Consider the following 57,671-nt stretch of genomic DNA (forward strand, 5'->3'; position numbering starts at 1 on the left):
AGGCGGCGCTGGAGAGCAGGCGGGGGCTGATCGTGCCGAGGGCGGTGGGTTCGGCTATGCAGGCGGTGCCGATGCGGCGGAAACCGACGCGGAGGTAGACCCGGGCGATCTCCTCGCTGCCGGCGGAGAGGAAGATCAGGTCGGTGCCCGCGGCCAGCAGCTCGCGGGCGATGGCGGCGGTGACCGCCGCGCCCATTCCGCGGCGGCGGGCGGCCGGCAGGGTGGCCACCCCGGCGATCTCGGCCACGTCACCGACCCGCATCGCCATCCCGCTGGCCAGCGCCCCCTCCTCGGGTGTGCCGGCCAGCACCGAGAGCCGGCGGCCGTCGGCGATGCGGGACCGCTCCTCGTCCAGCGCCGCGACGTCCAGCTCGGTGATCGCGGCGTCCCGCTGCGCCGGGCCCGCCTCGCCGCGGGCGGTGCCGGCGGCGGCGAAGCTCACCGCGGCGACCGCGCGGCGGGCGGCCACGTCGGCGGCGAAGCCGGGCGCGTCCGGGTCCAGCACCCGCAGGGGTACGTCGGTGAGCGTCGCCGGGTCGGGCAGCGCGGCCGGGTCGAGCACCATCAGCGGCGCCTCCAGCACGCCCAGCCCCGCCGAGCGGGCCACGGTGAGCAGCTCGGGGGTGGTCTCGTGCACCCACTCCAGGGCCTCCGGCAGGCCCAGCTCCCGCTGCCGCTCGCGGACGGCGGTCACGTCGGCCAGCGACGGGGGCGCGGTGGCGTCGAGGCGGGGCCGGGCGTAGAACGGCCAGCCCACGCCCTCGCGGACGAAGAGGACGAGCGCGCCGTACTCCTCCGCGCGGGCGACGTCCCGGGGGACCGCGTCGTAGAAGTCTTCCAGCCGGGCGAAGATTTCGCTGTGCAGGGGATCCACCGCGCGAGACTACACGTCCCAGAGTCTGGAAGGTGTGATCAATCTGCACTGGCCTTGCGCGGGTCTCCCTAACGTAGACTCAATAAACCGCCAAGGGCCGACGTCGTCCCGACCATGATCCATTCCTGAGTGACGACAGGAGGCCCGGTGGCCTTTCCGTACCCTCACAGCCCGCAGTCGGCACCGCCCGCGGCCGGTCTCTACGACCCGGCGAACGAGCACGACGCGTGCGGCGTGGCCTTCGTGGCGGACCTGCATGGCCGGCGCTCCCACGCGGTGGTGGCGAACGGCCTCGGCGCGCTCTGCCGCCTGGACCATCGCGGCGCCCGGGGCGCGGAGCACAACACCGGCGACGGCGCGGGGATCATGATCCAGATCCCGGACGCGTTCCTGCGCGCCGTGGTCGACTTCCCGTTGCCGCCGGTCGGCCAGTACGCCACCGGGTTGGTCTTCCTTCCCGACGACGACGCCGCCGAGGCCCGCGCCCGGCAGGTGGTGGAGAAGTACGCCCTGGTCGAGGGGGCCGACCTGCTCGGCTGGCGGGACGTCCCGGTCGACCCGAGCGGGCTGGGCGAGAGCGCGCTCGCGGCGATGCCCCGGATCCGTCAGCTCTTCCTGGCTGCGCACCGGCTCACCGACACCCCGGCCGGCCCGGCCGGCTCGCCGCTGGCCGGCCTCGAGCTGGACCGGGTGGCGTTCTGCGTGCGCAAGCAGGCGGAGCGGGAGAGCGCCGAGCGGGGCGTGCCCGCGTACTTCCCGTCGCTGTCGGCGCGGACCATGACCTGGAAGGGCATGCTCACCCCGGACCAGCTGCCGGCGTACTTCCCGGAGCTGACCGACGAGCGGGTGGAGAGCGCGATCGCGCTGGTGCACTCCCGCTTCTCCACCAACACCTTCCCGTCCTGGCCGCTGGCGCACCCGTACCGGTTCATCGCGCACAACGGCGAGATCAACACCATCCGCGGCAACCGGAACTGGATGCAGGCCCGGGAGGCGCTGCTGCGCAGCCCGGACCTGCCCGGCAACATCCGGCGGATCTTCCCGGTCTGCACCCCGGGCGCGTCCGACTCGGCGAACTTCGACGAGGTACTCGAACTGCTGCACCTGGCCGGGCGGAGCCTGCCGCACGCGGTGCTGATGATGATCCCGGAGGCCTGGGAGAACGACCCAGGCATGCGGGCGGACAAGCGGGCCTTTTACCGGTTCCACGCCAGCCTGATGGAGCCGTGGGACGGCCCCGCCTCGGTCGCGTTCACCGACGGCGAGATCGTCGGCGCGGTGCTGGACCGCAACGGGCTGCGCCCGGGCCGCTGGTGGCGGACCTCCGACGGGCTGGTCGTGCTGGGCAGCGAGGCCGGCGTGCTCGACCTCGACCCGGCCACCGTGGTCGCCAAGGGCCGCCTCCAGCCGGGCAAGATGTTCCTGGTCGACACGGTCAACGGGCGGATCGTGCAGGACGACGAGATCAAGACCGAGCTGGCTGCCGCCCAGCCGTACGCCGACTGGCTGCACGCCGGGCTGATCGACCTGACCGACCTGCCGCCGCGCAAGCACATCGTCTACACCCACGACTCGGTGCGCCGCCGCCAGCAGACCTTCGGCTACACGGAGGAGGAGCTGAAGATCCTGCTCGCGCCGATGGCCCGCCTCGGCGCGGAGCCGCTCGGCTCGATGGGCACCGACACCCCGATCTCCCCGCTGTCGACCCGGCCGCGGCTGCTCTACGACTACTTCCACCAGCTCTTCGCCCAGGTCACCAACCCGCCGCTGGACGCCATCCGGGAGGAGCTGGTGACCAGCCTGTCGTCGACCATCGGCCCGGAGGGCAACCTGCTCGACCCGGGTCCGGCGAGCTGCCGGCAGATCGTGCTGCCCTACCCGGTGATCGACAACGACGAGCTGGCCAAGATCCTCTCCATCGACGAGGACGGCGACCTGCCCGGCTTCAAGGCGGTCCGGGTCTCCGGGCTCTACCGGGTCCGCGACGGCGGTGCCGGCATCAAGGCCCGGCTGACCGAGATCTGCCGGCACGTCTCCGAGGCGATCGAGGACGGCGTGCGGATCCTGGTCCTGTCGGACCGGGACTCCAACGCCGACCTGGCGCCGATCCCGTCGCTGCTGCTCACCGCCGCGGTGCACCAGCACCTGGTCCGCGAGCAGACCCGCACCCAGGTGGCGCTGATCGTCGAGTCCGGCGACTGCCGCGAGGTGCACCACGCGGCCGTGCTGATCGGCTACGGCGCGGCGGCGGTCAACCCGTACCTGGCCTTCGAGTCGGTCGAGGACATGATCTCCACCGGCGCGCTGGTCGGCGTCGAGCCCGCCAAGGCCGTACGCAACTACGTCAAGGCGCTCGGCAAGGGCGTCCTGAAGATCATGTCCAAGATGGGCATCTCCACGGTGTCGTCGTACTGCGGCGCGCAGGTCTTCGAGGCGGTCGGGCTGCACACCCGGCTGGTGGAGCGCTACTTCCGCGGCACCCCCAGCACCATCAGCGGCGTCGGCCTGGACGAGATCCACGCCGAGGTGGCCGCCCGGCACGCGCTGGCCTGGCCGGCGCCGGGCGTGCAGACCTCCGACCGGCTGGAGGTCGGCGGCGAGTACCAGTGGCGCCGCGAGGGCGAGCTGCACCTGTTCAACCCGGAGACGGTCTTCCTGCTCCAGCACGCTACCCGCAGCCGCCAGTACGACGTCTTCCGGCAGTACACCGCGAAGGTCGACGAGCTGGCCGCGCAGGCCGGCTCGCTGCGCGGGCTGTTCACCCTGCGTACCGGGGTGCGCCCGGCGGTGCCGCTGGACGAGGTCGAGCCGGCCACCGAGATCGTCAAGCGGTTCGCCACCGGCGCCATGTCGTACGGGTCCATCTCGGCGGAGGCGCACGAGACCCTGGCCATCGCGATGAACCGGCTCGGCGGCAAGTCCAACACCGGCGAGGGCGGCGAGGACGTCGAGCGGCTGTACGACCCGGCCCGCCGCTCCGCGGTCAAGCAGATCGCCAGCGGCCGCTTCGGCGTGACCAGCGAATACCTGGTCAACGCCGACGACCTCCAGATCAAGATGGCCCAGGGCGCCAAGCCCGGCGAGGGCGGGCAGCTGCCCGGCAACAAGGTCTGGCCTTGGATCGCCCGTACCCGGCACGCCACCCCGGGCGTCGGCCTGATCTCCCCGCCGCCGCACCACGACATCTACTCCATCGAGGACCTCGCCCAGCTGGTGCACGACCTGAAGTGCGTCAACCCCGCCGCGCGGGTGCACGTCAAGCTGGTCAGCGAGGTCGGCGTGGGCACCGTCGCGGCCGGCGTCGCCAAGCTCAAGGCCGACGTCATCCTGATCTCCGGGCACGACGGCGGCACCGGCGCCTCCCCGCTGAACTCCCTCAAGCACGCCGGCACCCCGTGGGAGCTGGGCCTGGCCGAGGCGCAGCAGACGCTGCTGCTCAACAAGCTCCGCGACCGGGTCACCGTGCAGGTCGACGGCCAGCTCAAGACCGGCCGGGACGTACTGGTCGCGGCGCTGCTCGGCGCCGAGGAGTTCGGCTTCGCCACCGCCCCGCTGATCGTCGAGGGCTGCGTGATGATGCGGGTCTGTCACCTGGACACCTGTCCGGTCGGCATCGCCACCCAGAACCCGGTGCTGCGCGAGCGGTTCACCGGCAAGCCGGAGTTCGTGGAGAACTTCTTCCTCTTCCTCGCCGAGGAGGTCCGCGGCTACCTCGCCGAGCTGGGCTTCCGCAGCATCGACGAGGCGATCGGGCACGCCGAGCTGCTCGACGTCGCCCCGGCGGTGGACCACTGGAAGGCGCACGGGCTGGACCTCGGCCGCGTACTGCACCTGCCGGAGCTGCCCGCGGACGCCGCGCGGCGCGGGGTGCGGGCCCAGGACCACGGCCTGGAGCTGGCCCTGGACAACGAGCTGATCGCGCTGGCGCAGCCGGCGCTGCGCGACGGCAGCCCGGTGCGGGTCGAGGTGGCGGTGCGCAACGAGCACCGCAGCGTCGGCGCGATGCTCGGCGGCGAGGTCACCCGCCGCTTCGGCGGCGCCGGCCTGCCCGACGACACGATCGAGTTCGTGCTGCGTGGCACCGCCGGCCAGTCCTTCGGCGCGTTCCTGCCGCGCGGGGTCACCCTGCGGCTGCACGGCGACGCCAACGACTACGTCGGCAAGGGGCTCTCCGGCGGCCGGATCGTCGTCCGCCCGGACGCCGCCGCGCCGTTCGCCGACCCGGAGGCCGCCGCCGGTACGCGGGCCGAGGACCAGATCATCGCCGGCAACACCATCCTGTACGGGGCCACCGGCGGCGAGCTGTTCCTGCGCGGCCGGGTGGGGGAGCGCTTCGCGGTACGCAACTCGGGCGCGGTGGCCGTCGTCGAGGGCGTCGGCGACCACGGGTGCGAGTACATGACCGGCGGCACCGTGGTGGTGCTCGGCGAGACCGGCCGCAACTTCGCCGCCGGCATGTCCGGCGGGACCGCGTACGTGCACCGGCTGGACACCGAGCGGGTCAACGCCGAGCTGGTGGACCTGCTGACGCTGCGCGACGCCGAGCGCGACCTGCTGCACGAGCTGGTCCAGCGGCACGTCGCGGAGACCGACTCGGTGCTCGGCGCGGAGCTGCTCAAGCGCTGGCCGGAGGCGGTGGAGGAGTTCACCGCGGTGGTGCCCCGGGACTACCGCCGGGTGATGGAGATCATGCGGGCCGCCGAAGCCGCCGGCCGTGACGTCGACGACGCGGTCATGTCTGCGCTGACCGCGCCGGTGCCGCCCGCCCCGCGGGTGGCGGCCCAGGAGGTGGCTCGTGCCTGACCCGAACGGTTTCCTGCGCTACGACCGGCGGCTGCCGGCGCGCCGCCCGGTGTCGGTGCGGATCAGCGACTGGCGCGAGGTCTACCCGCCGGCCGGCGAGGAGCTGACCCGCGAGCAGGCCACCCGGTGCATGGACTGCGGCATCCCGTTCTGCCACGACGGCTGCCCGCTGGGCAACCGCATCCCGGACTGGAACGACCTGGTCCGGACCGGCAACTGGGACGCCGCGGTGGAGTCGCTGCACGCCACCAACAACTTCCCGGAGTTCACCGGCCGGCTCTGCCCGGCACCCTGCGAGGCCGCCTGCGTGCTGGGCATCGGTGGTGGGCAGCCGGTCACCATCAAGCAGGTCGAGGTGGAGATCGCCGACGCGGCGGTGGCCCGGGGCGGGCTGCGTCCCCGCCCGGTACCGGCGCCGACCGGCCGGTCGGTGGCGGTGGTCGGCTCCGGCCCCGCCGGTCTCGCCGCCGCGCAGCAGCTCGCCCGCGCCGGTCACGCGGTGACCGTGTACGAGCGCGACGACGCGCTCGGTGGCCTGCTGCGGTACGGCATTCCCGACTTCAAGCTGGAGAAGCAGCACATCGACCGGCGGCTGGCCCAGCTCGCCGCCGAGGGCGTCCAGTTCCGTACCGGGGTGGACGTCGGGGTGGACGTGACCGCCGAGCAGTTGCGCGCCGAGCACGACGCGGTGCTGCTGGCCTGCGGCGCGCTCCAGGGCCGGGACACCCCGGAGACCCCCGGGCGGCAGCTGCGCGGCGTGCACCAGGCGATGGCGCACCTGGTCGCCGCGAACCGGGTGGTGGCGGCCGCCGGCGACGGGCGCCCGGCCCTGGCGGTGCTGCCCGACGGCACCCCGATCGACGCCGCCGGCAAGCATGTGGTGATCATCGGTGGCGGTGACACCGCCGCCGACTGCCTCGGGGTGGCCCACCGGCAGGGCGCGGCCGGGGTGCACCAGCTCGACCTCTACCCGGAGCCCCCGCAGGCCCGGGACGCCGCCCGGGACCCGTGGCCGACCTGGCCGTGGGTGCTGCGCAACTACCCGGCGCACGAGGAGGGCGGCGAGCGGCTCTTCGCCGTCGCCGTCCAGGAGTTCGTCGACGACGGGACCGGCCAGGTCAAGGGCGTGCGGATCGCCGAGGTCACCGTGGAGAAGCGGGACGGCCGGCGGATCGTCACCCCACTGCCCGGCTCCGAGCGGGAACTCCCGGCCGACCTGGTCCTGCTGGCGATCGGCTTCGAGGGCACCGAGGAGCAGCCCCTGCTCGACCAGCTCGGGGTCGGCCGCAACGCCCGGGGCGCGATCGACGCCCGGTCGGACTGGCAGACCGCGGCCGACGGCGTCTTCGTCGCCGGTGACATGCACCGGGGTGCCTCGCTGATCGTCTGGGCGATCGCCGAGGGGCGCGCGGCGGCCGCGGCGATCCACGCGTACCTCGGCGGGGTCGGGACGCTCGCGGCCCCGGTGACCTCGTCGGCGCAGCCCCTCGCCGCCCGCTAGCTCGTCATTAACGCCCGAGGGCCGCTGACCTGACCTGTCGGTCAGCGGCCCGGGTCAACCGTGCCGCTGTCGATCGGCGACCGCGGCGGGCTGCCGCTTGGCATTGATGTTCTTGCATATAGATGCTCAACGACGAATACTACCGATTGGCGGCAGCCGGCGCATCGCCCGCACATCGGTGGTGACGTGTCCTGCCGCTCATGACCGGCGCTGCTCGGTCAGCGCCTGAGCCTGGCGGGAGGCCACGTGCACGTCCTACGAGTCGGACTGATCACCCTGGTGGGGGTGGCGTCCGTGATGGTGGGGGCCACCCCGGCGACGGCCGAGGCCGAGGCCGACCCCCGGGTCACGACGAACGAGGCGCTGAGGGCCGGCGTCGTCACCCACCGTGCCGCCGACGACGCGGCGGAACAACGCAGGATCACCGACTACTGGACTCCGGCCCGGATGCGGGCCGCCCGGTCCGCCGACTCCGTCGCCCCCGGCGTGGTCGGCAGGTCCACCTCCGCCCCGCAGCCCGTGGGTGAACGGAAGTCCGTCGCCCCGATCCCCGCCCCCGATTCGGCCGCCGTGCGCGCCGTGGCGTCGTCGATCGAGTGGACCGGTGGGGGCACCGTGGCGTGGACCACCGGCAAGGTCTTCTTCACCCGCCTGGGTTATGAATGGGTGTGCTCGGGCAGCGTCGTGTCCAGCGCGAACAGGGACATGGTCGTCACCGCCGGGCACTGCGTGCACGGCGTCATCGACTGGCAGGGAAACACGGGCTTCTTCGAGAACTTCGTCTTCGTGCCGGCCTACCGCAACGGCGCCCGGCCGGTCGGGACGTTCACGGCGCGCTCGCTGCACGCCCTCAACAAGTGGACCAGCAGGAGCGACTTCAACTACGACGTGGGCGTCGCGCTGATGAACCCGCTCAATGGGCGCGACGTCGCCGACACCGTCGGCGCCCAGGGCATCACCTTCAACGAACCGCGCAACACCTTCATGTACGCCTTCGGTTACCCGAGCGGCCCCCCGTTCGACGGGGAGCGCCTCATCGCCTGCGCGAGCACGGTCTTCCCGGACACCATCGGAGGCACCCAGTCGCAGGGGATGACGTGCGACATGACCCCCGGATCCAGCGGCGGCCCGTGGTTCTTCCAGTTCGACGCCGCCCGCGGCCTCGGGTACGTGAACTCCGTGAACAGCTTCCTCTACACCAACCACCCCAACATCATGTGGGGACCGTACTTCGGTAGTGCCATCGAGTCGCTCTACCAGCGCACCCAGGCAGCCTGACGCGAGTCCGCCCGGACACCCCGGTCCGTCCCGGACCGGGGTGTCCGTCGTCGGCGTCCGGTCCGTGCCGTGCGCCGCCGCGCCGGTAGGGCGTGCCCGGCGCCGGTGCCGGCTCGCCGGTGAGTCCGCTCACGAAAGCCGCAAACAGGTTTAGCGCGCGGCAGACTTGGCCGCTGCCGAACCCGCCGTGGGTTCGGCTTCGTCATGTCGTCGTCTGGACGGGGAGGCCCTCGTGGCCCTCGGAAGCACGTTCGCCGCACTGCGTCACCGCAACTACCGGATCTGGGCAGGTGCCGGTTTCGTATCGGTCATCGGCACCTGGATGCAGGTACTCGGTGTCAACTGGTACGTGCTCGAGCAGACCCGCTCGGCGACCTCGGTGGGCCTGACCGTCCTGCTTCAAGCTCTGCCGACGCTGCTGCTCAGCGTCTGGGGCGGGGCGCTGGCCGACCGGCTGCGGGCGAAGCCGTTGCTGATCGCCGCCCAGGCGCTGCACGTTCTGCTGGCCGCGGGACTGGCCGTGGTCGCCGTCACCGGCGCCGGTGGGCTCCCGGCGATCTACGTGATCTCCCTGGTGACCGGGGCGGTGTCGGCGATCGAGGGGCCGGTGTCGGGCCGCTGGTCCTCCACCCTCGTCGACCGCGAGGACCTGGGCAACGCCCTGGCGCTGGGCTCGCTGACCAACTCCGCCGGGCGCATCCTCGGCGTGAGCGCCGGCGGTGTCGTGGTCGCCGCTGTCGGCCCCGCGCTGCTCTTCGCCGTCAACGCGGCCAGCTTCGTCGCGGTGATCGTCGCCCTGTTCGCCGTCCGTGAGCGGGAGCGCGACCGGGGCGAGGACGCGGTGGTAACCGACGCGGTGGTGGCCGACGGAGGCGGCATCCGGGCCGGCTTCCGCTACCTGCTGCGCCAGCCGGTGGTGCTGGTCGCGCTGGGACTGTCGTTCGTGCTGGGGAGCCTGGGGCGCAACTACCAGGTGACCATGGCGGCGATGATCGACGGCCCGCTGCACGGCGGCGCGTCCGGCTACGGCGTGCTCTCCACCGTCTTCGCCGTCGGCACCGTGCTCGGCGCCCTGGTGGCGGCCCGCCGCCGGGAGCTGGGCTACGGGATGCTGATCGGTGCCGGCCTGCTGGCCAGCGTGCTGCAGATCGCCGCCGGGCTGGCCCCCGGCACGCTCAGCTTCGCCGCGGTGATTCTCCCCGTGGCCGCGGCGGCGGTGATCATCGACACCACGGTCGGCACGCGCGCCCAGCTCGACACCGACTACGCCATGCGCGGTCGGGTGCTGGCCGCCCTGGCGGTCACCGGCTCGATCTCCGCGGCGGTCGGCGCTCCCCTGCTCGGGTGGCTCTCCGAGCACGCCGGCCCCCGGCAGACCCTGGTACTGGCCGGCGCGGTGACCGCCGTCGCCACGGCCGCCGCCGGCGTCGCCCTCGACGGGCTGCGCGAGCACCGGCTGCGTCGCCAGGTCACCCTGGTGCTGGCCGCGCCCGTGGTACGCCGCCCGGCCCGCCGGGTCGCCGCCATCGCCACCCGCGTCGTCCAGCCCGCGACCCGGCCCGCCGCGCTCGCCGGTCCGGCCGTCGCGTTCGCCGGTCCGGCCGTCGCGTTCGCCGGTCCGGCCGTCGCGTTCGCCGGCCCGGCCGCCGCGACGCCCCGCCCGGCGGGGAGCCCGTCGCCCGGCCCGTACCCCGCGGCGATGCGCCGGCCGGGGGCGGGGCGGCTGCCGTCGAGCCGAACTGTCCGGGCCGTACCCGACTGCGCCGGCGGGGCGCCGGCCCGGTCCCGCGCCCGGTCGGCCGGCGGCACGGCCCTGGTCGAGGTGACCCCGCCCGACTGTCTGCCCTGAGGCCGCTCGACGTCGCGGCAGGGCGCGGGCGGGAGATCGGCTTCCTCCTGCACCTGCCGTTTCCGCCGCCGGCGCTGTCGGTGTTCGCTGCAGCGGGCCTCGGGCGGCTCGCCGATCCGGCTGCGCCTGGAACTCACCCGGTGCGACCCCGAGCGGTGTCCCAGCCGCTCGCCCAGATCGGTCTCGATGGTGCGCGGATCGCCCGCCCGAGACGCTACGAATCTGATGTCATCAATGACTCAGAGCGGCGAGTGACTTCTCCGCTGGGCGCGCGGCCGTTCCTGGTCAAGTCACCGGCGTGGCCGGGACCGGCCACTGGTGAGCGAGGTCATGCGGTTCACCGGTGGATCCGGCCTTCACGGGGCCGAGCGGCGCGAAGATCATCGTTACGCTCCGGGCATGGATACCGAGGAGCGGCTGCGGCGCGTCCGCCGGTGGCTGTGGATCGTGCTGGTGGGTCTCTTCCTCAGTGGAGTGACCGCGTTCCCGCTGGAGCTCGAGGTGCGTTGGCTGCTGCGCGCGCTGGATCCGCTCGCCGGCGACCTGCCGGCCCTGGTCGACTGGGTCGAGCGGGTGCACACCGGGCTGGTGGAGACCGGCCAGCGCTACCCGTTCATGCTCTACGGCACCGACTGGCTCGCCTTCGCCCACCTGGTGCTGGCGGTAGCCTTCTGGGGGCCGCTGCGGGACCCGGTGCGCAACGTCTGGGTGGTGCAGCTCGGCATGATCGCCTGCGCCGGCATCGTGCCGCTGGCGCTGATCTGCGGGCCGATCCGGGACATCCCGTGGTTCTGGACGCTGGTCGACCTCTCCTTCGCCGTCGGCGCCTTCCCGCCGCTCTGGTTCGCCTACCGGCACATCCGCGCCATCGAGGCCGCCGCCGGCGCCCCGGCCGCGCCGCCGGTGTCGACGCCGACGGCCTGACCCCGCGCCGGGCGGCGTGAGTCGTTCACGTCATCAGGTCGGTAGCGTCCCGCGGGCGGTCTGCGCTCCAGGTGGTCCGCGCGTCGAGCAACCCTTGCGCCTACCGGCCTGCGCCCATCGGCCCTGCCCCGAGCGGCTTCCGCGCCGAGCGGTGCGGGGCGCCTGGGTGTTCGCGCCACCTGCGCCCGCCCGGTGAGGCGTCGCCGCCGGAACGGCGCACCGGCCGGGTGCCCGGCCCCCGGGTGGGGGGAGTGGGCGCCCGGCCGGGCCGTGGGTCAGCGCTGCAGGAGCTGGTGCGCCTCGCGGATCTTCGTCCACGACTTCGGCTGCTCCGGAGCGGCCGTGACGCTCGCGCGGGCGGCCGTGGCCGGCGTCGGCCGGCCGGCGGTGAAGAGCCAGGTGGTGAAGAACTCGTCCAGGTCCAGACCGGAGACCCGCTCGGCGAGGGCCTGGAACTGGGCGACGGAGGCGTTGCCGTACCGGTGTTCGGCCGTCCAGGCCGGCAGGATCTCGAAGAACGCCTCGTCGCCGACGGTCAGCCGGAGCTGGTGCAGCGCCATCGCGCCCCGGTCGTAGACCGCGCCGTCGAAGATCCGGTCGGCGCCCGGGTCACCCGGCGGCACCTGCCAGAACTCCGAGTCCTCCGGGTAGGAGGCGTAGGTGAAGTCGAAGAGCTCCTGTGCGGTGCCCTCGCCCTGCTCCTCCGACCAGAGCCACTCCGCGTACGAGGCGAAGCCCTCGTTGAGCCAGATGTCGCGCCACTGCGCGACGGACACCGAGTCGCCGAACCACTGGTGGGCGTTCTCGTGCACCACCACGTAGGTGTTCGCGCCGCGCCGCCAGAAGCTCGGCCCGTACACCGATCGGGTCTGCGTCTCCAGCGCGAAGCCGATGCCGTCGACCGGCCCGGCGACGCCGCCCTGGGCCTCGAACGGGTACGGCCCGAAGAGCCCGCTCGCCCAGTCGACGATCTCCGCCGTCCGTTCGATGCTGGCCCGGGCGGCCGGCCCGCGCTCGCCCAGCGTGGTGCTGTACGCGTTGATCACCGGCTGGCCGTTCGGCGCGCTGTCGGTGACGATGTCGTACTGGCCGATGGCCAGGAACGCCAGATAGGTGGCCATCGGCTTGGTGCTGCGCCAGCCCCACCGCATCCGGTTGCCGGCCTCGGCCAGCGGGGCGCGCGGCTGCACCCCGTTGCTGATCACCTCGACCCCGGCGGGCACCGACACCGAGATGTCGAAGGTGGCCTTGTCCAGCGGGTGGTCGTTGGCCGGGAACCACCACCAGGCGGACTCGGGCTCGTTGACCGCCAGCGCGCCGTCGGCGGTCCGCGTCCAGCCGCTGTAGCCGCCGACCTCGGTCTCCGACGGCACTCCGGAGTACTTCACCACGATGGTGAGCAGCTGGTCCTTGGCGATGGTGCGAGACGGGGTGACCACCAGCTCGTGGGTGCCCTCCCGGGTGTGGGTGGCGGACCAGCCGTTGACCCGGACGGACTCCACGTCGAGCAGGAAGTCGAGGTTGAAGCGGGACAGGTCCTGGGTGGCCTTCGCCAGGACGGTGGTGGTGCCGGTGAGCCGGTCGGTGGCCGGCTCGTAGCGCAGGCGCACGTCGTAGTGGCTGACGTCGTACCCGCCGTTGCCGTAGTAGGGGAAGTAGCTGTCGCCCAGGCCCGGGCTGCCGGGCGCCGGTGCGGCGGCGACCGGGACCGGCCGGCCCCAACCCGGTAGGGCGGCCTGGCCGGGGGTGCCGGTCACCAGGGTGCCGGCGGTGGTGACGGTCAGGGCGGCGATGGCCGCCGTGAAAACACGTCGCACGAGGTGGACTCCCTCCATCGGGGTGTTCGCAGGACGAACCTAATCGACGTTTGTGAACGTGTCCGCCCCCGCAGCGAGATCAGCTGTTCTCTTGATCTAAATGTTTCGATAGCATTACCGACTAGTAACAAGACCCACACCCCCTGACCAGCGCGCGGTCACGAGGATCCCACCACCCCTGCTTCGTGGAGGTCCGTGATGCCCCACCGCGCCCTGGCTCGCGCCGTCACCGCGCTGGTCGCCCTGCTCGCCACCGTCCTCGGCGTCGTGCTCGTCCCCGGCACCGCGCAGGCGGCCACCGTCAACTACGTCGCCCTCGGCGACTCCTACTCCTCGGGGGTCGGCGCCGGCCCGTACGACCTCTCCACCTGCCTGCGCAGCCAGAAGTCGTACGCCCCGCTCTGGGCCGCCGCCAACGCGGTGACGAGCTTCCGGTTCCCGGCCTGCGGCGGCGCGGTCACCGCCGACGTGATCAACAGCCAGGTCAACTCGCTGAGCAGCAGCACCACGTTGGTCACCATCACCATCGGCGGCAACGACGCCGGCTTCGCCGACGTCATCACCAGCTGCCGGTTCGGCAGCACCTCGACCTGCACCAACGCCGTCAACGAGGCCAAAGCCTTCGCCACCTCGACGCTGCCCGGCCGGCTCGACGCCACCTACGCCGCCATCCGCGGCCGCGCCCCCGCCGCCCGGCTCGTCGTGCTCGGCTACCCGCGCCTGTTCGAGACGAACTACTGCGGGCTGCTGGCCATGAGCACCTACAAGCGCACCATCCTCAACGAGGCCGCCGACCTGCTCGCCACGGTCATCGCCGACCGCGCGGCGGCCGCCGGCGCCACCTTCGCCGACACCCGGCCCTTCTTCGCCGGTCACGGTGTCTGCGCCGCCGACCCCTGGATCCGGGACGTCTCCGGCGTCATCGAGGCGTACCACCCGGACGCCGACGGCTACCGGTACGGCTACCTGCCGGCACTGAACGCGGCACTCGGCTGACCTGACCCGCCCCGGCGGCCGGGCGGCGCTGGTGCGGCGGCTGCGCGACCGGCCGGTGGTCCCCGCGCGGGACCGCCGCCCGCCGCGGTGTTGCATCCACCACCGACAATGGGTGGTCCGTGGCTTCCCTGGACTCGGCGAAGGGGTGCGATGCGAGAACCGACGACCCGCCGGCCGCCCCGCCCGGCCCGGGACCGGCTCCCCGCCGGTGGGCCCGAACTGCTCTCCCTGCTGGTCCGGCTGCTGCGCCGGCCCCGTCGCGGAGACCGGCGGCTGCCGCTGCTCTGGCTGGTCCGCGCGGCCGGCGCCGGTGACGTGGCGGGCCTGCTGCGCCGCTTCGTCGGCCAGGGCACCGGACGCCGGGTGCCGCACGCCGTGCTCGACCCGGTCACCCGGCCCGGCGCCGACGACATCCCCGCCGTGCTGCGCGAGCTGCACCGGCAGCTCTCGCTGGAGGCATTCGGCACGGCCCGCCTGCGATTCCGGCACTACCCCCTCGCGGACTGGCTGATGCACCAGAGCCTGGGCGTCGACGTCGACACCGCCGACGGCGGCCGGGCGGCGCTGGTGCGGCGGCTGCGCGACCGGCGGGGCCGCCGCTCCGCCGAGGAGCCCCCGGTGACCGGCGAGTCGGGCTTCGGCACCGCCCTGCAACTGCTGCTCTGGCTGCTGCGCCGCGCGGTGCCCAGCGCGGTGTTCCGGATCGCCGTGTCCGGGCGGGTGCCGCTCGTCGGCCGGCACTACCGCTGGTTCATGCGGCAGCAGTACCTCGCGCCCCGGCAGTCGGTGACCTTCCTCGGCTTCGCCGAACGGCTCACCGCCGGCTGGCGCGACGGCGAACAACCCGCCCAGGTGGACAAGCTGCTGCTGCACGCCTTCCTGGAGGACCTGCGGCTGGCGTACCGCCGGCGGTTCTGGCGGCCGGGAGACTGGCGGCGCACCGCGTACCCCGTGCTGCTCGTCGACGGCGTCGCTGTCGGCACCGTCGGGCACACCCTGGTCCGGCTGCTCAACGACGTCCGCAACGAGACCGGCCGCAACGACCCGCTGCTGGTGGTGGCGGTCGCCGACAAGCCGCCGCCGGAACTGCCCGCCACCCGCGCGCTGCGCGAGGCCGACGAGGCGTACGAGGAGTGGGCCGAGGCGCTGCCGGAGACCCGGCGGCTGCGCCGCCCCGCCGCCTGGCTGGTCGTCCTGCGGCTGGAGAGCGGGGACGACGTGCCCCCGCCGGGGGTCACCCCCCGGACGCTGGTGGCGCCGGATCCGCCCTGGTGGGCGCGGCGCTTCCTGCCGGCCGCGGTGGCCCTGGTGCTGCTGCTGGCCGTCGGGGCGTGGGCCGACCGGCGCTGGGCGCCCGACTGCCATCCCTCCCTGACCGGGCAGGTCACGGTGCAGATGGTCGACGGCGAGTGCGTCGGCTACAGCGACAGCGCGGGGCAGGTGTTCAACAGCGATCCCGGCCAGGACCGGCTGCGGGCGGTGCAGCGGCGGATCTTCGCGCAGAACCGCGCCGCCGAGGAGGTCTGGCGGCGCAGCGAGCACCGCCGGCCGTACCTGACCCTGGTCTACCTGGGCTCGCTCACCGGCAACCGGACCCGCGCCGACGAGGAGTCGTACGTCTCCGAGCGGGAGGAACTGGAGGGCATGGCGACGGCCCAGTACGCCCTGCTCAAGGAGTCCGCCGCCGCCGACGGTGCCGCCCTGCTGCACATCGTCGTCGCCAACGGCGGGCGGCAGATGCGCCACGCCGGCCGGGCGGTGACCATGCTGGCGGAACTGGCCCGGGAGGACCCGACCCTGCTCGGGGTGGTCGGCCTGGTGGAGAGCCGGACCAGCACCGCCGCCGCGCTGCGCGAGCTCAACCGGGTCGGACTGCCGGTGCTCGCGCCCACTTTGTCGGCCGACCGGATGGACCAGAACTCCAGCCTCTACCTGCAGATGTCGGCGCCCAACTCGGACCAGGCCCGGATGCTGGAGGCGTACTCCCGGCAGGTGCTGAAGGTGACCGAGGCGCACGTCTACCACACCACCGGGGAGGGCAGCTCGCTCGCCGACGACCTCTACGTCTCCACTCTGGTGGACGGCCTGCGGGAACGCTTCGGCGACCGGCTCACCCGGCTGGACGAGTGGCGCACCGGGCGGCGGCTGACCGAGGAGTGCGGTTACCGCGGCGTGCTGATCTTCGCCGGCCGCTGGTCGGAGTTCGACGGGTTCCTGCGCGCGCTCAAGGAGTGCGGCGCGAATCCGCCCCGGCACCTGCTCGCCGACGACTCGGTCAACCGCTACATGGCCAACCCGGGCTTGCGGGCCAGCGCACCGGGCAACCTGCCGGTGACGTACGTGTCGAAGGCCGCCCTGGCCACCTGCGGCGCGCTGCGGGCCGCGCAGGCCCGGCGCGACGACGCCCGGGGCACCTTCCTCAGCTGGGTACGCGCCGACGACCTGCTGGACCCGCCGCGCTGCCGGGACGACACCGGCATTCCGGTGGGGGAGCGGGTCAGCCTCGCCTACGACGCGTCGATGATGATGGTGCGGGCGCTGGAGAGCCTCGCCGCCCGGCTGCGGCACGCCGACACCGGCCGGCGCTGGGAGCCGCGCGCGGTCAACCCGGCCGGGGTGCACGCCGAGGTGCTGCGGCAGAACGCCGCCGGCGGGTACCCGGGGGTCGCCGGCCTGGTCCGGTACGCCCCGGACTCCGGCGAGCCGGTCGCGAAGCGGATCGCGCTGCTGCGGGTGGCGGAGGTGCCGGACGTGCGCGCGGAGCCGGTCGAGGTGTACCACTGCGGCGCCGCCGACGGGCCGCCCGACCCGGCCTGCCGCCCCGCCTGAGCCGGGCCGCGTCCCGGCTGGTGCGCCACCGGCCCCGCTCCGTTAGGGTTCCCTCGACCGGACGGACGTCGTGGGGGAGCAGACGGTGGGCAGGCTCGCGTCGGCGTACGAGCAGGCGGTCACCGCCCACCGCCGGGCCCGCGAGCGGTGGGGCCAGGCCCGGGCGCTGCTCGACCGGCTGGCCGGGCAACCGGTGCCGGAGCGCACCGTCGACCTCGTCGCCCGGCTCGGCCGCCTCGCCGCCGGCCTGACCGCGCCCACCGCCCCGGCGACCCGCCCCGTCGGCGAGCCCGCGCCGGTGCGCATCGGCGACGCCACCACCGCCGACGGCCGGTTTCCGCTGCTGCTGCCGCTGGGCGCCGGGCGGCACGTCGCGATCAGCTCCGACGCCCGCGACCCCCGGGTGGCGGTGCTGCTGCGGCTGCTGGTGCTGCGGCTGCTCGCCACCACCCCGCCCGGCGCGGTCCGGGTGGTCGGCATCGACCCCGCCGCGCTGGGCGCCACCTTCCTGCCGCTGCGACCGCTGCGCGAGGCCGGCGTGCTCGGCCCGGCCGCCACCACCGAGGCCGAGATCGGCGCGCTGCTCGACGCCGCCGAGGCGCACGCCCGCGCCGCCCAGCAGGCCGGCCGCGACGACCACGAGCTGCTGCTGGTGGTGGCCGCCTCCGCACCCGGCCCGCGCGAGCTGGCCCGGCTCGCCGCGCTCACCCACGCCGGGCCGGCCGCCGCGGTCTGCGTGCTGCTCGCCGGTCACCCGCCGGCGCCGCCCGCACAGGTGCCGCCGCTGGGCGCCACCACCACGCTGCGCCTCGACGAGCGGTACGCCTGGGTCGGCGACCCGCCCGGGCACCCGTTCGGCGACGACGGCACCGGGCTCGCCGTACCGGTGCTGCTCGACGGCGACCCGCCGCAGGAGGCCGTACGCTCGCTCGCCGGGCGGCTGGCCGCGGCCGTGCGGCGCGACGCGGCGCTGCACGTCGCGGACCTGCTGCCCGAGCGGCGGTGGACGGAGTCCGCGCTGGCCGGCCTGCGGACGGTGGTGGGCCGGGCCGGGCGGGAGCCGGTCACCCTCGCCTTCGACGACGCCACCCCGCACTGGCTGGTCGGCGGGCGCACCGGCGCCGGCAAGACGGTCTTCCTCGTCGACGTCCTCTACGGACTGTCCGCCCGCTACTCCCCGGCGGAACTCCAGCTCTGGCTGCTCGACTTCAAGGAGGGCGTCAGCTTCACCGAGTTCGTCCCCACCGAACGGGACCCGTCGTTCCTGCCGCACGCCCGGACCGTCGGCGTCGAGTCCGACCGCGAGTACGGCCTCGCCGTGCTCCGCGAGCTGCGCCGGGAGCTGGGCCGCCGGGCGGAGGAGTTCAAGCGGCACGGGATCACCAAGCTCGCCGACCTGCCGGCGGACGTGCCGGCGCCCCGGATCGTGGCCGTGGTGGACGAGTTCCACGTGCTGCTCGCCGGCAACGACCGGCTCGCCCGGGAGGCCGTCGACCTGCTGGAGGAGCTGGCCCGCAAGGGCCGCTCGTACGGCGTGCACCTGGTGCTGGCCAGCCAGAGCACCACCGGCGTCGAGGCCCTCTACGGCCGCGCCGACACGCTCTTCGGGCAGTTCGCGCTCCGGGTGGCGCTGCCCGGCGGCGAGGCCGTGCTCGGCCCGCGCGGGGCCGGCGCCGCCACCGCCGGCGCGGTCGGCACGGCCGTGGTCAACACCGCCGCCGGTGCCCCCGGCGCCGACCTGCTGGTCCGCTTCCCCGACGCGCACGCCGACGCCCGGCAGGTCGCCCGGCTGCGCTACGAACTCTGGGACGACCGGCCGGAGGGCTGGCCGCCGCCGTCGGTGTTCCGGGGGTACGAGCCCGCGCACCTGGAGGACGAGCCGGCCGCGACCGCCCTGCGCCCCGGCGGGCGGCGTCCGTCGGTGCTGGTCGGCCGGACGGTCGACGTGGCCGGCAGCCCCGCCCAGTTCGCCCTGGACGGCACGCCCGGGCGGCACCTGGCCGTGGTGGGCACGACGGCGACCGGGGCGCACGTGCTGCGGGCCGCCGCGCTGAGCCTGGCCCGCCAGCACGCCCCCGGCGAGGCCGAGTTCGTGCTGGCGCCGCTGGTGGAGGCCGCCGACGAGCCGGCCGACGAGACCGCCGCCGGGATCAAGGCGGCCGGGCATCCGGTCACCGTGGTCGACGCGGCCGGGCTGCGCGGGCGGATCGGGGAGCTGGCCGCCGCCCCGGAACAGCGGGCCCGGCGGTACCTGGTGGTCTTCGGCGTGGACGCCGCCGGCGCCGCCCTCGCCCGGACCGACCCGGACACCTTCCGCTCCGGGCACGACGACCTGCGTGCGCTGCTGCGCCAGGGTCCCGGCCAGGGGGTGCACCTGCTCGGCTGGTGGCGCGGGCTGCGCCGGCTCGCCGACGACCTCGGCGGCTCGCAGAACCGCGACGACGTGGCCTGCCTGGTGGCGCTCAACGTGCCCGCCGCCGACCTCGGCCTGCACCTGGGCGTCACCGACCTGGCGTACGTTCCCCGAGCCGACCGGGCGCTGCTGGTGGACCGGCACGCGCAGCGGACCGCGCTGATCGTGCCGTTCGTCCGCCCCGGGCACCGCACCGAGGACGAGGAGCGCTGAGTGTCCACCTTCGCCGAGTACGCCGCCGCGGTGCGCCAGCTCTCCGTGCAGGTACGCGAGGGCGAGCGGGGCGCCGCCGCCGAGGCGGAGCGCCGGCGGCGGCTGCACGGCGGGGTCGCGCAGCTCGGCCAGCGGCTCGCCGCCCAGGGCCACCGGCTGGACCAGCTCGGCACGGCGATCGGTGCCCCGCCGGCCGCCGCGGCCCCCGCGGCCACGCCGGACGCACCGGACCCCGCCACCGATGCCGAGGGCGACCCGGTCGTCGTACTGGAGGAGGCCGGCCGGCTGGCCGACGAGGCCGAGCTGCGGACCCGGCAGGTCGAGGCCCTCGCGGCCCGGCCGGAGCTGCTGCCGACGTGGTCGCCGGCGGCCCGGGCGGTGGCCGTCTACGTCGCCTGCGCCGCCGCCGGGGTGCTGCTCATGCTGGTCCTGGTGGTCGCCTCCGGGGTGGGGCTGGTCAGCGGCTTCACTCTGGGCGCGTGGATCTGCGCCGGCCTGCCGGTGCTCTCCTTCGCCGCCGGCTGGCTGATCCTCGGCCGGTGGGGACGGCCCGCCCTGGCCACCGTGGACCCGCCGCGCTTCGTCCCGCTCGGCTTCGTCATCTGCGTCGCGCTGGTGCCGACCGCGTACTGCGCCAGCCTGCTGCTCGTCCGCTTCCTGCGCTGACGGCCCCGCCGCGTCCCGGGCCGCCGCCACGGCGGCGGCAGCCCGCGCAGGGTGCCGTCGTGGTGCGCCAGCCGGGTCCGCGCCGCCCGCTGCTCGTCGCACGGCCCGGGCCGTCCACAGCTGCGGCAGACTCCGGTGTACGCCTCCGTGCGGTGCGCGGCTATCGTCCGCCGCGCGTCGGCGACCTGCTCCGCCGCGTACCTGCGCAGGTCGCCGGCGTTCACCGGCCGCCGCCCTCGATGCCGGTGCTGGTGGCCTGCGCGTGGGCGGCCCGGACCAGCCGGGCGAAGCGGACCTCGGGGCAGGGGTAGTCCTCGCCGCAGCCGCAGAGCCACCGGGTGACCACCCGCGGGGGATGAGCGAACAGGATGTCGTCGGCGTCCTCGACGTCCTGTGCGGACACCAGCGGCTCCGGGCGGGCGCGGTCGGCGGGTGGAACACCATGGCTGTCACCGGTGCCGGGTGACCGCCATGGTGTTCCACCCGTGGCGTCCTCGTTCCCGTTCGCCGAGCGGTTCTCGTCGGGTCGGTCGTGCATCGGGTACTCCCGTCCGGTGGCTCTCCTCGGTGGGGGATCGCTTCAGCGTGGGCGCTGCCTGCGGGCAGGGCCCGGCACGCCCGGCCGTCCGGGGGGACCGGCCGACCGGGCGCTCTGCGCGGTGGGAAGGGACCAACTCCGGTTTGCAGACCTGGGAGCCGGTCGAGACAGAGCGTATATAACAGGTGATGTAAGCGCAAGCAGTCGACCAGGCATTGCTTGCTATACAAAGTTTCACGTGATCAAATGGCGGTGCAGACCTGGGAGACACCAATGCCCGCCAAAGCCAAGTGGGCGCAGATTGCCGACGGCATCCGCGCTCAGATCCAGTCCGGCGAACTCGCGCCGGGAGACAAGCTGCCATCGACGTCCGAGCTGTGCCGTCAGCACGGCGTGTCGGCCATCGTCGTCCGGCAGGCGATCAACGCGCTCAAGATCGAGGGGCTCGTCGAGGGTGTCGGCGGCGTCGGCGTGTTCGTCGCCGAGCGGTAGCCGGCGACCGGAACGTCGTCGCGTGACGGCGGTGTCTCGTACCCTCCTTTGTGGTCGACGCCGCCGGCGGGGCCGAACGACGCGGGACGACCAGGGGAGGGCGCGTGAGCGCAGCACAGGTGATCGCCAGGCTGGCGGCGGCGGCGCAGAAGCTGGACGAGGCGAAGACCAAGACCGCCGCCGCGGCGCAGGACGCCGCCGAGGCGCGGGAACTGGTCGCCGGTGCCCTGGAGGGGGTCGCGGCCGGGCCGCTGATCGGGATGCTGGACGCCTACCGGCAGGCGCTGACCCAGGCCGCGCAGGGCGCCGGTCCCGCCACCCAGCAGGTCCAGGAGACGATCGCCAAGGTACGCGCACTCGGCAGCTGACCCGGCCGCGCCGGATGCAATGACGGATTGTCGACAGTTGATGCGCCGCCGTGCCGTGCCGGACTCCGGTCCCGACCTGGCCGGACCCGTTCCCGGCCGATTCGGAAAAGCCTGTCCGGCGGGCTGCCAACCCCTATTTCCACCGGAGCCGTCCCCCGGGCGGAGCGGCTGAACGCGCTGGTGGAGCGCGGAACGGGGCGGTGAGGGCGCGTCGCCGGTCGATCGGTCCGCCTGATCCGTGGTGGCGTCGTCCATTCGCGACAGGTAATGTCCTGCGACGTCGAAATCCGCTGATCGGATGTCGGCACCGCTTTCCTGCCCGCGCACATACCGCCGACGGTCGGCCCGGCCGCCGTCCGCTGCGCCGTGCCCGTGAACGGGTGCCATTCGCTCCTCGGCGAATGGGTGGCGTCTGTCGTCGAGGAGTTTGCCGTGAGCGACCCGGACGTTGACCCCCAGATGAGACCAGCGGCCCAGCCACCGCCGACCGGGCCACGCCCGGCCGGGCCGGGCGCCCTCGACCGGCGGCTCGCCGACCGGCCACCCGGGTACCCGAACGCGCTGGTGTGGCTGCGCGCCGGCATCCTGCGGGACTGGCGGGGCGTGCTCGGCTCCTTCGTGGCCGCCTGGTTCTACCTGCCGCTGGCCCTGCTGGCCGCCGTCTGGGGCGGGCTCTCGCTGGGTGTGCTCGGGCTGGTCGCCGGGGGCACCCGGTCGGGTGAGGCCCTGCCGTCGGTGGTGCGCGACGCGCCGCTGGTCGGCTCCCTGCTCGACGCCTTCCTCAACCGCTCCGGCGGGGTGGTCGGCGGGTTCGCCGGCTTCGCGCTCGGGTTCCTGGCCGGCTTCCTGGTGGTGCTGATCCTGCCCTGGCGGGACGCCTTCGACGAGCCGGCCAACCTGTTCACCGGCCTGGTCGGGATGGTGGTGGCCGCCGCCCTGGTCGGCCTCGTCTACACCCTCGGCCGGGTGCTGCTGGAGCCGTGGCTGCTGGGCGTCTCCGGCGCTCGCCAGCTCAGCCGCCGGGAGGCCGAACGGCTGCGCCCCATCCTCTCCGGGTGCGCCGCGCGCCTCGGCCTGCCGGGCGTGCCCCGGCTGCTGATCGAGGACGACCCGGTGCTCACCAACGCCCGCGCGTACGCCCGGCACATCGTGGTGACCACCGCCCTGCTCGACGAGTCCGACGAGGAGGTCGCGGCGCTGCTCAGCCACGAGCTGGTGCACTGGCGTACCGGTGACGAGGTGACCAGCGCCTTCGTCCGCGGGGTCGGGCTGCCGCTGGTGCTGGTGCACGCGGTGCCGACCTGGCTGATGCGCCGCTTCCCGCACCCGGCCACCGACCTGCTGGTCTTCGTCGTCTTCTGGCCGGTGCTGCTGACCATGCGGTTCGTCGTGCTGCCCTGCCACCGGCGCGACGTCCGGGCCGCCGAGTACCGGGCCGACGCCGGGGCCGTCCTCGCCGGGCACGCGGCCGGCATGCGGTCGATGCTGGAACGGCGCCGGTCCTTCGAGACCGGTCGCAGCGGGTGGGACGAGGCGGTCTGCGCCACCCACCCGCCGTCGGAGCTGCGGCTCGACCGGCTGGAGCGGCTCACGCCGGCCACCGCCGACCCGGCGACGGCCGCCGACGGCAGCCCCGCCCGGGTGGGCACGGAGGAACTGTTCGGCCGGCCGGGGCCGATCGGCTCCCGGCGGGCCTGGGTGCTGGTCGGCGCGCTGGTGCTCGTCGGCTGCCTCGGCGGTGGCGCGCTCACCACGGCGCAGTGGCTGCTGTTCCGCCCGCAGGCGGCGGTCGACACCTACTTCTCGGCCCTGGACGACCGGGACGGCCGGAGCGCCCTGGCGGTGCTGACCCCGGACGCGAGGGCGGCGGCGGGCGACGGCGAGCAGCTCGCCCGGATGGTTGGGGCGGACGGCTACCAGCCACCGACCGACGTGGACGTCACGGCGGTCGAGCGCGACGGCGACGAGGCGGTCGCCACGGTGAACTACACCCTGGCGGGGCAGGAGCTGACCGCCGAGCTGCCGCTGCGCCGGGACGAGTCGGCGACGCTGGGGCTGTTCCACCGGTGGCAGATCGCCGCGCCGCCCACGCGGCTCAGCCTGCCCGGGCAGGAGGGCCTGACGGTCAACGGCCAGCCGGCGCCGTCCGCCCCGGAGGGCGTCGCCCTGGTGCTGCTGCCCGGGTCGTACACGGTGGGCGGTCAGCGCACCGCCCTGGCGGAGACCCCGTCGCAGGTCGTCCACGTCCTGCCGGGACAGGAGAACGCGGGGAGCCCGGAGCTGACGCCGACGCTGGCCCCGGCGGCCCAGGCCACGGCGGAGGAGAGCGTCAAGGCGTACCTGGACGCCTGCGCGGCCCGGACGGTGGCCGCGCCGGAAGGATGCCCCTTCCGCTACTACACCGGGGAGAAGGTGCAGAAGATCGCCTGGAAGATCACCCGGTACCCGACGGTGGAACTCACCCTGACCGGCCCGGCCTCGGCGCAGGTGTCGACGCCGTACGAGGCCCGTGGGTCCGCCCGGGCGACCGGCACCACCACCGGGTTCTTCGGGACCACCCCGTTCACCGAGGACGAGGAGTTCCAGGTGGTCGGGGTGGTGTCGGTCATCGACGGCAAGCTGACGTTCCGGCCCGGCGGCCAGTAGGAGGAGCACGACGTGACCGATTCCATGCACCGGGCCGGAGCGCCCGTACGGATGATGCTGACCCCGCGTGCCGCCCGGCCGCCCCGGGTGCCGCTGCTGACCTGGATCCACCGCCGGCCGGAGTTCCGGGCCGCGGTGCGCGACGCCGCCGCCGGACAGGGCGGCCGGCCCGGCTTCAGCGACGCCGTGATCATCGCGGTGGTCGCCCAGGCGCTGCTGCCCGGCCTGTTCAACCTGCTGCAGAGCTGGGTGGACCAGCAGCGTACCGAGGTGAGCGTGCGCATCCAGGTCGGCGACGCCGAGGCGGAGATCCAGGTCAACGGCCGGACGGATGCCACCACGCTGCTCGACCAGGCCACCCGGGCGCTGAAGGCGGCGGCGGCCGACGGGGAGACCGACCCGACGGCCTGACCGAGGAACCCGACGAGGGGCGGCCGCCGCCGCCTTCAGGCCGCGATCGCGGCCGCCCCTCGTCGTGGTCGCCCTCGTCGTGGTCTGCCTGGTTTGCCGGAAGACACCTCCGGTGCGACAACGGGTTACCGGCGCGTAACTTGGCATTGACGTGTGTGAATTGTGGCCCGCATCATCGTCCCACCGATCGATCGGATCCCCCATTCACCGTCCCCGCTCCCCGGGAACCTCCCACCGGAGGTGCAGCCATGCTGCTCCGAACGATGCTCGCCGCCACCGCGGCCCTCACCGCCCTGCTCGTCCCGGCCACCGCCGCCGTGGCCGCCCCCGACCGCACCACCGGCACCGGCGCCGTCGCCGCGTCCACCACCACCGCCGCGGCCGCGAACGCGAACGCCAATCCGGTCATCGTCGTCGGAGGGCTGATCGGGGTCTCCATCGCGTACGAGCCGATCGCCGCCCGGTTGCGCGCCGACGGCTTCCGGGTCTTTATCTTCCAGATCCCCGGGCTGGGCTTCGGCGACATCCGCGAGTCCGCCCGCGCCTTCAAGACGTACGTCGACCAGGTCCGCGCCCGCACCGGGGCGGCCAAGGTGGACCTCGTCGCCCACTCCGAGGGCGGCCTGGTCTCCCGCTGGTACGTCAAGTTCCTCGGCGGAGCCGACGCGGTCGGCCGCTACGTCAGCCTGGGCAGCCCCCAGCAGGGCACCTACGCCGCGAACATCCTGAAGTTCGTCGGCCTCGGCAACTGCGCCGGCGTGGTCGCCTGCCAGCAGATGTCCATCGGCTCGGATCTGCTCACCGCCCTCAACGACGGCGACGACACCCCCGGCGCCGTCCGCTGGGCCACCGTCCGGACCTGGCAGGACGAGCTGGTCTGGCCGATCGCCAACGCCGCGCTCGCCGACGGCGCGACCAACGTGCTGATCCAGAGCGCGTGCCCGCTGCGGCTGGTCGGTCACCTCAGCCTGATCCTGGACGGCACCACCTACACGGTGGTGCGGCAGGTGCTCACCGACGCGCCCATCCGGCCGAACTGCTTCGCGCTGTGAGCCGGACGCGCCGGACGGGCCAGGTGGAGTCCGCCCGTCCGGCGCGGCTGCGCACCTCAGCCGGCGTGCCGGATCACCACCAGCGCCTGGTCGTCGTCGGACCCGGAGAGCTTGCCCAGGATCGCGTCGGCGATCGCCTCCACCGGCTGGTCGCGCACCGGCACGATGACGTCGTGCAGCGCCGCCACCCCCGCGTCGTACGACTGGTCGCGCCGCTCCACCAGCCCGTCCGTGTACGCCACCAGCAGGTCGCCCGGGCCGAACGGCACCGTCGTCACGGGCACCGGTTCGCGGACCAGCCCCAGCGGCAGCGCGGGACCGGTGCGTACCGTCTCCGGGGCCCGGCCGGGGCGCACCAGCACCGGATTCGGATGCCCGACCCGGGCCATCGCCACCTCGCCCCGGACCGGGTCGACCTCCATCGCCAGGCAGGTGCCGAGGAACCCCACACCCAGCAGCTCGGTCAGCCGGGGGAACACCTCGGCCAGCGGCACCCCGGTACGGATCAGGGTGTTCACCACCGTCCGCAGCTGCGCCATGTCGGCGGCCGCCTCGACCTGGTGACCGACCACGTCGCCGACCACCACCGCCAGCCGTTCCGCGTCCAGGGCGATCAGGTCGTACCAGTCGCCGCCGAGGTGCAGGCCGCTCATCGCCGGCTGGTAACGGGTCGCGATCTCCAGGCCGGGCGGGACGGTCGAGGCGGAGGTCCGCAGCCGTCCCGCCAGCCGGGTCACCAGGTTGTGCTCGGCGGCGGCCAGCCGGACCCGTTCCAGGGTCTGCTCGCACAGGTCGGCGATGGTGTCCAGCTGCGCCAGGTCGCCCTCGCGCAGCCGGCGCTCCCGCTGCCAGCCGAACCCGAGCGCGGCGATCGGCCGGCGCTGCGCATCCAGCAGCGGCAACGCCACCGTGGTCACCATGCCGTGCGCCCCGGCCAGGTCGGGCAGGCCCGGGAAGAGCGCGGCGAACTCGGCCCGGTCGCGCACCACCACCCGCTCGCCGGTACGCAGCGCGTGCGCGATCGGCCGGGGGTCGTCGATCATCAGGTCGGCGAAGCTCGCGGAGAGCGCGGGCGGCGCGTCGTGGTACCAGAGCCGCACCCGGCGTCCCTCGTCCCGCATCGCGAGCCCCGGCAGCGTCGCGCCCAGCGTCGCCGGCGCCGCGCTCAGGATCACCTCGATCGCCTCCCCGGTGGACCGGGTGACGCTCAGCCGCGCCGCGAAGTCCGCCATGGCCAGCGCCGAGCCGGTCAGTTCGGCGCGGCGCAGCGCCTGGCTGCACAGCCCCGCCACCGCGTCGAGCAGAGTGTGCCGTGCCTCGTCGTCGGCCACCGGCCGGCTCCAGCGCACCTCCAGCGCGCCGAGGACACCGCCGTCGCCCTCGCGCAGCGGCAGGCAGACCCCGGCGCCGTCGGCCAGCGGCACGGTCGTGTCGTCGCGTACCGCCCGGGCCAGCGGCACGTCGGCGCCGAACGGCAGTCGCTGCGGGCCGTCGCCGTCGGTGACCTCCAACGTCGGCGACCCGGGCGCGGCGACCGCCACCCGGACGACGGACGCGCCGGCCACCGCCGGGACGGTCGAGGTGATCGCCTGGACGACGGCGTCCTGCCCGCGTGCGGAGCTGAGCGCCGCGGCGAGCCGGGCCAGCCCCTCTGCCTGACGCAGGGCGCGCTGCCGGTCGCCGACGTCCCGGGCCACGGTGGCCACGAACGCGGTGGTGTCCCGGTCGTCCCCGGCGGTGACGGTGAAGGTCTGATGGTCCACGTCGAGCCGCTCGCCGGTGTCCAGCCGGGCCAGCCGGGTCTCCGCCCGGTGGTGCCCGGCGCGCAGCGCCGCCGGGATCAGCTCCCGCTGCCACACCTCGCGCGCCTCGGGCGCGGCGAAGTCCAGCAGCCGCAAGCCGTCCACCGGGGCCGCCGCGGCCAGGCCGACGAACTCCCGGCCGGCGGGGTTGACGTAGACCGCGCGCCCGTCCGGGGCGGCCACCGCGATGAAGTCGCCGGAGCGTTCCACCAGGGCCTGGAAGAGCCGCAGCTCCGCCTGGGTGGCCCGCTCCGCGCTCAGGTCCGTGGCGTACGCCAGCCACCGCAGCGGCTCACGCTCGAGGGCGACCACGCCGATCTGCACCGGGACGGCGTGCCCGTCGGCGTGCCGGTACTCCTTGTCGTACGTGCGGGCCCGGCCGGCGCCGCGCAGCTCCGCCAGCGCCCGCGCGTCGGCCTCCTCCCAGCCCGGGGGAGTGAGCCGGCGCCAGTCCAGCCGGCCCTGCGCCACGTCCTGCGCGGTGTAGCCGAGCATCGTCAGGAACGCCTCGTTGGCCTCGGTGACCAGGTCCTCCTCGCCACCGAAGACGGCGAGCACGTCGGTGGCGGCGAGCCGCTCGAAGCGGGCCCGTTCCTCGCCGAGCGCCTGCAGCAGCCGGGTCCGCTCGGTGACGTCGACCACGGTGAACCCCAGCCCGACCAGTTCGTCGGTGCCGGCGATGCGGATCGGGAAGTAGCTGGACACGAAGTGCCGGCGGTCCGCACCGCCCGGCAGCGGCTCGGCGGTGAACTCCACGCCGACGACCGGGCCGCGCTCGAGCGCCCGGCGCATCAGCTGCTCCACCCGGGGCGGGTACACCCGCCGCAGCTCGCGGGGCCGGCGGCCCAGGTGGTCCTCGGCCGGCAGGCCGTGGAACGCGGCCAGCGCGGGGTTGACGTGCAGGTGCCGCAGCTCGGTGTCGACCAGGCCGACCCCGATCGGGGCGCTGTCCAGCAGGGCGCTGCTGATCGCCGCGGTCCGCCGGGCCGCCGCCTCCGCGAGCACCCGGTCCTCGATGTCGTCGACCGTGCCGATCCACTCGGTGATCGCGCCGGCCGGGTCCCGCAGGCTGGCCGCGCGCACGGCGAAGTGCCGGTACCCGCCGCTGGCGGCGTGCCAGAGCCGCCCCTCCGCCTCGAACAGCGGGGCCCGGCCGGCGACGGCCTCCCGCCAGGCCGCCTCGATGCGCGGCCGGTCCTGCGGGTGCAGCGCCGTGCCCCAGCCGGTGCCCCGGTACTGCTCCCAGCGCTGCCCGGTGTACGCCTCCCAGGACGGCTGCGGCGCCACGATCGCACCGGTGGCGTCGGCCGTCCAGACCACCGCGCTGGACGCCTCCACCAGGGTACGGAAGCGCTGGTCGGCCTGGTGCTGGGCGGCGCGCGCGGCCGCCTCGGCCCGCCAGGCGCGTTCCCGCTCGCTGGCCTCGCGGACCGCGTCGCGCAGCCGGTCGACGACCGCGTCCTGCCGGGTGACCGCCTCCACCCGGCGCAACGCCTGGCTGCCGGCGGCGCTGAGCAGCCCGCCGAGCAGGTGCTCGTCGGCCGCGACCGACCGGGGCCGGGGGAACTGCACCCAGGCCCGCCACTCCCGGGTCGTCGTGCTCAACCGGGCGGGCACCCCGGGGACCGCGTCGCCCGTCGGTGACTCGTCGTCCCGGCCGGCGCGCAGCCGGGCGGCGACCGCCGGGTCCAGCTCCGCCACTGCGACCGTCGAGTCGGCGGTGTGCGCGCGGGCCGGCTCGTCCGTCCGGACCAGGTACGCCGTGCCGGCGAACGCGCCGCCGAGCGCGCGGGCGGTCAGCGCCAGCACCTGCTCGGTGTCGGTGGCGGTCGCCAGCTGCTCGGTCAGCGCGGCGGCCGACCGGTGCCGCTCCCGGACCAGGTGCTCCTCGGTGACGTCGCGCACCGTGCCGACCAGGACGGTGCGGTCGTGTTCCGGGTCGGGCACCTCGGTGGCGGAGACCGACACCCAGTACAGGTGGCCGTCCCGGTGCTGGAACGGCACCTCGTACGCCCCGGTGTGCTCGTCGAGCAGGTGCACCAGCGCCCGCTCCAGCAGCGCGCGTTCCCGGGGGTGCGCCGCCGGGTCGGGCCACCACGGGTACGGCGGCGGGTACGGCACCCCCTCCGGCCCGTACCCGGTCAGCTCGGCGAAGGTCTCATCGACCTGGAAGACGGTGCCGTTCGCGTCCGCCACCCAGACCCCGTCGGTGATCGACCGCACCAGCTCGGTCGCCCAGACGCCCCGGCGCAGCCGGTCCCGGGCGCGCTCCAGGTTGGCCCGCACCCGGGCCGTCAACTCACGGGCGGAGAAGGGCTTGACCAGGTAGTCGTCGGCGCCGGCGGCCAGCCCCTCGGCGGCGGCCTCGGGGCCCGCCCGGGCCGACAGGAGCACCACCGGCAGGTGCGAGGTGGCCGGTTCGGCGCGCAGCGCGGCCAGCAGCCCGAAGCCGTCCAGCAGCGGCATCATCACGTCGGCCAGCACCAGGTCCGGCGGGTCGGCGGCGATCAGCGCCAGCGCGGCGCGGCCGTCGGCGGCGGTCTGCACCCGGAACTGCGGAGCGAGCAGCTCGGTGACGTAGTCGCGCAGGTCCGCGTTGTCGTCCACCACCAGGACGAGCGGGGCGCCGTCCGGCCCGGCCGCCCGCCCGGTGCGGGCCGGTCCGGCCGGCTCGGCGGCGAGCACGGCGGCCCGGTCGACCGGCGCGGCGCCGGTCGGGACGGCGGTCGCCGTGCCGTCGGCCCCGGTCCCGTACGGCATCCGCACCTCGAACGTCGACCCCCGGCCCAGCACGCTGGTCGCGCTGATCTCCCCGCCGTGCAGCTGCACCAGCTCCCGGGCCAGCGCCAGCCCGATGCCGGTGCCCTCGGCCGACCGGCCGGGCGGGCCGTTCACCCGGTGGAACCGCTGGAACAACTGCGGCACCTCGTCGGCGGGGATGCCGACGCCGGTGTCGGTGACGCTGAGCCGGAACCCGCCCCGCGTCGCGCGCAGGCGCAGCCGGATGCCCCCGTCGAGGGTTGCCTTGAGGGCGTTGGAGAGCAGGTTGAGCACCACCTTCTCCCACATCGCCCGGTCCAGGTACGCGGGGCGGCGCAACCGCGGGCAGTCCACCTCGAAGGTGAGCCCCGCGCGCTCGATGGCGGGGGCGAAGGAGGCGGCGATCTCCCGGGTGAACCGGGCGACGTCCACCGCCACCCGCTGCGGGGTGAGCCGGCCGGCCTCGATCCGGGTGAAGTCGAGCACGCTGTCGACCAGCCGGCGCAGCCGCGCCGTGTTGCGGTCGGCCAGTTCCAGCCGGCGGCGCGTCGACTCCGGCAACGGCTGGTCCCGGTCGTCCAGGGCGTCGCGTACCGGGCCGGCGATCAGGGTCAGCGGGGTGCGCAGCTCGTGGCTGACGTTGGCGAAGAACGCCGACTTCGCCGCGTCCAGCTCGGCCAGCGCCTCCGCGCGCCGGTGCTCCTCCTGGTACGCCCGGGCACCGGCCAGCGCGGTGCCGATGTGCCCGGCCAGCAGAGTGAGGAAGGAGCGGTACCCCTCGTCGACCGGCCGGCGGGGGTTCAGCCCGGCCGCCAGCACCGCGGTCGGCTCGGCGCCGCCCGGCTCCGGTACCGGCACCAGCGCGACCACCGGGGTGCCCGGCCGGGCCGGATCGCCGGCCGGGTCCAGCGGCAGCAGCCGCATCTCGCCCCGCGCCAGCACCTCCGCCAGCGGCCAGCCGCGCTCGACGTCCGGCGGCACCGGGTCCCCACCGGCGCCGGCCAGGCGCAGGCCGTCCGGACCGGGCAGGTAGAGCCGGACGATCGGCACCGCCGGGTTACCGGTGAGGGTGGCCGCCGTCCGCCGGGCCACCTCGTCCGGCTCGACCGCGTCGACCAGGGCCGCCGTGAGACCGCTGATCGCCCGCAACCGGCGGTCGCTGACCACCCGGTCGGTGGTCTCGGTGACCGCGGTGAAGATGCCGCCGGCCCCGCCGGACTCGTCGATGATCGGGCTGTACGAGAAGGTGAAGTAGCACTCCTCGACGAAGCCGTTGCGGTCCAGCAGGAGCAGCTGGTCCTGGCTCCAGGTGGCGCCCTCGCCGGCCAGCACGCCGGTGAGCATCGGGCCGATGACGTCCCAGATCTCCGGCCACACCGTCGCGCCGGGCCGGCCCAGCGCGTCCCGCTTGGACGAGCCGAGGATCGGCAGGTACGCGTCGTTGTGCAGCATCACCAGCTCCGGCCCCCACCAGAGCAGGATGGGGAAGCGGGAGTGCAGGCAGATGGTGACCGCGGTGCGCAGGCTCTGCGGCCAGGAGTCGACCGGCCCGAGCGGGGTCGCCGACCAGTCGTGGGCGGCGATCCGCGCGCCCATCTCACCGCCGGCGGCGAAGACGTCCCGCCAGTGGAAGTCGTCCGGCCCGGTGGTGCGACGCGGGGACTGCGTCATCTCCACCTCCGCTCGGCGGCTCGGGCGTTTCCCCATCGGTCGGACCGTACCAGCGGACGGTGACTTCGTCCCTGGTCGATCGGGCCGGGCGGGCGGGGTTCGCGGACGAACGGCCCAGCCGGTCGGCAACCGGGTGCGCCGGCGGGGCAGTTGGCCGGAGCGGCCGGTGCGGCCCGCCTCCGCGTGGGACGCTGTGCCGAGTCGGGGGACCGGCGCACGGCGACGCCGGCCGCGCGGGAGGGGGCGCCATGACGGGTACGCCGCAGCTGGACTTCGCGCTCGACACGTACGAGTGCATCGTGCTCTACCCGGGGGCCGCCGGCCGGGTCCTGCCCGAGGAGACCGTGCAGCGCCTGCAGGCCGAGCACTTCGAGCACATGCAGGCCTTGCAGCGCCGGGGGATCGTGCTGGTCTCCGGGTCGGTCGACGGACCCGCCCGGGAGCCGGCGCCGCCGATCGGCTTCGGGCTGGCCGGCACCGGCTCGGTGGACGACGTGCGCAGTGTGATGGAGGCCGATCCGGCCGTGCAGGCCGGGCTTTACCAGGTCGACGTGCTGACCTTCCTCTGCCCGGCCGGCTCCCTGGAGTTCCCGCTGGTCAAGAAGGAGAGCTAAGGGCCTGTGTCAAAGCCCCTGGCCGGCCTGCGGCGGGCCCAGACGACGACCGGCCGCGTTGGAGATCTGTCCGGATACAACACCGGTATCCGAACAGATCTCCGCCTTGCCGGATCGACGCCTGGACTCCGCCTCGGCTCGACCGAGGACTTTGACACAGGCCCAGGCGACTGTCGTCAGGGTGACGGCGCCGGCCGCCGCGCGGGTGTCCACTGGGAGGCTCCGGACGGCGGGCGCGCCGGGCGCCGCCGGGCCGGGCCGAGGAGCCCCGATGACGGCCACCACCACCCCCGACCTCTCCCGCGCCGCCGCCGAGCTGCGTGAGCTGCTGGGCGACCGGCTGCTGCGGCCCGCCGACGCCGACTACCCTCCCGCGACCCGGGTGTGGAACGGCGCGGTCGACCGCGCACCCGCGCTGGTCGTCCGGTGCCGCGACGCCGACGAGGTGGCCGGCGTGCTGCGGGTCGCCCGGCGACACCGGGTGCCGCTCTCCGTCCGGGCCGGCGGCCACGACTGGGCCGGCCGGGCGCTGCGCGACGACGGCCTGGTGCTCGACCTGACCGGGATGCGCGACGTCGAGGTGGATCCGGCCGCCGCGACGGTCACCGTGGCCGGCGGCGCCACCGCCGGTGACGTGGTCGCGGCGCTGCGCCCGTACGACCTGGTGGTGGCCACCGGCGTGGTCCGGGCCGTGGGCATGGCCGGGCTCACCCTCGCCGGCGGGTACGGCCCGCTCTGCGGCCGACACGGGCTGGCGCTGGACAACCTGCTCGCCGCCGAGGTGGTGCTCGCCGACGGCCGCCGGGTCACCGCCGGCCCGGAGCACGAAACCGAGCTCTTCTGGGCGCTGCGCGGCGGCGGTGGCAACTTCGGGGTGGTGACCCGGCTGACCTACCGGGCGCACCGGCTGCCCGCCGCGCTCGCCGGGATGGTCATGTTCGCCCTCGACGAGGCCGTCGACGTGCTGCGCGGTTACCGGGACCTGGTCGCCGACGCGCCGGACGAGCTGACCGTGATGGCCGGCTTCCTGCCCGGGCCGGCGGGCGAGCCGCTGGTCTTCGTCTGCCCCGTGCACAGCGGCGACGACCCGGCCGCCGGCCGGCGGTACGTCGAGCGGATCCGGGCGCTGGGCACCCCGCTGGTGGACCAGGTGGCGCCGCTGCCGTACGAGGACGTGCTGCGGATGTTCGACGGCGGAATGGTCGACGGCAACCACTACCTGCTGCGGACCCGGTGGCTGCCCGGGCTCACCGACCAGGCGGTGGCGGTGCTGGTCGACGCCGCCCGTCGGGTCGGTTCGCCGTACTCGGCGATCGCCCTGCACCACTTCCACGGCGCGGCGAGCCGGGTGGGCGCCGGCGACACCGCCTTCGGGCTGCGCGCCGACCACCTGCTGGCCGAGGTGATCGCGGTCTGGGCGCCGGGCGACGAGCCGGGGCCGCAGCGCGAGTGGGCCGAGCGCACCAGCGCCGCGCTCGCCCCGCACGCCCTGCCGGGCGGCTATCCGAACCTGCTCGCCCCGGAGGAGACCGACCGGGTCCGGCTGGCGTACGGCGACAACTGGGCCCGGCTGCGCCGGGCGAAGCACCGGTACGACCCGACGGCGGTCTTCTCCGCCGTACCCACCCTGCCGGCGACCACCGGCGGTCGGTGAGCGGTGCCGGGGTGGGTGCGCGGCGTGGGCGTGGGAGCGGCCCCGACGGCGGGTGCGGACGGGCGGTACGATTCCCGGCGCGCGGTCGCCGATGCCCGCCACTCACGACGTCTCCCGGTGCGGCTGCGCGCCCGCCGGTCACGCGCTCGCCGCGGCGCGTCGTTGGACAACTGTTCCGCAGTCCGAAAGGGGTCGGCCCGCAGGTCGACCCGGAGGAGAGACTAGCCTGATGGGCGTGACACGCCGCGCGAAGATCGTCTGCACTCTTGGCCCTGCCACCTCGTCCCCGGAGCGGATCCGGGGGCTCGTCGAGGCGGGCATGAACGTGGCCAGGCTCAACTTCAGCCACGGCAGTCACGCCGACCACGAGTCGGTGTACCGGCTGGTGCGGGAGGCGGCCGAGGCCGCCGGGCGCCCGGTCGCCGTCCTCGCCGACCTCCAGGGCCCCAAGATCCGCCTCGGCAGGTTCGCCGACGGCCCGCACGAGTGGCGCACCGGCGACTCCGTGGTGATCACCGGCGACGACATCGTCGGCACCAAGGAGCGGGTCTCCTGCACCTACCGCAAGCTGCCGCAGGAGGTGAAGCCGGGCGACCGGCTGCTGATCGACGACGGCCGGGTCGCCGTCGAGGTCAGCGACGTCACCGGCAACGACATCCGCTGCCTGGTCACCGAGGGCGGGCCGGTCTCCAACAACAAGGGCGTCTCGCTGCCGAACGTGGCGGTCAGCGTGCCGGCGATGTCGGAGAAGGACGCCGAGGACCTGCGGTTCGCGCTCGGCCTGGGGGTCGACCTGATCGCCCTCTCCTTCGTCCGCTCGGCCGACGACATCAAGCTCGTGCACGGCATCATGGCCGAGGAGGGCGTGCACCGCCCGGTGCTGGCCAAGGTCGAGAAGCCCGAGGCGGTGGACGAGCTCGAGGCGATCGTGCTGGCCTTCGACGGCATCATGGTCGCCCGCGGCGACCTGGGCGTGGAGCTCCCGCTGGACCAGGTGCCGCTGGTGCAGAAGCGCGCCGTGCAGCTCTGCCGGGAGAACGCCAAGCCGGTCATCGTGGCCACCCAGATGCTCGACTCCATGATCGAGAACTCCCGGCCGACCCGCGCCGAGGCCTCCGACGTCGCCAACGCGGTGCTCGACGGCGCGGACGCGGTGATGCTCTCCGGCGAGACCAGCGTCGGCAAGTACCCGGTGCTCACCGTCAGCACCATGGCGAAGATCATCACCACCACCGAGTCCGGCTCGATCGGGGTGCCCCGGCTCCAGCACGACCCGCGTACCCACGGCGGTGCGCTCACCGTCGCCGCCTCCTCGATCGCCCGGGCCATCGGCGCCAAGGCGCTGGTCGCGTTCTCGCAGACCGGCGACACCGTCAAGCGGCTCTCCCGGCTGCACTGCGACCTGCCGCTGCTGGCCTTCACCCCGGTGCCCGAGGTGCGCAACCAGCTCGCCCTCTGCTGGGGCGTGGAGACCTTCCTGATGCCGTTCGTCGAGCACACCGACGACATGTTCCGCCAGGTCGACCAGGCACTGCTCGGCCTGAACCGGGCCAACCCGGGCGACTACGTGGTGATCGTGGCGGGCAGCCCGCCCGGCACCCCGGGCTCCACCAACACCCTGCGAGTGCACCAGCTCGGCTCGCTGGTCGACGCCGCGTCCGCGCGGGCCCTGCAGTGACCGAGCGCGCGGTGGCCGGACAGGCCGCGGTCGACCAGTTGCTGGAGGTCCTCGACCTCGACCACACCGGCGAGATGACCTTCCGGGGGATGAGCCCGCCGGTCGGCCCGCAGCGCGTGTACGGCGGTCAGGTCGCCGGGCAGGCCCTCGTGGCCGCCGGGCGCACCGTCGACCCGGAGCGCTTCGTGCACTCGCTGCACGGCTACTTCGTGCGCCCCGGCGACCCGGCCGAGCCGATCGAGTACCAGGTGGAGAACGTCCGCGACGGCCGCTCCTTCTCGGTACGCCGCTCGGTCGCCCTGCAGCACGACAAGCCGATCTTCTTCATGTCGGCCTCGTTCCAGCGGCAGGAGGAGGGCCTGGACCACCAGGCCCCCACGCCGCCGGACGTGCCCGGCCCGGACGACGTGCCGACCATGACCGACCGGCTCTCCCGTTACCCGGAGCGGCTCGGCATCTGGGGGCAGATCCCGCGCCCGATAGACGTCCGCTACGTCGGCGAGCCCGGCTGGGTCCGCCCCGGCGACCGCCCGGCCGACCCGCACCAGCGGGTCTGGATGCGCATCGACGGCAAGCTGCCGGACGATCCGCTGCTGCACGCGTGCGCCCTGACATACGCCTCCGACCTGACCCTGCTGGACTCGGTGCTCTCGGTGCACGGCGAGGTCTGGGGCCCCGGCGGCGTGGTCGGGGCGAGTCTCGACCACGCGCTGTGGTTCCACCGGTCGTTCCGGGCCGACGAGTGGTTCCTCTACGACTGCTGGAGCCCGTCGGCCTCCGGCGCGCGGGGGCTGGCCACCGGCCGGATGTTCACCACCGACGGCCGGCACATCGCCAGCGCCGTGCAGGAGGGTCTGCTGCGTCGCGTCGGCGCGTGATCAAAAGGGTGAGGGGCGGCAGACCGGGCGGCTGACCAGCCGACTAGCCTTGCCGTCATGCGCCTCTCCGCCCGGGTCGACTACGCCCTCCGCGCGGCCGCCGAACTGGCCTCGGTCGCCGGCGGCGCGAGTGTCGGGCGGTCCCGCCCGGTGACCGCCGAGCAGATCGCCCGGGCCCAGGAGATCCCGCCGAAGTTCCTGGAGAGCATCCTGCTCCAGCTGCGCCGGGGCGGCATCGTGCACGCCCAGCGCGGGCCCGAGGGTGGCTACTGGCTGGCCCGGCCGGCCGCGGAGATCTCGCTGGCCGAGGTGATCCGGGTCATCGACGGGCCGCTGGCCCACGTGCGCGGGCAGCGCCCCGAGGAGCTGGGCTACCACGGCGCGGCCCGGGCCTTGCAGGAGGTCTGGATCGCGTTGCGGGCCAGCGAGCGGGAGATCCTGGAGCAGGTGAGCATCGCCGACGTGGCCGCCGGTGAGCTGCCGGGCCGGATCACCGAGCTGGTCGCCGACCCGCGCGCCTGGAGCTGAGCGCCCGAGCCCGCCGGCCGTCCCACCCACCGATAGGGGCTTGACCCAGCCCCCGCCGTGCCGCATTGTCGACCAAGTCGATAGGAGATGCCGAAAAGTTCGGAGGGGCGCGCGTGCGCAAGCTTCTGGTCCTCGCCCTGGTCGGGCTGGCCGCCCAGCTCGTCGACGGGGCGCTCGGCATGGCGTACGGGCTGACCTCGTCCACGCTGCTGCTCTTCGCGGGCATCGCCCCGGCCACCGCCTCCGCCTCGGTGCACCTGGCCGAGATCGGCACCACCCTCGCCGCCGGCGTCGCGCACTGGCGCTTCGGCAACGTCGACTGGCGGGTGGTCGCCCGGATCGCCGTGCCGGGCGCGCTCGGCGCCTTCGCCGGGGCCACCTTCCTCAGCGCCATCTCCACCGAGTCGGCCGCACCGTGGATGGCGGGCATCCTCTTCGTCCTCGGCGCGTACCTGCTGGTCCGCTTCTCCCGGCCGCTGCGTCCCCGGGCCGCCGCCGGGGGCCTGCGCGCCCGGTTCCTCGGCCCGCTCGGCCTGGTCGCCGGCTTCGTCGACGCCACCGGCGGCGGCGGTTGGGGCCCGGTCGCCACGCCCGCACTGCTGGTCTCCGGCCGGCTGGAGCCGCGCAAGGTGATCGGCTCCGTCGACACCGCCGAGTTCGTGGTCGCCGGCGCGGCCAGCATCGGCTTCCTGATCGGCCTGGGCACCCAGGGTTTCCTGCTGCCCACCGTGGCCGCGCTGCTGGTCGGCGGCCTGATCGCCGCGCCGGTCGCCGCCTGGCTGGTCCGCATCGTCCCGGCCCAACTGCTCGGCGCGACCATCGGCGGCGTGATCGTGCTGACCAACGCCCGCACCCTGATGCGCGCCGGCGAGTGGGGCGGCGCCGTCCGCCCGGCGGTCTACGCGCTGCTCGCCGTCGGCTGGGCGGTCGCGCTGGCGTTGGCGGTGCGCGCGCTGCGCCGTACCCGCCGGGCCCGCGCCACCGCCGACGCCGCCCTCGCGGCGACCGGCGACGCCGGGCCGGTGGGAGCCGCGACGCCGACGCCGGCCACGTCGGCGCTTGCCGGCTCGCCGGCCACCGCGCCGGTCCAGGACCCGTCGCGCCTGGCCACGGCCGACCGCTGACCCGATCGGGTACGCCCGCAGTCGCTTTCGGCCCGCCGACACAGACCGACCCGGCGGCGAGGCACCGACACGGCCCGGCCTGACGCGGCCTGCCAGGCGGCGGCCCGAGGCGACCCGGCCCGGCGGCCGGCCCGGCTCGGCGGCCGGCCCGGCCCGGCTCGGCACGGGCCGATCGACGCGGCTGACCCGGCCCCACGAGCGGCGGGCCGCGATCGGCAAGACCCCGCGGGGGCCGGGGGCACGACAGGCTCGACGGGAGTCGGCTGCTCACCCAGCGTCACCGGGCTGCGGGTGGATGTTCCCGAGAGCGATATGCCTGTGAGGCATAAATATGACTCACAGGCATATTGCTCGTCAGGGAGACTGCCGCCGGCCGCCGCCCGCCGCAAAGGGGTCAGTCGGCGAGCACCTCGCTCGCGGCGGCGGCCAGCAACCCCCACGCCTCGTCCACGTGCTCCTCGGTGGTCAGCGGCGAGCCGACCGCCAGCCGCAGCGTGTACCGGCCGCCGACCCGGGTGTGCGTCAGGTGCACCCGCCCGGTGCCGTTGACCCGGGCCAGCAGCGCGGCGCTCGCCTCGTCGCCGGCCCGCAGCCGGAAGCAGACCAGCGAGAACGGGTGCGGCGCGGCGAGGGCGAACCGGTCGTCGGCCGCCACCCGGCCGGCGAACCGGTCGGCCAGGGCGATGCCGCTCCGGATGTGCGCCCGCAGCCCCTCGACGCCGTACCAGCGGAGCACGAACCAGAGCTTCAGCGCCCGGAAGCGTCGTCCCAGCGGTACCTGCCAGTCCCGGTAGTCGATCACCGCGCCGGACTCGGTGGCGGCGTTGCGCAGGAACTCCGGCATCACCGTCAGCGCCTCGATCAGCTCGCCTCGGTCGGCCACCCAGAACGCGTCGCAGTCGAAGCCGGTGAGCAGCCACTTGTGCGGATCGAAGCAGTACGAGTCGGCCTGCTCCAGCCCGGCGTGCGACCAGCGCAGCTCGGGGCAGACCGCCGCCGCGCCCGCATACGCGGCGTCGACGTGCAGCCATACGCCGTACTCGGCGCAGATCGCCCCGATCTCCGGCAGCGGGTCGACGGCGGTGGTGGAGGTCGTCCCGACGGTGGCCACCACGATCGCCGGTACGTCCCCGGCGGCCCGGTCGGCCTCGATCGCCGCGCGCAGCGCCGCCGGGCGCATGGCCAGCGTCCCCGGGTCCACCTCGATCGGGCGCACCCCGTCCTCGCCCAGCCCGGCGATCCGCGCCGCCTTCTCGATGGACGAGTGCCCCTGGGTGGAGGTGTACGCCCGGTACCGCCGGTCGACCCCCGCCGTGCGCCACCGGCCGCCGCCGGCCCGGTGCAGCGCGCCCAGGGTGGCGACCAGGGTGGCCGAGGAGGCCGAGTCCTGGATGACTCCGCCGCCCCGGCCGGTGGAGCGGAACTTCTCCGGCAGGCCCATGATCCCGGCGAGCCAGTCCAGCATCACCGTCTCCAGCTCGGTGCAGGCCGGGCCGGTGGCCCAGAGCATGCCCTGCACGCCGAGGCCGGAGCTGACCAGGTCACCGAGAACGCTGGGGCCGGAGGTGTTGGCCGGGAAGTAGCCGAAGAACCCGGGGTGCTGCCAGTGCGTCAGCCGGGGCGTGATCAGGGTGTCCAGGTCGGCGAGCACGTTCTGGATCGGCTCGCCGTGCTCGGGCGGGTGCGCGGGCAGCGCCGCCGCCACCGCGCCGGGCGGGTCCTGCGAGGTCACCGGCCGCTTCCCCAGCGTCGTCCAGTAGTCGGCGATCCAGTCCACCACCGCGTACCCGGCGCGGCGGAACTCCTCCGGGTCCATGTGCTCAGCCATCCGACGAGTCGACCAAACCGATGCCGCGCGGGCAAGCGTGCCGGCTCGCGGCGGTCGACGGCCGCTCGACACCCGGGGTGCCTCGCCGGGTCCCGGTAGGCACCGGGTCGCCAGCGCGGAATCCGCACACTGGCGACCCGGTGCTCCACACCGCAGCACCCCCGACCCGTCCCGACCGGGTGTGCCGTACCACCACCGGTGATTAAGTTAGGCGCGCCGCGCGACGGTGGGGTGACGTGGGTATGAAGAGCGTGTTTCAGGCATTCCGGCTGAGCCCGCCGGCCACCTCACCGGCGAGAAGTTCGAACGAACGCACCCGGTCGGCCACGTCGTACACCATCGTGGTGATCATCAATTCGTCCGCGGCGGTGCGGGCGAGCAGGTCGCCCAGCTGCCGGCGGACCGTCTCCGGCGAACCCATCGCCTGCCCCTCGCGGCGCTGCCGCACGAACTCGCGCTCGAACTCGTTGAACGGGTACGCCGCCGCCTCCTCGGGAGTGGCGAGCGGCTCCGGCCGCCCCGAACGCAGCTTCAGGAACGACAGCGCGCTCGGCCCGGCCAGCCACTCCGCCCGCTCGTCGGTCTCCGCGCAGACCACGTTGACCGCCACCATCGCGTACGGCTCGTCCAGCCAGCGCGACGGACGGAAGTTCTCCCGGTACACCTGCAACGCCGGCAGCGTGTGCTGCGCGCTGAAGTGATGCGCGAACGAGAACGGCAACCCGAGCAACCCGGCCAGCCGGGCGCTGAACCCGCTCGACCCGAGCAGCCAGACCGCGGGGGACTGGCCGAGCCCCGGAGTGGCGGTGATCTGCCCCGGCTCGTCCCCGCTGAAGTAGTTCATCAGATCCGCCAGCTCGCGGGGGAAACCCTCCGCCGACAGCCCCTCCATCGTGCGGCGCAACGCCAGCGCGGTCACCTGGTCGGTGCCGGGCGCGCGCCCGATGCCCAGGTCGATCCGGCCCGGGTGCAGCGCCTCCAGGGTGCCGAACTGCTCCGCCACCACCAGCGGGGCGTGGTTGGGCAGCATCACCCCGCCCGAGCCCAGCCGGATCGTGGCGGTGTGCGCCGCCAGGTGGGCCAGCAGCACCGCCGGCGCGGAGCTGGCGATCGCCGGCATGTTGTGGTGCTCGGCCACCCAGAACCGCCGGTAGCCCAGCTCCTCGGTGCGGCGGGCCAGCTCGGTGGTGGCCCGCAGGGCCTCCCCGGCGGACGCGCCCCGGGCCACGGGGGCAAGGTCGAGAACAGACATCGGTACGTCGATCACGCCTGTGATCAACTCGGCGCCCGCCTGAATTGTTCCCCTCGCCCGGCATCAGCCCATGCCGCGCGCCTGCTCGAAGATCAGGCTGGTCTGGGTGTGCTGCACCGCCGGGTCCACGGCCAGGTGGTCCAGCACGAAGTCGCGCAGCGCGTCCCCGGACGCCGCCCGCACGTGCAGCACGTAGTCCTCCGCGCCGGCCACGTGGAACACCGACACCACCCCGGGCAGCCGTACCGAGCGGGCCCGGAAGGCGTCCACCGCGGGCCGCTCGTGCGCGGTCAGCCGGACCGACACCAGCGCCTGCAACGGCAACCCCACCGCGGCCGGATCCACCTCGGCGTGGAAGCCGCGGATCGCCCCGCAGTCGCGCAGCGCCCGGGTGCGGGTCAGGCAGGTCGAGGGCGCCACCCCCACCCGCTCGGCGAGGGCGTTGTTCGGCAACCGGCCGTCGGCGGCCAACTCGGTCAGGATCGCTCGGTCGACGTCGTCCAGCGCGGCGAAGGGCCGCACATCATTCGGCGCAGAGGGCATGTGACCATCTTCCCGCGAATACTGCGACAACGAAAGCGCCATACGCAGAATCATCTTCGAATCTCTTGCCCTCCGCTGGCTCTTTGTTCGACGCTTCCGGCATGACGACGGTGGACACCCGGGCCGTGCACGCCGGCCGCGACGACCTCGCAGCGCTCGGCGTCCACGTGCCGCCGATCGACCTCTCCACCACCAACCCGCTGCCCTCGGTCGAGGGCGGCGGCGACGCGTACGAGCTGCTCGCCACCGGCGGCACGCTCCCGGCCGGCGCCAGCGCCGTCTACCAGCGGCTGTGGAACCCGACGGTGGCGCGTTTCGAGACCGCCCTCGCCGAACTGGAGGGCGCCGCCGCGGCGGTCGCCTTCGCCAGCGGCATGGCCGCCCTGACCGCCGCGCTGCTCGCCGCCACCCGCGACGGCAAGCGGCACGTCGTCGCCGTCCGCCCCCTCTACGGCGGCACCGACCACGTGCTCGCCACCGGGCTGCTCGGCACCGAGGTCACCTGGGCCCGCCCCGACGAGGTCGCCGCTGCCGTCCGCCCCGACACCGCCCTGGTGATCGTCGAGACGCCCGCCAACCCCACCCTCGACCTGGTCGACATCGCCGCGCTCGCCACCGCCGCCGGCGACGTCCCGCTGCTGGTCGACAACACCGTCGCCACGCCGGTGCTCCAGCAGCCCGCCCGGCACGGCGCCGCCCTCGTGCTGCACAGCGCCACCAAGAGCATCGGCGGCCACGGCGACGTGCTCGCCGGCGTCGTCGTCTGCGACGCCGACTGGGCCGCCCGGCTGCGCCAGGTGCGCGCCGTCACCGGCGCCGTGCTGCACCCGCTCGGCGCGTACCTGCTGCACCGGGGCCTGCAGACCCTGCCGCTGCGGGTCCGCGCCCAGCAGGCCGGCGCGGAGAAGCTCGCCGCCTGGCTCGCCGGCCACCCGGCCGTCGTCCGGGTGCACCACCCGTCGGTCCACGACCCGGCCGGCCTGGTCGGCCGCCAGATGTCCGGCACCGGCAGCCTGCTCGCCTTCGAGGTACGCGGCGGCGCACCCGCTGCCGCCGCGGCCGCCGGCGCCTGCGAACTGATCACGCACGCGGTGTCGCTCGGCGGGGTGGACACCCTGATCCAGCATCCGGCGTCGCTCACCCACCGGCCGGTGGAGGGGGACGCCAAGCCGGACGGTGGTCTGCTGCGGATTTCCGTCGGGCTGGAGGACCCGGAGGACCTGCGCGCCGACCTGGAGCGCGCACTCGCGTCGATCTGATCAGCACGGGCCGGCGCTCGCCGATGTCGTGGCCGACCGGGTGCCCGCCTGCGGCCGCCCCGCTGTGGCCACCGGGGTCATGATTTCGGGCCGACGTGCCGGTCAAGGGTGGCGACGGCTTCGCGCCGGGCCACGGAGAGCGACCATGGCAGATTCATCCGCCAGGCGATGCCGAGCAGGTCGAGCGCCCACTGGCAGAGGCCCATGATGTCGGCCGACCGGTTCGAGAACATGTAGCGCGGATAGACATAGGTCCTGCCGCGGACGGTCACCCGGTTGGCGAACCGGCTGCCGTCGGAATGAAACAGCCCGCGCAGGAAGTGGCCCGGATGCGCGGTGACGATCTTCCGCTGCCAGTCAGCCAGGATGATCGGCCGTTCGTGCTTCTTACCCGGCCCGTGCTGAGGGAGCAGGCAAGGCCAGTGCTTGCCGGTGCTCTGCACGGCGACGCAGCCGCGCTTCTGTATCCGCTGGACCTTGTTCGCCAGCACCGCCTTCATCGCGCTGTCGCAGGCGTCGATCAGGCCGGGCCACGCGTCGGCGCAGTAGATGCGAAGCACCGGCACCCGGTCGGTCGTGACCAGATGTCCGTCGCCGAGATACAGGCCGAGCAGGTAGGAGTAGGCCGCCGGATCGGTCGGATTTTCGACAGCGGGTGAACAGCGGAAGCACCGGACCGCCGTGCCGAACATCGCCGGCTCCGGTCGGTCGACGCACCAGTGCCACACCGTGGTGTAGGGCAACGAGAGGGTGCGCGCCACCGATTGGATGTTGTGGCCACGGGCGCGGAGGGCGCGGGCACGTGCTCGCAGCTCAGGTGGGTGCACCTCTGCATCATCGAACACGTGTATGACAAAAGTGCCGGGAGCGGGACTCGAACCCGCACGCCCTCTCGGGCAAATGCTTTTGAGGCATTCATGTCTGCCGATTCCATCATCCCGGCGTCACCCCTGCGGAGGGTGTGGCTCACTGTACCCGACTAGGCTTCTGCGAGAGCATGGGTGGTAGCCGTGCCGAGATCGATGGTGGGAGTGGCTCGTGGCCGAGACGCAGACGGATGCCGAGCGCAGGCGCGTACTGATCGCCGAGGACGAGGCGCTCATCCGGCTGGACCTGGCCGAGATGCTGGTCGAGGAGGGCTACGAGGTCGTCGGCGAGGCCGGTGACGGCGAGACCGCCGTCCGGCTGGCCGAGGAGCTCAAGCCGGACCTGGTCATCCTCGACATCAAGATGCCGATCATGGACGGGCTGGCCGCCGCCGAGCGGATCGCCGGCGCCCGGATCGCCCCGGTGATCATCCTGACCGCGTTCAGCCAGCGCGACCTGGTGGAGCGGGCCCGGGCGGCGGGCGCGATGGCGTACCTGGTCAAGCCCTTCCAGAAGAGCGACCTGGTGCCGGCGGTGGAGATCGCCCTGTCGCGCTACTCGGAGATCGCGGCCCTGGAGTCGGAGGTCGCCGGCCTCACCGACCGGCTGGAGATCCGCAAGACCGTGGAGCGGGCCAAGGGCGCGCTGATGACCACGTACGGCATGACCGAGCCGCAGGCGTTCAAGTGGATCCAGCGCACGGCGATGGACCACCGGATGACCATGAAGGAGGTCGCCGAGCGGATTCTCGCGGAGACCGCCGGCGGCGAGGTCGCGCAGCCGACCGCCTGAGGCTTCCCGGGCCCGGCGGGTCCCGGGAATGATCGGCGATGGCTAGCATCGACGCGTGTCCACTCGGCGCGTGCTCGCGGTGCTCGGCGTCCTCGCCGTGCTACTGGCCGCCGCCTGTGATCCGGCGCCCGCGCCGCGCCGCGCCGAGGCACCCGTCCGTCCGGCGTGGCAGCCGCTGACCCTGCCCGCACCGACCGGTCCGCCGGGCCGTGCGCTGCTGCGCGACGCGACGGCCTGCGCCGGCCGGTGGTACGCCGTGGGCGGCGTCGCCGACGCCGCCGGGGGGACCCGTCCCGCCGCCTGGACCAGCCGGGACGGTACGAGCTGGACGGCCGTGCCGATCGCCGCGGATTCCTTCTACGGCCGGCAGAACGTGCTCTACTCGGCCGGCTGCCGCGACGGCGCGCTGGCGGTGATCGGCGCGAAGGTCGGCGGCGCGCACGGCTACCCCCGGGTGAGCACCTGGCGGCAGCGCCCCGACGGTGGGCTGGTCGAGGTGTCGGCCTCATTCGAGACGTACGGCGGGCCGACGGCGGTGAACGTGTCCCGCCTGACGGGCGGCCCGGCGGGCTGGCTGATCGTCGGCAACCGGTCCAGTGGCGCGGCGGCCTGGGTGTCCCCGGACGCGGCGGACTTCGCGCTGGTGGAGGGGGCGCCGGAGCTGGCCAGCGACGGGCGGGGGGTCAGCTGGGCGTTCGACGCGGTGGGCGTACCCGAGGGGTGGTTGGCGGTGGGTGGGGTGCTGCCCGCCGGCCGGATCGACCGCGACCCGGTGGCCTGGTCGTCGCCCGACGGCCGCACCTGGTCGCGGACGGCGCTGCCCGGCACGGACCGTTACGAGGAGTTGCAACGGGTGGTCCTGGTCGACGGCGTTCCGGTGGCGCTCGGGCTGCTCGGGCAGACCTTCGGCGCCTGGCGGGCAGACCGCGGGGGCTGGACGGCGGTGGGTGGCTTCGGTGGCGCGGTGGCGTCGCCGGCCGCGGGCGCCCGGTCCGGGGTGCCGGCGGTGGACGGGCTGGTGGCCGCGGGCGGGCGGTTGGTCGCGTCGGTTTCCGACGGCACGTCCCGTTCGGTGTGGGTCTCCACCGACCTCGGTGCCTCCTGGCGGGGTGTTGAGCTGCCCGTTTCCGTGCCCGCCGGGGCGGACCGGGACGTGGCGGTGGTGGCGGTGGGGGAGCGGCTCTGGCTCTTCGCCGACGAGGGCGTCCGGTCCGGGGCGTGGTCGGCCCCGATGCCCGCCGTCCCGCGATGAGGGCGCACCTGAGGCATTAAGGACCGCTCAAGGAACGACCTGTTACGGCGTCCGTATCGATCGCGCACGTCTTCGTAACGGTTTGGCAGACCACGCCTCAAGCCCTTCCTCGGCCGTATGAGTGTAGGTACGCTCCGCCATCACGAGCCGTAACGCAGGGGCGTCCCTGCCGGGTGGGGTGGTGGTGCGGGCTGTGCAGTCGCCGTCCTCTCGGTGCAGTCGCCTTCTGCTTCTGGAGGAGGTCAGGAAGCCGTGAGGCGTAGCTATGTACGGGTGCTCGGAGCCGCCGCGATCGCTGCGGCGATGGTCGGCGCCGCGGGTTGCCAGGACTCGGGTGGTGGCGACACCGCCGCGTCCGGTGACTGCGGTGGCAAGATCGCTATCTTCGGCGCGTTCACCGGTGACAACGCCGGTCTGGTGCTGCCGTCGCTGAACGGCGCGAAGCTCGCCGTCAAGCAGTTCAACGAGCAGAACAAGGACTGCAAGGTCACCCTGCAGGAGTTCGACACCCAGGGTGACCCGGCGGTGGCCACCCCGTTCGCGAACCAGATCGCCGGCGACACCTCGTTCCTCGGCGTGATCGGTGGTCACTTCTCCGGCGAGTCCGACGCCACCATGCCGATCTACCAGGCCGCCGGCCTGGCCATGGTCAGCCCCTCGGCGACCCGGACCGACCTGACCCAGAAGGGCAACACGTCCTTCTTCCGGGTGGTCGGCAACGACGGCACCCAGGCGGGCGCGGTGGCGACCTACCTGAAGTCGCAGAACGCGGCCAAGGTCTTCACCATCGACGACGGCAGCGCCTACGGCGCGGGTATCACCGCCGAGCTGGGCAAGAACCTCGGTGGGTCGCTGGCCGGCACCGACAAGATCCAGGAGAAGCAGTCGCAGTTCGACGCGACCATCTCCAAGATCAAGGCGGCGCAGGCGGACTTCGTCTTCTACGGCGGTTACACCCGTGAGGCCGCTCCGCTGGTGAAGCAGATGCGCGCGGCCGGTATCCAGGCCAAGTTCGTCGGCCCGGACGGTCTGTACGACCCGGCGTTCCCGCAGGGCGCCTCCGGTGGCGCCGAGGGCGCCATCATCACCTGCCCCTGCCTCCCGGCCGACAAGGCCGGCGGCACCTTCTCCGCCGACTACCAGAAGGAGTTCGGCCAGGCGCCGGGTTCCTACGGCGCTGAGGGCTTCGACGCGGCCAAGATCTACCTGGACGCGTTCAAGGACGGCAAGAAGAGCCGGGCCGACATCCTCGCCTACGTGAAGTCCTACGACAAGCAGGGCGTGTCGAAGTACATCAAGTTCGACGCCAAGGGTGACGTCGACCCGTCGAAGGTCGTCATCTGGGCGTACCAGATCAAGGGCACGGAGATCGCTGCTCTGCAGGAGCTCAAGCTCAGCTGACGACACGGCACTGGAGTGCGGCCGGGGTGTTGTCCCCGGCCGCACTCGATGCAAGGAGACCCCGGTGAATTTCGACGAACTCTTCGGCCACCTCGGCCAGCACACCGTCGACGGGTTGTCCAAGGGGGCGATCTACGCCCTGATCGCCCTGGGCTACACCCTCGTGTACGGCGTGCTGCGTCTGATCAACTTCGCCCACTCCGAGGTCTTCATGGTCGGCACCTTCGCGGTGCTGGGCGTGTGGACCGCGTTCGGCGTGGAAAATAACCCCCCGGCCGGCCAGGCCATCCTCTTCCTGGTGCTCGGTCTGATCGCCGCTGCGGTCGCCTCGGGCGGCACGGCCCTGGCGATCGAGCGGATCGCCTACCGTCCGCTGCGGCGCAAGAACGCGCCGCCGCTGATCTTCCTGATCACCGCGATCGGCCTCTCCCTGGTGCTGGTCGAGGTCTTCGGCCTGCTCCTGCCCGACGTGGCCGGCGGCGCGCTGCCGTCGCTGTTCGGCCGGGCCCGGCAGATCGTCGGCATGCCGACGATCATCAAGCAGGAGACGCTGATCGAGATCGGCGGCACGGCGATCACCAACATCCAGGTGATCGTGTTCGTCTCGGCCATCGTGATGATGGCGCTGCTGGACTGGTTCATCAACCGCACCCGGTACGGCCGGGGCGTGCGGGCGGTGGCGCAGAACCCGGAGACGGCGGCGCTGATGGGCGTCAACCAGGAGCGCGTGATCATGCTGATCTTCGTGCTCGGCGGCATCATGGCCGGCGCGGCCGCGCTGCTGTGGAGCATGCGGTTCGGCTTCACCCAGAACAGCATCGGCTTCGTGCTCGGGCTCAAGGCGTTCACCGCCGCGGTGCTCGGCGGCATCGGCAACCTGCGCGGCGCGCTGGTGGGTGGCCTGTTCCTCGGCATCGTCGAGGTCTACGGCGCGACCCTGTTCACGTCCCAGTGGGAGGACGTCATCGCGTTCGTCGTCCTGATCGTGGTGCTGATGTTCCGACCGACCGGCCTGTTGGGTGAGTCGCTGGGGAGGGCCCGAGCATGATCGACAAGATCCGGTCCGCGGACCGTCGGCGGGTCAGTTTGCTGACTTCCGTCGGGGACCGATTCAAGGCGCTGCCGAAGTGGCAGCGGATCCTCGCGTTCGTCGCCCTGGTGGCTTTCCTGTACTACCTGCCGTACCTCGGCATTCCCGGCCTGACCTGGCTGCGCACCGACTTTATTGCGGGTGGCAACAACTGGGCCGGCGTGCTCTTCGTCTGCGCCATCTACGTGCTGGTCGCGATCGGCCTGAACGTGGTGGTCGGCCTGGCCGGCCTGCTCGACCTCGGCTACATCGGCTTCTTCGCCGTCGGCGCGTACAGTGTCGCGCTCTTCGGCTCGGTCAACTCGCCCGTGGTCAAATGGATCCAGAACGAGTTCGACCTGCCGCCGACCTGGGCGGTGACCTGGGCGATCTGTCTGCTGCTGGCGATCGTGCTCACCATGGTCTTCGGGGTGCTGCTGGGCTGGCCGACGCTGCGCCTGCGCGGTGACTACCTGGCGATCGTGACGCTGGGCTTCGGTGAGATCATCCGCATCATCGCCCGGAACTCGGAGTCGGTCACCAACGGCCCGCAGGGCATCTCGGCCATCCCGGGTCCCGAGGGTCCGCCCTCGGCGGAGAACCAGATCTTCGGCCTCATCGACGCGAAGCCGTGGTACTGGCTGGCCCTGACCGCGGTGCTGCTGATGGTCTTCGCGGTGCGCCGGCTGGAGCACAGCCGGGTGGGCCGGGCCTGGCTCGCCGTCCGGGAGGACGAGGACGCCGCCGCGGTGATGGGCGTCTACCCGTTCAAGTTCAAGCTCTGGGCGTTCGCCATCGGCGCGGCCCTGGGCGGGCTCTCCGGGTTCCTGTTCGCCAGCCGTAACGCGTTCATCGACCCCACCCAGTTCAACGCGAACCTGTCGATCCTCTTCGTCGCCATGGTCGTGGTCGGCGGGTCGGGCAACATGGTCGGGGTGTCGCTGGGTGCGATCCTGCTGGCCTACCTTCCGGAGCGGTTCCGGGAGGTCGCCGACTACCGTTGGCTGGCCTTCGGCCTCGCCATGGTGCTGGTGATGATCCTGCGTCCGCAGGGCCTCATCCCGAGCCGGCGGCGGACCCGTGAGCTGAAGGATCGCGCGGCGGAAGCAGAGGAGGCGCCCGCTCATGTCTGACGAGACCACCGGCACTTTGGCGCCGAAGATTCCGACCCAGCCGGGGCCCCGCCCCGTGCTGCTGGAGGTCGACGACGTCACGCTCCGTTTCGGTGGCGTGGTCGCCCTCGACAAGATCAGCTTCGAGATCCACCAGGGTGAGATCCTGGGGCTGATCGGGCCGAACGGGGCGGGCAAGACCACCACGTTCAATGTGATGACGGGCGTCTACAAGCCGACCTCCGGGTCGGTCCGGTTCGCCGGCGAGCGGGTGACCGGTCGCAAGCCGCACCAGATCAGCCGGATGGGCATCTCCCGGACGTTCCAGAACATCCGGTTGTTCCCGGAGATGACCGCGCTGGAGAACGTCATCGTCGGGACCGACTCCCGGCACAAGACCAGCGTGCCGGGGGCGCTGTTCCGGCTGCCCCGGCACAAGCCCAAGCCGCACGAGCTGCCGCAGGTCACCGCCGCGTCGGGCATCGCCCGGACGTGGCAGCAGATCCGGCGGTCGTTCGCGCAGACGTTCGGGCTGTCCCGGCACATCCTGGAGGAGCGGGCCGCCGAGGCCAAGGCGCTGGAGCTGCTGCGCTTCGTCGGGATCGCCGACCGGGCCAACGACGCGGCGCGCAACCTGCCGTACGGCTACCAGCGCCGGTTGGAGATCGCCCGCGCGCTGGCCACCGAGCCGAAGCTGATCTGCCTGGACGAGCCGGCCGCCGGCTTCAACCCGGCGGAGAAGGAGGAACTGCTCGCCCTGATCCGCAAGATCCGTGACATGGGGCTGACCGTGCTGCTCATCGAGCACGACATGCGCCTGGTCATGGGGGTCACCGACCGGATCGTGGTGCTGGAGTTCGGCCGCAAGATCGCCGAAGGGGCGCCCGCCGAGGTCAGTCGGGACCCGAAGGTGATCGCCGCATACCTGGGGGAGTCCGCCGATGACGCTGCTTGAGCTGAACGACGTCAGCGTGTCGTACGGCCGCATCGAGGCCCTGCACGGCATCAGCCTGACCGTCAACGAGGGTGAGGTGGTGGCCCTGATCGGCGCGAACGGCGCCGGCAAGACCACCACCATGCGGGCCATCTCCGGGACCCGGGCGCTCTCCGGCGGCCGGATCACCTTCAACGGCGAGGACATCAGCAAGCTCCGGGCCGACCTGCGGGTCGTCCGGGGGCTGTGCCAGTCGCCCGAGGGCCGGCAGATCTTCCCCGGCATGACTGTGCTGGAGAACCTCGACATGGGGGCGTACACCCGGCGGGACTCCGCCGGCATCGCCGCCGACCTGGAGAAGGTGCTCGAGCTCTTCCCGCGGTTGCGGGAGCGGCGCAAGCAGGCCGGCGGCACGCTCTCCGGCGGCGAGCAGCAGATGCTCGCCGTCGGCCGGGCGCTGATGAGCCGGCCGAAGCTGCTGCTGCTCGACGAGCCGTCGATGGGCCTGGCCCCGATGGTCATCCGGCAGATCTTCGACATCATCACGGAGATCAACCAGCAGGGCACCACGATCCTGCTGGTGGAGCAGAACGCGCAGCAGGCGCTCTCCCGGGCCCACCGCGGCTACGTGCTGGAGACCGGCCGGATCGTGAAGGAGGGGTCCGGTCAGGACCTGCTCACCGACCCGGCGGTCAAGGAGGCGTACCTCGGCGTCGCCTGAGGCGTCGTACCGTCGGCGGCCGTCCGTCCCCTCGCGGGGCGGGCGCCCGTCCGGCGTCCGCCCGGATGTCGGTTTTCCCCGGCGGGGCGGTGCCGCGGGCGGGGGTTGTCGGCGGTACGGGCTAGAGTCGCTGCCGTGACAGCTACGACGCCGCGCCTGCTCCTCGTCGACGGACACTCCCTGGCATACCGGGCCTTCTTCGCCCTGCCGGTGGAGAACTTCTCCACCACGACCGGGCAGCCGACCAACGCGGTCTACGGCTTCACCTCGATGCTGATCAACGTGCTCCGCGACGAGCAGCCCACCCACATCGTCGTCGCCTTCGACGTCTCCCGACGCTCCTTCCGCACCGAGAAGTACGCGGAGTACAAGGCCGGCCGCAGCGAGACCCCGTCGGACTTCAAGGGCCAGGTCAGCCTGGTCAAGGAGGTGCTGGCGGCGCTGCGCATCCCGGTGGTGGAGAAGGAGGGCTACGAGGCCGACGACGTCATCGCCACCCTCGCCTGCCAGGCCCGGGACCAGGGCATGTCGGTGCTGATCAGCACCGGCGACCGGGACGCGTTCCAGCTCGTCGGCGACCAGATCACCGTGCTCTACCCGCGCAAGGGCGTCTCCGACCTGGCCCGGATGGACCCGGCGGCGATCGAGGCGAAGTACGGCGTCGGTCCGCAGCGCTACCGCGACCTGGCCGCCCTGGTCGGTGAGACCAGCGACAACCTGCCCGGCATCCCCGGCGTCGGCCCGAAGACCGCGGCCAAGTGGATCAACACCTACGGCGGGGTCGAGGGCGTCGTCGCCCGGGCCGACGAGATCAAGGGCAAGGCCGGCGACAGCCTGCGCGAGCGGCTGGCCGACGTGATCCGCAACTACGAGATCAACTGCCTGGTCTCCGACCTGGAGCTGCCGGTCCGCCCCGAGGACGCCCGCTGGCAGGGCTGGGACCGGGAGGCCGTGCACCAGGTCTTCGACACCCTCCAGTTCCGCATCCTGCGCGACCGGCTCTACCAGTACCTGGAGGCCGTGGAGCCGGAGGCCGAGGCCGGGTTCGACCTGGCCGGTGAGGTGCTGACCGAGCCGGGGGCGCTGGCCGGCTGGCTGGAGACGCACGCCCCGGCCGGCACCCCGGTGGGGCTGGCCGTCAAGCTCGACACCGGCCCGAACCGCCGGCACACGGCCTCGGTGACCGGCCTGGCGCTGGCCACCGCCGGCGGGGCGGCGGCCTGGTGCGACCCGGCCCGGCTGGAGCCGGCCGACGAGGCGGCGCTGGGCGGCTGGCTGGCCGACGCCACCCGCCCCAAGGTGCTGCACGACAGCAAGCCCGCGGTGCTCGCGCTGGGCGCGCACGGCTGGTCGCTGGAGGGCATCGCCCGCGACACCCAGATCGCCGCCTACCTGGCCCGCCCCGACCAGCGCTCCTACGACCTGACCGACCTGGCCCTGCGGTACCTGCACCGCGAGCTGCGGGTCGACGCCCCGGAGACCGGGCAGCTCACCCTCGACGGGCTGGGCAACGACGGCGAGGCGGAGCAGAACCTCATGCTCCAGGCCCGGGCCACCCTCGACCTGGCCGACGCGATCGACGCCGAGCTGTCCCGCGACGGCGAGCAGTCCGCCCGGCTGATGGCCGGGGTGGAGCTGCCGCTGATGCGGGTGCTCGCCGGCATGGAGCGGGTCGGCATCGCCGCCGACACGCAGTACCTGTCGGAGCTGGAGGCCCACTTCGCGGCCGAGGTGAAGGCCGCGGCGCAGGGCGCGTACGAGGCGGTGGGCCGGGAGTTCAACCTGGGCTCGCCCAAGCAGCTGCAGGAGATCCTCTTCGGCGAGCTGGGCCTGCCCAAGACCAAGAAGATCAAGACCGGCTACACCACCGACGCCGACGCCCTGCAGTGGCTCTACGCGCAGAACCCGCACCCGGTGCTGGAGCACCTGCTGCGCCACCGCGACGTCGCCAAGCTCAAGTCGACCGTGGACGGCCTGCTCAAGTCCGTCTCCGACGACGGCCGGATCCACACCACCTTCAACCAGACGGTGGCGGCCACCGGCCGGCTCTCGTCCACCGAGCCCAACCTGCAGAACATCCCCATCCGCACCGAGGAGGGGCGGCGAATCCGCCGGGCCTTCGTGGTGGGGGAGGGCTACGAGTGCCTGCTCACCGCCGACTACAGCCAGATCGAGATGCGGATCATGGCGCACCTGTCGTCGGACGACGCGCTGATCGAGGCGTTCAACTCCGGCCACGACTTCCACGCCGCCACCGCCTCGTCGGTCTTCGCCGTGCCGGTTGCCGAGGTCACCGCCGACCAGCGTCGCAAGATCAAGGCGATGAACTACGGCCTGGCGTACGGGCTGAGCGCGTTCGGCCTCTCCCAGCAGCTCGGGATCAGCGCCGAGGAGTCGCGCGGGCTGATGGAGAACTACTTCGCCGGCTTCGGCGGGATCCGCGACTACCTGCACGAGGTGGTCGCCCGGGCCCGGCAGGACGGCTACACCTCCACCATCCTGGGTCGCCGGCGTTACCTGCCCGACCTGGTCAGCGACAACCGGCAGCGCCGGGAGATCGCCGAGCGGATGGCGCTCAACGCCCCGATCCAGGGTTCCGCCGCCGACATCATCAAGGTCGCCATGCTGCACGTCGACACCGCGCTGCGCGACGCCGGCCTGCGCTCCCGGATGCTGCTCCAGGTCCACGACGAACTGGTCTTCGAGGTGGCTCCCGGCGAGCGGGAGGAGCTGGAGGAGCTGGTGCGACGGGAGATGGGCGCGGCGTACCCGCTGTCGGTGCCGCTGGAGGTGTCCGTCGGCGAGGGGCGGGACTGGAACAGCGCCGACCACTGACGGGTGACGGCCGGGCCGGGCCCGCCGGGCCGCGGGGCAGCGCCTCGCGGCCTCGGGAACCCGGCCCCGGCCGCCGCGTCCGGCGCGAGGGCGGCAGTCAGCGTCCGGGTCCTCGGCGCTCCTTCGGCGGTGTGCCGTGCCGCTCGAGGGCCCGCCGGGACGGGCCGCCCGGGGGCGGAAGCGGACCCTTGAGGGGGTCGTGGCCCCAGTTCATCAGGGACCAGCGCCACTTGGTGTCGCGGACGTCGCCGGAGGGGCGCTGGGCCATGTGCCGGCGGACGTACCCGACCACCTTGCGCATGTGCTTGTAGTCGTTCTCCGAGAGTTCGCCGCGCTTACGGCGCAGCAGATCGATGATCCTCCGGCCGGACTCGTGCCCGACCGACTCGCCGCCGCCGGAACGGCCGCCCTTGTGCCAGCCCACCTGCTTGGACTCGTCGGTCTTCAGCCAGCTCGACAGCTCACCGGGCTTCATGTTCACTGCCTCGGTGAACTCCCGGTAGGTGTCCTGCCCGTCGTCAGCTCGGCTCATGGCGCAGCACCTCCGGTCGGTGGGCGGCGTCCCGGCCTGAGTGGTCGTTGCGGATGCGGTACTGCGGGTCCTCCGGCGACGCGTTCACGGTGCGCCCCCGCACGTGCGTCCGCTCGGTGATCTTCTCCTTGACCACGCCGTGCGCCCGACCGCTGTGACTGGCCCAGGAGACGTGGTCGCCCGTCTGGAACTCCTTCTCGGCCATGCCCGGCGGTTACCCGGGGCCGATGCAGCGAAACGATGCCCGCGGGCTACGGGGTGATCTCGGCGATCGGGAGCTTGATGTCGAACGGCTCGGTGAGCTCGATCAGCTCGGCGCTGTCGGCCACCAGCTCGTACTGCCGTTCGCCGCCGGGGCCGACCCGGTCGCCGATCCGGTACGCGTAGAGGTGCACCGGATCCTGCTCGATGCGCCAATAGAGCGGGATGCCGGCGGCGGCGTACTCGCCCGGTTTGGCGAACCGGTCGACCCGCCGGGTGCCGGGCGAGACGATCTCCACGGCGAGGACGACGTCGGCGGGCCGGAGCTGGAACCGGTCAGGCGGTACCTCGGCGCGGTACAGCAGCACGTCCGGCTGGCGGCTGGTGTTGTGACTCAACCCCACTCCGACCGCCTGGGCGACGCGCAGGCGGGCCGGAACCCGGGAGTGGAGCCACAGTCGCAGCAGGAACGCGATGTCCTGCTGGCCCAGGGTGGGGGAGGGCGTCCCCTGGATCACTCCGTCGACGAGTTCGACGCGGGGGGCCGTCGTCCGGCAGGGCGAGCAGGTCCTCCAGCGTGTAGTCGGCACGCTGCTGCCGCATCGGATCCGGACACCAGGGGCCAGGTGTCGGGATGGGCTCGGCGCTAACCGGCACAGCGTAACGCCGTCGATGTCACCCGGGCCGGACTCCGGGTGCGGCGAGCCCGTCAGACCGGCTTCTCGGTGACGAAGATGGCGGTGCCGGGGAAGAGCCGCCCGCGCAGCGGGCTCCACTGCCCCCAGACGCCCTCGTGTCCCTCGGGCCACTCCGGCTCGATGAGGTCGACCAGGCGGAATCCCGCCCCGACCAGCTCGCGCACCCGGTCGCCCAGGGTGCGGTGCTGCTCGACGTAGGTGGCCACGCCGCGCTCGTCCTGCTCCACGTAGGGGGAGCGGTCGAAGTACGGGTGCACGGCGGTGAGCCCACCCTCGCCCGGGTCGTCGAGGAAGATCCAGCGCATCGGGTGGGTCACCGAGAACACCCACCGGCCGCCCGGGCGCAATACCCGGGCCACCTCGGCCATCAGGGCGGCGGAGTCCTCGACGAAGGGGATGGCGCCGAAGGCGGTGCAGGCGATGTCGAACGCCCCGTCGGCGAAGGGCAGCGCCAGCGCGTCGGCCTGCACCAGCGGTACGCGTACCCCGGTGGTGGCGGCGGCCTGCGCGGCGTGCCGCAGCATGCCGGCGGAGAGGTCGAACGCGACCGGCCGGGCGCCCTGGGCGGCCAGCCAGCGCGCGCACGCCGCGGCGCCGCAGCCGACCTCCAGGACGCGGCGGCCGGCGACCTCGCCGAGGAGGCGGGCGTCGGCCTCGCGCAGGCCCTCCGGGCACCAGACGAAGTCGACGTCGCCGAGGAACCCGCCGTGCTCGGCCTGGTAGTCGTCGGCGTCGGTGTCCCACCAGCCCCGGTTGGCCCGGCGGGTCTCCGCGTCGCCGACCCGCCGTCGGGTCACCCTGTCGTCGTCCACCCGCTCACGCTAGGCCCTGCCCGGGCCGGCGCCGACGGCGACCGGCCCGGCGCACGCGACAGCGGGGTCGGGGGTCGGCGCGGGCCACGGCGGTGCGCTACCTTCTCTGCCGGTGGGGCGGGTGTGACAAGGGAGACAGTCGAGACGCTTTGACACCGAAATCTCCCCTTTCGCAGCTGGCGAGGTCGCGAGGACACGGGAGGCCTTGCACGCTGTGGTAATGCAGCGGGTAGGCTAGACGATGCGCTCGCGGATCGTGTGCCTCGGCAGGGAGCAGGTGCGCGGTCACCGGAGCCACTAATGATCTTCACTTGGCGATCGTTCGGTGTGCCCGGAGGCGGATCCGCTGGCGCGAAATGGTCACCGCGACACCACGCCTGCTGTGACAACCCATCCGACCGGAGCAACCGCCCACATGACGAGCAGCATCGAGGCCCCCTCGAGCGCCACCCGGGTCACCCACGACGATCTCGGTTCCGAGGAGGCTTTCCTCGCCGCGATCGACGAGACCATCAAGTACTTCAACGACGGCGACATTGTCGAAGGCACCGTCGTCAAGGTCGATCGGGACGAGGTCCTGCTCGACATCGGCTACAAGACCGAGGGCGTCATTCCCTCTCGGGAGTTGTCGATCAAGCACGACGTGGACCCCGCCGAGGTCGTCTCGGTCGGTGACCACATCGAGGCCCTGGTCCTCCAGAAGGAGGACAAGGAGGGTCGTCTGATCCTCTCCAAGAAGCGGGCGCAGTACGAGCGGGCCTGGGGCACGATCGAGAAGATCAAGGACGAGGACGGCGTCGTCCGCGGTTCGGTCATCGAGGTGGTCAAGGGCGGCCTCATCCTCGACATCGGGCTGCGCGGCTTCCTGCCCGCCTCCCTGGTCGAGATGCGGCGGGTGCGCGACCTGCAGCCGTACGTCGGCCGCGAGCTCGAGGCCAAGATCATCGAGCTGGACAAGAACCGCAACAACGTGGTTCTGTCCCGCCGGGCCTGGCTGGAGCAGACGCAGTCCGAGGTGCGCACCGAGTTCCTCAACAAGCTGCAGAAGGGGCAGGTCCGCAAGGGCGTCGTCTCTTCGATCGTCAACTTCGGCGCGTTCGTCGACCTGGGCGGCGTGGACGGCCTGGTGCACGTCTCCGAGCTCTCCTGGAAGCACATCGACCACCCGTCCGAGGTCGTCGAGG

Annotated in this window: 42 protein-coding genes and 1 tRNA gene (1 of these 43 running past the window's edge); 30 read left to right on the plus strand and 13 right to left on the minus strand. The window is 73.7% G+C overall.

Annotation, left to right across the window (positions count from 1 at the left end):
• On the minus strand, nt 1–874 hold an 874-nt coding region (locus ACSNN7_RS11850; RefSeq protein ID WP_436680788.1), incomplete at its 3' end, for a GNAT family N-acetyltransferase.
• A gap of 147 nt (nt 875–1,021) precedes the next feature.
• On the opposite strand from ACSNN7_RS11850, the gene gltB reads away from it, so the two are divergent.
• The 5 genes from gltB to ACSNN7_RS11875 all read left to right on the plus strand — a co-directional run bounded on the left by gltB (nt 1,022) and on the right by ACSNN7_RS11875 (nt 11,229).
• Nucleotides 1,022–5,677, plus strand: a complete 4,656-nt coding sequence (gene gltB / locus ACSNN7_RS11855) for a glutamate synthase large subunit (protein ID WP_436680789.1) — start codon at nt 1,022–1,024, stop codon at nt 5,675–5,677.
• The gene (locus ACSNN7_RS11860; protein WP_436680790.1) at nt 5,670–7,178 is read left to right on the plus strand and encodes a glutamate synthase subunit beta; all 1,509 of its coding nucleotides are present in this window, start codon (nt 5,670–5,672) and stop codon (nt 7,176–7,178) included. The genes gltB and ACSNN7_RS11860 overlap by 8 nt, the downstream gene beginning before the upstream one ends.
• A 246-nt stretch (nt 7,179–7,424) precedes the next feature.
• Nucleotides 7,425–8,456 (plus strand): trypsin-like serine peptidase, encoded by a 1,032-nt coding sequence (locus ACSNN7_RS11865; RefSeq protein ID WP_436680791.1) that lies wholly within the window; start codon nt 7,425–7,427, stop codon nt 8,454–8,456.
• A 232-nt stretch (nt 8,457–8,688) separates the two neighbouring features.
• Nucleotides 8,689–10,305: an MFS transporter gene (locus ACSNN7_RS11870; protein WP_436680792.1), complete on the plus strand. Its 1,617-nt coding sequence runs from the start codon at nt 8,689–8,691 to the stop codon at nt 10,303–10,305.
• A gap of 399 nt (nt 10,306–10,704) precedes the next feature.
• A complete protein-coding gene (locus ACSNN7_RS11875; RefSeq protein WP_436680793.1) occupies nt 10,705–11,229 on the plus strand; it encodes a hypothetical protein in 525 nt (174 codons plus the stop codon).
• A gap of 275 nt (nt 11,230–11,504) precedes the next feature.
• Here the strand turns inward: ACSNN7_RS11875 and ACSNN7_RS11880 are convergent, their stop codons facing one another.
• Nucleotides 11,505–13,046: a M1 family metallopeptidase gene (locus ACSNN7_RS11880; RefSeq protein ID WP_436680794.1), complete on the minus strand. Its 1,542-nt coding sequence runs from the start codon at nt 13,044–13,046 to the stop codon at nt 11,505–11,507.
• Nucleotides 13,047–13,244: 198 nt separating this feature from the next.
• Between ACSNN7_RS11880 and ACSNN7_RS11885 the strand changes: the two genes are divergently transcribed.
• The 4 genes from ACSNN7_RS11885 to ACSNN7_RS11900 all read left to right on the plus strand — a co-directional run bounded on the left by ACSNN7_RS11885 (nt 13,245) and on the right by ACSNN7_RS11900 (nt 20,163).
• Nucleotides 13,245–14,042 (plus strand): SGNH/GDSL hydrolase family protein, encoded by a 798-nt coding sequence (locus ACSNN7_RS11885; protein ID WP_436680795.1) that lies wholly within the window; start codon nt 13,245–13,247, stop codon nt 14,040–14,042.
• Nucleotides 14,043–14,192: 150 nt separating this feature from the next.
• Nucleotides 14,193–16,871: a hypothetical protein gene (locus tag ACSNN7_RS11890; RefSeq protein WP_436680796.1), complete on the plus strand. Its 2,679-nt coding sequence runs from the start codon at nt 14,193–14,195 to the stop codon at nt 16,869–16,871.
• A gap of 85 nt (nt 16,872–16,956) precedes the next feature.
• On the plus strand, nt 16,957–19,497 hold the full coding sequence (locus tag ACSNN7_RS11895) for an FtsK/SpoIIIE domain-containing protein (RefSeq protein WP_436680797.1): 2,541 nt from the start codon (nt 16,957–16,959) through the stop codon (nt 19,495–19,497).
• The gene (locus ACSNN7_RS11900; RefSeq protein ID WP_436680798.1) at nt 19,498–20,163 is read left to right on the plus strand and encodes a hypothetical protein; all 666 of its coding nucleotides are present in this window, start codon (nt 19,498–19,500) and stop codon (nt 20,161–20,163) included.
• A 220-nt stretch (nt 20,164–20,383) separates the two neighbouring features.
• On the opposite strand, the gene ACSNN7_RS11905 is transcribed toward ACSNN7_RS11900, so the two are convergent.
• Nucleotides 20,384–20,566, minus strand: a complete 183-nt coding sequence (locus tag ACSNN7_RS11905; RefSeq protein WP_436680799.1) for a hypothetical protein — start codon at nt 20,564–20,566, stop codon at nt 20,384–20,386.
• Between the two features lie 381 nt (nt 20,567–20,947).
• On the opposite strand from ACSNN7_RS11905, the gene ACSNN7_RS11910 reads away from it, so the two are divergent.
• From ACSNN7_RS11910 to ACSNN7_RS11930, 5 genes are all read left to right on the plus strand, one after another.
• A complete protein-coding gene (locus tag ACSNN7_RS11910) occupies nt 20,948–21,193 on the plus strand; it encodes a winged helix-turn-helix domain-containing protein (protein WP_436680800.1) in 246 nt (81 codons plus the stop codon).
• A 104-nt stretch (nt 21,194–21,297) separates the two neighbouring features.
• Nucleotides 21,298–21,561 carry a DUF6244 family protein gene (locus tag ACSNN7_RS11915; protein ID WP_436680801.1) on the plus strand — a complete coding sequence of 88 codons (264 nt, stop codon included), beginning with the start codon at nt 21,298–21,300 and terminating at the stop codon, nt 21,559–21,561.
• 432 nt (nt 21,562–21,993) lie between these two features.
• Entirely contained in the window at nt 21,994–24,207 is a 2,214-nt protein-coding gene (locus tag ACSNN7_RS11920; RefSeq protein WP_436680802.1) for a M48 family metalloprotease, read from the plus strand.
• A gap of 12 nt (nt 24,208–24,219) precedes the next feature.
• A complete protein-coding gene (locus ACSNN7_RS11925; protein WP_436680803.1) occupies nt 24,220–24,618 on the plus strand; it encodes an effector-associated constant component EACC1 in 399 nt (132 codons plus the stop codon).
• A 248-nt stretch (nt 24,619–24,866) separates the two neighbouring features.
• Nucleotides 24,867–25,670 (plus strand): lipase family alpha/beta hydrolase, encoded by an 804-nt coding sequence (locus ACSNN7_RS11930; RefSeq protein ID WP_436680804.1) that lies wholly within the window; start codon nt 24,867–24,869, stop codon nt 25,668–25,670.
• 56 nt (nt 25,671–25,726) lie between these two features.
• On the opposite strand, the gene ACSNN7_RS11935 is transcribed toward ACSNN7_RS11930, so the two are convergent.
• Nucleotides 25,727–31,903: a PAS domain S-box protein gene (locus ACSNN7_RS11935; RefSeq protein ID WP_436680805.1), complete on the minus strand. Its 6,177-nt coding sequence runs from the start codon at nt 31,901–31,903 to the stop codon at nt 25,727–25,729.
• Between the two features lie 248 nt (nt 31,904–32,151).
• Here ACSNN7_RS11935 and ACSNN7_RS11940 point away from each other — a divergent pair, with 248 nt between their 5' ends.
• The 6 genes from ACSNN7_RS11940 (at nt 32,152) to ACSNN7_RS11965 (ending at nt 38,379) form a co-directional block, all read left to right on the plus strand.
• On the plus strand, nt 32,152–32,517 hold the full coding sequence (locus ACSNN7_RS11940) for a YciI family protein (RefSeq protein WP_436680806.1): 366 nt from the start codon (nt 32,152–32,154) through the stop codon (nt 32,515–32,517).
• A gap of 271 nt (nt 32,518–32,788) precedes the next feature.
• Nucleotides 32,789–34,171 (plus strand): FAD-binding oxidoreductase, encoded by a 1,383-nt coding sequence (locus ACSNN7_RS11945; protein ID WP_436680807.1) that lies wholly within the window; start codon nt 32,789–32,791, stop codon nt 34,169–34,171.
• Between the two features lie 229 nt (nt 34,172–34,400).
• A complete protein-coding gene (gene pyk / locus ACSNN7_RS11950) occupies nt 34,401–35,849 on the plus strand; it encodes a pyruvate kinase (protein ID WP_436680808.1) in 1,449 nt (482 codons plus the stop codon).
• Nucleotides 35,846–36,727, plus strand: a complete 882-nt coding sequence (locus ACSNN7_RS11955) for an acyl-CoA thioesterase (protein WP_436680809.1) — start codon at nt 35,846–35,848, stop codon at nt 36,725–36,727. The genes pyk and ACSNN7_RS11955 overlap by 4 nt, the downstream gene beginning before the upstream one ends.
• A gap of 57 nt (nt 36,728–36,784) precedes the next feature.
• Complete coding sequence (locus ACSNN7_RS11960) at nt 36,785–37,255, plus strand: RrF2 family transcriptional regulator (protein WP_436680810.1); 471 nt, start codon at nt 36,785–36,787, stop codon at nt 37,253–37,255.
• A 113-nt stretch (nt 37,256–37,368) separates the two neighbouring features.
• On the plus strand, nt 37,369–38,379 hold the full coding sequence (locus ACSNN7_RS11965) for a sulfite exporter TauE/SafE family protein (protein ID WP_436680811.1): 1,011 nt from the start codon (nt 37,369–37,371) through the stop codon (nt 38,377–38,379).
• Nucleotides 38,380–38,773: 394 nt separating this feature from the next.
• Here ACSNN7_RS11965 and ACSNN7_RS11970 read toward each other — a convergent pair whose 3' ends face one another.
• The 3 genes from ACSNN7_RS11970 to ACSNN7_RS11980 form a co-directional block, all read right to left on the minus strand.
• Entirely contained in the window at nt 38,774–40,207 is a 1,434-nt protein-coding gene (locus ACSNN7_RS11970; RefSeq protein ID WP_436680812.1) for a pyridoxal-dependent decarboxylase, read from the minus strand.
• 256 nt (nt 40,208–40,463) lie between these two features.
• Entirely contained in the window at nt 40,464–41,459 is a 996-nt protein-coding gene (locus tag ACSNN7_RS11975) for an LLM class flavin-dependent oxidoreductase (RefSeq protein ID WP_436680827.1), read from the minus strand.
• 63 nt (nt 41,460–41,522) lie between these two features.
• On the minus strand, nt 41,523–42,002 hold the full coding sequence (locus ACSNN7_RS11980) for an Lrp/AsnC family transcriptional regulator (RefSeq protein WP_334450514.1): 480 nt from the start codon (nt 42,000–42,002) through the stop codon (nt 41,523–41,525).
• Nucleotides 42,003–42,085: 83 nt separating this feature from the next.
• Between ACSNN7_RS11980 and ACSNN7_RS11985 the strand changes: the two genes are divergently transcribed.
• Nucleotides 42,086–43,261 (plus strand): trans-sulfuration enzyme family protein, encoded by a 1,176-nt coding sequence (locus ACSNN7_RS11985; RefSeq protein ID WP_436680813.1) that lies wholly within the window; start codon nt 42,086–42,088, stop codon nt 43,259–43,261.
• Between the two features lie 77 nt (nt 43,262–43,338).
• Here ACSNN7_RS11985 and ACSNN7_RS11990 read toward each other — a convergent pair whose 3' ends face one another.
• Nucleotides 43,339–44,022 carry a transcriptional regulator gene (locus ACSNN7_RS11990; RefSeq protein WP_436680814.1) on the minus strand — a complete coding sequence of 228 codons (684 nt, stop codon included), beginning with the start codon at nt 44,020–44,022 and terminating at the stop codon, nt 43,339–43,341.
• A gap of 98 nt (nt 44,023–44,120) precedes the next feature.
• Nucleotides 44,121–44,204: transfer RNA gene (locus tag ACSNN7_RS11995), tRNA-Leu, on the minus strand.
• A 95-nt stretch (nt 44,205–44,299) separates the two neighbouring features.
• Here ACSNN7_RS11995 and ACSNN7_RS12000 point away from each other — a divergent pair.
• From ACSNN7_RS12000 to polA, 8 genes are all read left to right on the plus strand, one after another.
• Complete coding sequence (locus ACSNN7_RS12000) at nt 44,300–44,920, plus strand: ANTAR domain-containing response regulator (RefSeq protein WP_154943735.1); 621 nt, start codon at nt 44,300–44,302, stop codon at nt 44,918–44,920.
• A gap of 55 nt (nt 44,921–44,975) precedes the next feature.
• Entirely contained in the window at nt 44,976–46,172 is a 1,197-nt protein-coding gene (locus ACSNN7_RS12005; protein WP_436680815.1) for a hypothetical protein, read from the plus strand.
• A gap of 252 nt (nt 46,173–46,424) precedes the next feature.
• The gene (locus tag ACSNN7_RS12010; RefSeq protein WP_436680816.1) at nt 46,425–47,573 is read left to right on the plus strand and encodes a branched-chain amino acid ABC transporter substrate-binding protein; all 1,149 of its coding nucleotides are present in this window, start codon (nt 46,425–46,427) and stop codon (nt 47,571–47,573) included.
• Nucleotides 47,574–47,637: 64 nt separating this feature from the next.
• On the plus strand, nt 47,638–48,621 hold the full coding sequence (locus tag ACSNN7_RS12015) for a branched-chain amino acid ABC transporter permease (RefSeq protein ID WP_436680817.1): 984 nt from the start codon (nt 47,638–47,640) through the stop codon (nt 48,619–48,621).
• Nucleotides 48,618–49,775: a branched-chain amino acid ABC transporter permease gene (locus tag ACSNN7_RS12020; protein WP_436680818.1), complete on the plus strand. Its 1,158-nt coding sequence runs from the start codon at nt 48,618–48,620 to the stop codon at nt 49,773–49,775. The genes ACSNN7_RS12015 and ACSNN7_RS12020 overlap by 4 nt, the downstream gene beginning before the upstream one ends.
• On the plus strand, nt 49,768–50,709 hold the full coding sequence (locus ACSNN7_RS12025) for an ABC transporter ATP-binding protein (RefSeq protein WP_436680819.1): 942 nt from the start codon (nt 49,768–49,770) through the stop codon (nt 50,707–50,709). The genes ACSNN7_RS12020 and ACSNN7_RS12025 overlap by 8 nt, the downstream gene beginning before the upstream one ends.
• On the plus strand, nt 50,696–51,409 hold the full coding sequence (locus ACSNN7_RS12030) for an ABC transporter ATP-binding protein (protein ID WP_436680820.1): 714 nt from the start codon (nt 50,696–50,698) through the stop codon (nt 51,407–51,409). Before ACSNN7_RS12025 ends, ACSNN7_RS12030 begins: the two co-directional genes overlap by 14 nt.
• A 135-nt stretch (nt 51,410–51,544) precedes the next feature.
• Nucleotides 51,545–54,244, plus strand: coding sequence for a DNA polymerase I (gene polA / locus ACSNN7_RS12035; RefSeq protein WP_436680821.1), 2,700 nt, complete (start codon nt 51,545–51,547; stop codon nt 54,242–54,244).
• A gap of 97 nt (nt 54,245–54,341) precedes the next feature.
• On the opposite strand, the gene ACSNN7_RS12040 is transcribed toward polA, so the two are convergent.
• From ACSNN7_RS12040 to ACSNN7_RS12055, 4 genes are all read right to left on the minus strand, one after another.
• The gene (locus ACSNN7_RS12040; RefSeq protein ID WP_436680822.1) at nt 54,342–54,776 is read right to left on the minus strand and encodes a DUF3140 domain-containing protein; all 435 of its coding nucleotides are present in this window, start codon (nt 54,774–54,776) and stop codon (nt 54,342–54,344) included.
• Entirely contained in the window at nt 54,763–54,981 is a 219-nt protein-coding gene (locus ACSNN7_RS12045; protein WP_436680823.1) for a DUF2945 domain-containing protein, read from the minus strand. Before ACSNN7_RS12045 ends, ACSNN7_RS12040 begins: the two co-directional genes overlap by 14 nt.
• Nucleotides 54,982–55,027: 46 nt before the next feature.
• Nucleotides 55,028–55,495, minus strand: a complete 468-nt coding sequence (locus ACSNN7_RS12050; protein ID WP_436680824.1) for a Uma2 family endonuclease — start codon at nt 55,493–55,495, stop codon at nt 55,028–55,030.
• Between the two features lie 191 nt (nt 55,496–55,686).
• On the minus strand, nt 55,687–56,487 hold the full coding sequence (locus tag ACSNN7_RS12055) for a class I SAM-dependent methyltransferase (protein WP_436680825.1): 801 nt from the start codon (nt 56,485–56,487) through the stop codon (nt 55,687–55,689).
• Between the two features lie 415 nt (nt 56,488–56,902).
• On the opposite strand from ACSNN7_RS12055, the gene rpsA reads away from it, so the two are divergent.
• Nucleotides 56,903–57,671, plus strand: partial view of a 30S ribosomal protein S1 gene (gene rpsA / locus ACSNN7_RS12060; RefSeq protein WP_043967455.1) — the 5' portion only. It continues 725 nt past the right edge of the window; 769 of the gene's 1,494 nt are visible here — the first part of the coding sequence; its start codon is at nt 56,903–56,905; its stop codon lies beyond the right edge, outside the window.

The sequence above is a fragment of the Micromonospora sp. URMC 105 genome (assembly GCF_051386295.1).
Taxonomy (GTDB): domain Bacteria; phylum Actinomycetota; class Actinomycetes; order Mycobacteriales; family Micromonosporaceae; genus Micromonospora.

What these genes read in the sequence shown, in the direction of transcription:
- ACSNN7_RS11890 (WP_436680796.1), top strand. Translation starts at nt 14,193, where the DNA reads ATGCGAGAACCGACGACCCGCCGGCCGCCCCGCCCGGCCCGGGACCGG.
- ACSNN7_RS11980 (WP_334450514.1), bottom strand. Translation starts at nt 42,002, where the DNA reads ATGCCCTCTGCGCCGAATGATGTGCGGCCCTTCGCCGCGCTGGACGAC.
- ACSNN7_RS12040 (WP_436680822.1), bottom strand. Translation starts at nt 54,776, where the DNA reads ATGAGCCGAGCTGACGACGGGCAGGACACCTACCGGGAGTTCACCGAG.
- ACSNN7_RS12030 (WP_436680820.1), top strand. Translation starts at nt 50,696, where the DNA reads ATGACGCTGCTTGAGCTGAACGACGTCAGCGTGTCGTACGGCCGCATC.
- ACSNN7_RS11885 (WP_436680795.1), top strand. Translation starts at nt 13,245, where the DNA reads ATGCCCCACCGCGCCCTGGCTCGCGCCGTCACCGCGCTGGTCGCCCTG.
- ACSNN7_RS11975 (WP_436680827.1), bottom strand. Translation starts at nt 41,459, where the DNA reads ATGTCTGTTCTCGACCTTGCCCCCGTGGCCCGGGGCGCGTCCGCCGGG.
- ACSNN7_RS11935 (WP_436680805.1), bottom strand. Translation starts at nt 31,903, where the DNA reads ATGACGCAGTCCCCGCGTCGCACCACCGGGCCGGACGACTTCCACTGG.
- ACSNN7_RS11910 (WP_436680800.1), top strand. Translation starts at nt 20,948, where the DNA reads ATGGCGGTGCAGACCTGGGAGACACCAATGCCCGCCAAAGCCAAGTGG.
- ACSNN7_RS11940 (WP_436680806.1), top strand. Translation starts at nt 32,152, where the DNA reads ATGACGGGTACGCCGCAGCTGGACTTCGCGCTCGACACGTACGAGTGC.
- ACSNN7_RS11945 (WP_436680807.1), top strand. Translation starts at nt 32,789, where the DNA reads ATGACGGCCACCACCACCCCCGACCTCTCCCGCGCCGCCGCCGAGCTG.
- ACSNN7_RS12045 (WP_436680823.1), bottom strand. Translation starts at nt 54,981, where the DNA reads ATGGCCGAGAAGGAGTTCCAGACGGGCGACCACGTCTCCTGGGCCAGT.
- ACSNN7_RS11930 (WP_436680804.1), top strand. Translation starts at nt 24,867, where the DNA reads ATGCTGCTCCGAACGATGCTCGCCGCCACCGCGGCCCTCACCGCCCTG.
- ACSNN7_RS12025 (WP_436680819.1), top strand. Translation starts at nt 49,768, where the DNA reads ATGTCTGACGAGACCACCGGCACTTTGGCGCCGAAGATTCCGACCCAG.
- ACSNN7_RS11960 (WP_436680810.1), top strand. Translation starts at nt 36,785, where the DNA reads ATGCGCCTCTCCGCCCGGGTCGACTACGCCCTCCGCGCGGCCGCCGAA.
- ACSNN7_RS12020 (WP_436680818.1), top strand. Translation starts at nt 48,618, where the DNA reads ATGATCGACAAGATCCGGTCCGCGGACCGTCGGCGGGTCAGTTTGCTG.
- ACSNN7_RS11970 (WP_436680812.1), bottom strand. Translation starts at nt 40,207, where the DNA reads ATGGCTGAGCACATGGACCCGGAGGAGTTCCGCCGCGCCGGGTACGCG.
- ACSNN7_RS11875 (WP_436680793.1), top strand. Translation starts at nt 10,705, where the DNA reads ATGGATACCGAGGAGCGGCTGCGGCGCGTCCGCCGGTGGCTGTGGATC.
- pyk (WP_436680808.1), top strand. Translation starts at nt 34,401, where the DNA reads ATGGGCGTGACACGCCGCGCGAAGATCGTCTGCACTCTTGGCCCTGCC.